This is a genomic window from Enterococcus sp. PF1-24, assembly GCF_029893325.1.
Classification (GTDB): domain Bacteria; phylum Bacillota; class Bacilli; order Lactobacillales; family Enterococcaceae; genus HY326.
The window spans coordinates 1-50,350 of the sequence record NZ_JARXWL010000023.1; the positions used below are offsets into that span (position 1 = coordinate 1).

At 35.1% G+C, this 50,350-nt stretch carries 36 protein-coding genes and 1 other annotated feature; of the genes, 29 read left to right on the plus strand and 7 right to left on the minus strand.

The window, feature by feature from the left end; translation table 11 throughout:
• The first annotated feature begins 410 nt into the window (after nt 1–410).
• The 5 genes from M2139_RS10405 (at nt 411) to thrS (ending at nt 9,248) form a co-directional block, all read left to right on the plus strand.
• Nucleotides 411–1,112, plus strand: coding sequence for an ABC transporter ATP-binding protein (locus M2139_RS10405; RefSeq protein WP_280738780.1), 702 nt, complete (start codon nt 411–413; stop codon nt 1,110–1,112).
• Between the two features lie 16 nt (nt 1,113–1,128).
• On the plus strand, nt 1,129–4,560 hold the full coding sequence (locus M2139_RS10410; protein ID WP_280738781.1) for an FtsX-like permease family protein: 3,432 nt from the start codon (nt 1,129–1,131) through the stop codon (nt 4,558–4,560).
• A gap of 255 nt (nt 4,561–4,815) precedes the next feature.
• The gene (locus tag M2139_RS10415) at nt 4,816–5,358 is read left to right on the plus strand and encodes a hypothetical protein (RefSeq protein ID WP_280738782.1); all 543 of its coding nucleotides are present in this window, start codon (nt 4,816–4,818) and stop codon (nt 5,356–5,358) included.
• 73 nt (nt 5,359–5,431) lie between these two features.
• Entirely contained in the window at nt 5,432–6,910 is a 1,479-nt protein-coding gene (locus M2139_RS10420; RefSeq protein ID WP_280738783.1) for a flotillin family protein, read from the plus strand.
• A gap of 400 nt (nt 6,911–7,310) precedes the next feature.
• Nucleotides 7,311–9,248, plus strand: a complete 1,938-nt coding sequence (gene thrS, locus M2139_RS10425) for a threonine--tRNA ligase (protein WP_280738784.1) — start codon at nt 7,311–7,313, stop codon at nt 9,246–9,248.
• A 51-nt stretch (nt 9,249–9,299) separates the two neighbouring features.
• On the opposite strand, the gene M2139_RS10430 is transcribed toward thrS, so the two are convergent.
• Nucleotides 9,300–9,728 carry a hypothetical protein gene (locus tag M2139_RS10430; RefSeq protein ID WP_280738785.1) on the minus strand — a complete coding sequence of 143 codons (429 nt, stop codon included), beginning with the start codon at nt 9,726–9,728 and terminating at the stop codon, nt 9,300–9,302.
• 495 nt (nt 9,729–10,223) lie between these two features.
• Here M2139_RS10430 and M2139_RS10435 point away from each other — a divergent pair, with 495 nt between their 5' ends.
• From M2139_RS10435 to metA, 8 genes are all read left to right on the plus strand, one after another.
• Nucleotides 10,224–12,140, plus strand: coding sequence for a hypothetical protein (locus tag M2139_RS10435; RefSeq protein WP_280738786.1), 1,917 nt, complete (start codon nt 10,224–10,226; stop codon nt 12,138–12,140).
• A gap of 406 nt (nt 12,141–12,546) precedes the next feature.
• On the plus strand, nt 12,547–14,712 hold the full coding sequence (locus M2139_RS10440; protein ID WP_280738787.1) for a penicillin-binding protein 2: 2,166 nt from the start codon (nt 12,547–12,549) through the stop codon (nt 14,710–14,712).
• A 120-nt stretch (nt 14,713–14,832) separates the two neighbouring features.
• Nucleotides 14,833–17,187 (plus strand): ATP-dependent DNA helicase, encoded by a 2,355-nt coding sequence (locus tag M2139_RS10445; protein ID WP_280738788.1) that lies wholly within the window; start codon nt 14,833–14,835, stop codon nt 17,185–17,187.
• Nucleotides 17,188–17,392: 205 nt separating this feature from the next.
• Entirely contained in the window at nt 17,393–18,682 is a 1,290-nt protein-coding gene (locus M2139_RS10450) for a homoserine dehydrogenase (protein WP_280738789.1), read from the plus strand.
• Between the two features lie 10 nt (nt 18,683–18,692).
• Complete coding sequence (gene thrC / locus M2139_RS10455) at nt 18,693–19,751, plus strand: threonine synthase (protein ID WP_280738814.1); 1,059 nt, start codon at nt 18,693–18,695, stop codon at nt 19,749–19,751.
• Nucleotides 19,748–20,611: a homoserine kinase gene (gene thrB, locus M2139_RS10460; RefSeq protein WP_280738790.1), complete on the plus strand. Its 864-nt coding sequence runs from the start codon at nt 19,748–19,750 to the stop codon at nt 20,609–20,611. The genes thrC and thrB overlap by 4 nt, the downstream gene beginning before the upstream one ends.
• A gap of 71 nt (nt 20,612–20,682) precedes the next feature.
• Nucleotides 20,683–20,938: a binding site (T-box leader), on the plus strand.
• Nucleotides 20,939–21,015: 77 nt separating this feature from the next.
• Nucleotides 21,016–22,287, plus strand: a complete 1,272-nt coding sequence (locus tag M2139_RS10465; RefSeq protein WP_280738791.1) for an O-acetylhomoserine aminocarboxypropyltransferase/cysteine synthase — start codon at nt 21,016–21,018, stop codon at nt 22,285–22,287.
• Between the two features lie 3 nt (nt 22,288–22,290).
• The gene (gene metA / locus M2139_RS10470) at nt 22,291–23,223 is read left to right on the plus strand and encodes a homoserine O-succinyltransferase (protein ID WP_280738792.1); all 933 of its coding nucleotides are present in this window, start codon (nt 22,291–22,293) and stop codon (nt 23,221–23,223) included.
• A gap of 223 nt (nt 23,224–23,446) precedes the next feature.
• On the opposite strand, the gene M2139_RS10475 is transcribed toward metA, so the two are convergent.
• Entirely contained in the window at nt 23,447–24,289 is an 843-nt protein-coding gene (locus tag M2139_RS10475) for a pyruvate, water dikinase regulatory protein (RefSeq protein ID WP_280738793.1), read from the minus strand.
• A 103-nt stretch (nt 24,290–24,392) separates the two neighbouring features.
• On the opposite strand from M2139_RS10475, the gene M2139_RS10480 reads away from it, so the two are divergent.
• From M2139_RS10480 to recO, 9 genes are all read left to right on the plus strand, one after another.
• A complete protein-coding gene (locus M2139_RS10480) occupies nt 24,393–24,833 on the plus strand; it encodes a Fur family transcriptional regulator (RefSeq protein WP_280738794.1) in 441 nt (146 codons plus the stop codon).
• 176 nt (nt 24,834–25,009) lie between these two features.
• Entirely contained in the window at nt 25,010–25,186 is a 177-nt protein-coding gene (rpsU, locus tag M2139_RS10485; protein ID WP_002356740.1) for a 30S ribosomal protein S21, read from the plus strand.
• Nucleotides 25,187–25,212: 26 nt separating this feature from the next.
• Complete coding sequence (locus M2139_RS10490) at nt 25,213–25,659, plus strand: GatB/YqeY domain-containing protein (RefSeq protein ID WP_280738795.1); 447 nt, start codon at nt 25,213–25,215, stop codon at nt 25,657–25,659.
• Nucleotides 25,660–25,928: 269 nt separating this feature from the next.
• Nucleotides 25,929–26,909 carry a PhoH family protein gene (locus M2139_RS10495; protein ID WP_280738796.1) on the plus strand — a complete coding sequence of 327 codons (981 nt, stop codon included), beginning with the start codon at nt 25,929–25,931 and terminating at the stop codon, nt 26,907–26,909.
• 104 nt (nt 26,910–27,013) lie between these two features.
• Nucleotides 27,014–29,212, plus strand: a complete 2,199-nt coding sequence (locus tag M2139_RS10500) for an HDIG domain-containing metalloprotein (RefSeq protein ID WP_280738797.1) — start codon at nt 27,014–27,016, stop codon at nt 29,210–29,212.
• Nucleotides 29,212–29,691 (plus strand): rRNA maturation RNase YbeY, encoded by a 480-nt coding sequence (gene ybeY, locus M2139_RS10505; protein WP_280738798.1) that lies wholly within the window; start codon nt 29,212–29,214, stop codon nt 29,689–29,691. The genes M2139_RS10500 and ybeY overlap by 1 nt, the downstream gene beginning before the upstream one ends.
• Complete coding sequence (locus M2139_RS10510) at nt 29,675–30,079, plus strand: diacylglycerol kinase family protein (RefSeq protein WP_280738799.1); 405 nt, start codon at nt 29,675–29,677, stop codon at nt 30,077–30,079. The genes ybeY and M2139_RS10510 overlap by 17 nt, the downstream gene beginning before the upstream one ends.
• Before the next feature lie 27 nt (nt 30,080–30,106).
• Entirely contained in the window at nt 30,107–31,006 is a 900-nt protein-coding gene (gene era / locus M2139_RS10515) for a GTPase Era (protein ID WP_280738800.1), read from the plus strand.
• An 83-nt stretch (nt 31,007–31,089) separates the two neighbouring features.
• A complete protein-coding gene (gene recO, locus M2139_RS10520; protein WP_280738801.1) occupies nt 31,090–31,857 on the plus strand; it encodes a DNA repair protein RecO in 768 nt (255 codons plus the stop codon).
• A 47-nt stretch (nt 31,858–31,904) separates the two neighbouring features.
• Here recO and M2139_RS10525 read toward each other — a convergent pair whose 3' ends face one another.
• Complete coding sequence (locus M2139_RS10525) at nt 31,905–32,372, minus strand: pyridoxamine 5'-phosphate oxidase family protein (RefSeq protein ID WP_280738802.1); 468 nt, start codon at nt 32,370–32,372, stop codon at nt 31,905–31,907.
• Nucleotides 32,373–32,754: 382 nt separating this feature from the next.
• On the opposite strand from M2139_RS10525, the gene glyQ reads away from it, so the two are divergent.
• From glyQ to M2139_RS10550, 5 genes are all read left to right on the plus strand, one after another.
• Entirely contained in the window at nt 32,755–33,675 is a 921-nt protein-coding gene (gene glyQ, locus M2139_RS10530; RefSeq protein ID WP_280738803.1) for a glycine--tRNA ligase subunit alpha, read from the plus strand.
• A gap of 1 nt (nt 33,676) precedes the next feature.
• On the plus strand, nt 33,677–35,752 hold the full coding sequence (gene glyS, locus M2139_RS10535) for a glycine--tRNA ligase subunit beta (protein WP_280738804.1): 2,076 nt from the start codon (nt 33,677–33,679) through the stop codon (nt 35,750–35,752).
• A gap of 515 nt (nt 35,753–36,267) precedes the next feature.
• Nucleotides 36,268–37,689 carry a hypothetical protein gene (locus M2139_RS10540; protein ID WP_280738805.1) on the plus strand — a complete coding sequence of 474 codons (1,422 nt, stop codon included), beginning with the start codon at nt 36,268–36,270 and terminating at the stop codon, nt 37,687–37,689.
• Between the two features lie 2 nt (nt 37,690–37,691).
• A complete protein-coding gene (locus M2139_RS10545) occupies nt 37,692–38,030 on the plus strand; it encodes a hypothetical protein (protein ID WP_280738806.1) in 339 nt (112 codons plus the stop codon).
• Between the two features lie 72 nt (nt 38,031–38,102).
• Complete coding sequence (locus M2139_RS10550; protein ID WP_280738807.1) at nt 38,103–44,267, plus strand: FctA domain-containing protein; 6,165 nt, start codon at nt 38,103–38,105, stop codon at nt 44,265–44,267.
• Between the two features lie 130 nt (nt 44,268–44,397).
• Here the strand turns inward: M2139_RS10550 and M2139_RS10555 are convergent, their stop codons facing one another.
• The 4 genes from M2139_RS10555 to M2139_RS10570 all read right to left on the minus strand — a co-directional run bounded on the left by M2139_RS10555 (nt 44,398) and on the right by M2139_RS10570 (nt 48,717).
• Entirely contained in the window at nt 44,398–45,339 is a 942-nt protein-coding gene (locus M2139_RS10555; RefSeq protein WP_280738808.1) for an AEC family transporter, read from the minus strand.
• Nucleotides 45,340–45,438: 99 nt separating this feature from the next.
• Nucleotides 45,439–46,902, minus strand: coding sequence for a DUF4153 domain-containing protein (locus M2139_RS10560; protein WP_280738809.1), 1,464 nt, complete (start codon nt 46,900–46,902; stop codon nt 45,439–45,441).
• Nucleotides 46,903–47,402: 500 nt separating this feature from the next.
• Nucleotides 47,403–48,335: a membrane protein insertase YidC gene (gene yidC / locus M2139_RS10565; RefSeq protein ID WP_280738810.1), complete on the minus strand. Its 933-nt coding sequence runs from the start codon at nt 48,333–48,335 to the stop codon at nt 47,403–47,405.
• 103 nt (nt 48,336–48,438) lie between these two features.
• Complete coding sequence (locus tag M2139_RS10570; protein ID WP_280738811.1) at nt 48,439–48,717, minus strand: acylphosphatase; 279 nt, start codon at nt 48,715–48,717, stop codon at nt 48,439–48,441.
• A gap of 104 nt (nt 48,718–48,821) precedes the next feature.
• On the opposite strand from M2139_RS10570, the gene M2139_RS10575 reads away from it, so the two are divergent.
• The gene (locus M2139_RS10575; protein ID WP_280738812.1) at nt 48,822–49,583 is read left to right on the plus strand and encodes an RNA methyltransferase; all 762 of its coding nucleotides are present in this window, start codon (nt 48,822–48,824) and stop codon (nt 49,581–49,583) included.
• A 147-nt stretch (nt 49,584–49,730) separates the two neighbouring features.
• Complete coding sequence (locus M2139_RS10580) at nt 49,731–50,231, plus strand: HD domain-containing protein (RefSeq protein WP_280738813.1); 501 nt, start codon at nt 49,731–49,733, stop codon at nt 50,229–50,231.
• Nucleotides 50,232–50,350 lie beyond the last annotated feature (119 nt).

The following is a 50,350-nucleotide window of genomic DNA, read 5'->3' on the forward strand; positions in this document are numbered from 1 at the left end:
AAAATTATGTTTTGACATCAGAAAACACCTCCAAATTTATTTTACCAAATTTGAGGTGCTCCTTTTTAGTTGTATCTAATTATAGTGGCAGTTCCTTTGGGATGAGCTTCTTTTTTTATGTCAAATTTTTTCAAAGGAGAGTTATCGGTAAAATTATTTTGAGGATAAGTTATTTTTAAAATACTAGGAAATGTTTTTTTATCAAAGTATTTTTTTAATCAGCGGTTATTTTCTCAGCTTTTTTAGAATAAAGCCCTTTATGACTTTACTCTTTAAATGAAAAGTGAATGAACTATAGAAATGTTTCAATTTTTACAGATTTGTTTTATTTTCGCAACTTTTTCAGATATTCACCATTTTAAAAAAAATAATGGTAAAATATGTTATATTGTTATTTTTGGAGGCTAACCATGAGTTATATAGAAGTTATTAATGAGTATAAACGGTATCAAATGGGTGATACTGTTATTGCTGCTAATGATGGGATTACCTTTTCAGTTGAAAAAGGTGAGGTAGCCGTTATTTTAGGACCTAGTGGAGCTGGTAAATCAACTGTTCTGAATATTTTAGGTGGCATGGACAGTTGTGATGATGGAGAAGTTATTATTGATGGAACCAATATTGCAAAGTATAACGATCGACAATTGACGACATATCGCCGTAATGATGTTGGCTTTGTTTTTCAGTTTTATAACTTAGTACCTAACTTAACTGCAAAAGAAAATGTTGAATTGGCATCACAAATTGTAAAAAATGCTTTAGATGCAGAAGAAATTTTACGATCTGTTGGTTTAGGAGAGCGGATGGATAACTTTCCAGCGCAGCTCTCTGGTGGTGAACAACAACGGGTGACAATCGCTCGCGCGTTAGCAAAACGTCCTAAGTTGTTGCTATGTGATGAACCAACTGGTGCCCTTGATTATGAAACTGGGAAACAAATTTTGAAAATTTTACAAGATACAGCAAAAGAAACTGGCACAACTGTTTTGATTATTACTCATAATTCACAAGTTGCACCGATGGCAGATCGTGTGATTCGTATTAATGACGCAAAAGTTCGTAGTGTTGAAATTAATCAAAATCCAACACCAGTTGAAAGAATAGAATGGTAGAGGGGATGAAGTTTAGATGAAAATGCGAGCGATGCTTACTTCTAGCTTGCGAGAAATCCGTCAATCTAAAGCACGCTTTTTCTCTATCTTAGGGATTATCTTTTTAGGTGTAGCATTCTTTGTTGGATTACGAGGAACAGGGCCAGATATGATGAAGACGGCTGATAATTACTATCGTGATTATCAATTGGCCGATAATCAAATTATTTCTTCTTTAGGCTTAGCAGAAGAAGATTTAAAAATAGTTAAAGAAAACAAAAATGTATTGGAAGCAGAAGGGCTTTACTCGGCAGACATTAGTTTAACTGAAATAAATAATGTAATTCGAGTATTTAGCTATCAACCAGAGCAAAAAATCAATCAATATGTTTTGGTAGAAGGTCGTTTACCTAAAAAGAGTGGGGAGATTGCCTTAGATGGTCGCCTACATTCTCTTGGGGCTTACAAACTTGGGGAAACTTTTAAAATTCCTGAAGCAGATGATGTATACGACAACTTAAAATTACCAGAATATAAAGTAGTAGGTTTTGTGAATAATCCTACTTATGTTGAAAAAGTCTCTCGTGGGAATACTAATGTAGGCTCAGGCTTAATTAACTATTTTGGAGTTGTTTCTGAAGCCGACTTTAATCAAGAAGTCTTTTCTAGTATTTTAGTGAGATATAAAGATTTAGCTGATTTAACGGCTTATTCTGATACTTATGAGGAACGTTTAGCTAAAGATCAAAAGCAAATTGAAACACTTTTGAAGAAACGGCCTGAAGATCGCTTAAAAGAAGCCAAAGATGAAGCACAAGTTGAAATTGATCAAGCTAAACAAGATATTGTTGATGGTGAAAAAGCGATTGCTGATGGTGAAGCCGAAATAGCTAAGAGTCGTAAGGAATTAGATGACGCTCAAGCCGAATTGACTAAAGGTCAAAATGAGTTAGCTACTAAAAAGAAAGATGGCCAAGCAGAAATTACCGCCAACGAAAATAAGCTAGCTAATTCAGAAAAAGAAATAGTGGCTAAAGAAGCTGAATTAGCCACTAAAGATCAAGAGCTAGCCACGCAAAAACAAGAACTAGCTACTAAAGCTACTGAAGTTGAGGCGGCCAAAGCTAAATTAGCTGAGCTACAAACGCAACAGGAACAGGCTAGTGCTAGCGTTGCACCTTATCAAGCATCAAAAGATAGTGTTTTAAGTGCAAAAAATAATATTAATTGGATTGCTGATGATTTATTTGAATCTGTTGCTGATGACTGGGCGATGCGAGTAATCGGGATTTTTCAACAAATGCCACCAGGAATTACGTGGAGTCATGCGAACTTTATCAATAATCCCACGAAAAGAAATATTATTAGTAGTATTGATGCGGTTGTTGGTCAATTAGATGGAGCAATGGCTCAAGCTAATAACACAGTAGCAACGATTGATAGCTCAATTGCCGAAATCAATGGTCAAGTTCAGCAATATGATGGAGCTGCTGCTCAAATCACTACTGCTGAAAATGAACTGGCTGCTGCTCGGCAACAAATTGCGGCTGGTCGTCAACAAATCGAAGATGGCCGACAAGAAATCGCTGCTGCTAAAACACAGTTAAATCAAGCTGTGGCTGATGGTGAAGCAACACTTGCTAAAAGTAAAACAGAACTAGCTGACGGTGAAAAGAAATATGAAGAAGCTGTGGCTGAGTTTGATAAAGAAAAAGCCGAACAAGAACCTAAGTTAAAAAATGCTAAAAAACAAATTGATACGCAAGAAGATGTTTTGGCAGAAACCAAAGCACAAGCTTATGTTTTTAATAGCAGAGATGATAATCCTGGCTATTTAGAGTATGAAGATAATGCCGGGCGAATTTCATCTTTAGCAACAATTTTCCCGATTATTTTCTTCTTAATCGCAGCTTTAGTTAGTTTAACTACTATGACGCGGATGGTTGAAGAGAAACGCTTAGAAATTGGCACCTTTAAAGCTTTAGGCTATAAAAATTTAGCAATTTCTATGAAATTCTTACTTTACTCTTTCTTAGCTGGAACAATTGGGGCGATTTTAGGGTTAGCTGTCGGTTATTACTTATTCCCAACGATTATTTTTGGCGCCTACGGGAATCTTTATAATCTCACTGAATTTGTAACCCCTTGGTACTTAGAATATAGTTTAGTTGCTATCGCGGTGGCGCTGTTATGTACAGTCGGAACAGCAGTTATCGTTTTACGCTTTGACCTATTTAGTACACCAGCAACTTTAATGCGACCTAAAGCACCGAAAAGCGGTAAACGGATTTTACTGGAACGAATTAAACCGATTTGGAAGCATTTAAGCTTCAACCAAAAAGTAACCATGCGGAATTTATTCCGTTATAAACAGCGAATGTTAATGACCGTTTTAGGGATTGCTGGTTGTATGTCAATGATTATCACTGGTTTTGGTTTGAAAGATTCAATTTCTGATATTGTAAATATTCAGTTTAACAAAATCTGGCATTATCAAGGAATCGTAACTTTTAACTCGAAAAAAGATGAAGCTGAGCGAGAAAAATATTATCAACAGCTTTCTGAAGTAGGTCAGTATGAAAATCATATTTCAATTAGTAGTTCAACTTTAGATTTAGTCCACGATGACGGCAAATTCCAAGTGACTGTTTACGTGCCAAATACTAAAGAAACAGATGATTTCTTACTGTTTAACGACCGAAAGACTGGCGAAACTTATCATTTAGAAGATGATGGTGTCTTTATTAATGAAAAAATCGCCCGTAAGTTTGATTTAAAAGTTAAAGATACCATTACTTTAAAAAATAGCGATGGCGAAAGTTATCAAGTCAAGATTTCGGAAATTATCGAAAACTATACAGGTAACTATGCCTTTATGACGCCTAAGTATTACAAAGAAGTTTTTGGAAAAGATGCGGTCTTTAATACCGATTTCTTATTATTCAAAAAAGATTTAACAAGTAAGCAAGAGCATAAGATTGCTGAACAATTAATGGAAAATAAACAAGTTATTAATGTTTCTTTCTTATCACAATCAAAAAATGCTTTAGATGATACCATTGACAGTTTGAATATTGTTGTTTGGGTCTTGATTATTTCAGCAGGTTTGTTGGCCTTTATCGTGCTTTATAATTTGACGAATATCAACGTTTCAGAACGAATTCGTGAACTTTCAACGATTAAAGTGCTAGGATTTTATAATAATGAACTAACCATGTATATTTATCGGGAAAACATATTGTTAACGTTGCTAGGTATTTTATTAGGATTAGTAATCGGTAAAATTGAGCATCGCTACGTTTTAGAAACCGTCGAAGTTGATATGGTCATGTTCCCACCAACGATTCATATTCCAAGTTATGTTTACGCCAGCTTAATCACTATTTTCTTTGCTTTCGTAGTAGGAATGATTATGCATAATAAACTAAAACACGTTGATATGATTGAAGCCCTAAAATCCAATGAGTAATTAGAAAAGCGTAAAGACTTTTTCTGCCCCCGAGTAAAGGGCTCGTTCAGCTCTCAAGCAAAGTCTTGGCGCTGGACAAATAGAACAGCGGAAACCCATACGCCATATCTAAATCCTAGTTTTTTAAGAAAATATCAAAAATAATAAATTTTTAACCTAGAAAATGACAATGATTTTCTAGGTTTTTTTGTGTTTTATGCTACAATAAAGAAGAAGCATGAGCATAAGTTACAGGCAACAAAAATTGAGCTTTAAATGGGAGGTGATATTTTGTTGATGGGTATACCACTAGAGACAATTTATTGGTATTTATTGCTAGTTTGTGCTGGGTTAGCAGTTTTGATGGTAATCTTTGGGGATGTTTTAGAGTTTGATGGAGCAATTGATCCTTTATTGATTATTCCTTTTTTAGCCTTTATTGGCTTATTTGGTCATTTAGGCGAAAAATTTTTAAGCATAAATAGTTGGTTATTGCTGATTATGGCTGTTAGTTTTTCTGGAATAATCGTCTTTTTATTGAACTTTTACGTTGTGGTGCCGATGCGCAAGGCTGAAGCCACTCTCTCTATCTCTGAAAAAGATATGGAAGGGCAGGTAGCGACGGTCATCACGCCAATTCCCCTTAAAGGCATGGGGGAGATTCAACTAAAAAGTGTCACCGGCTCTTTAAGTCGACCAGCGGCTTTTTACGGTGAAGAAACGGCTGTTGCGCCACAAGGTTCTCAAGTATTAATCATTGAAATTCGCGAACGGGTTTGTTATGTTGTTCCTTATGAAAAATTTGTAACGAAAAGCTAAGAGGTTTAGGAACTTGATTTAGTTAGTTTCTTAATTTAAGCGCTCTTATGCTAAAAAAGAAAGGAAGTAAAAAATGTTAGGACTGCTTTTTCCAATTATTCTTCTAGTTTTTATTTTATTAATGTTATTGATTGTCTTTGTTTCTAAATATCAAACAGCGAAGCCTGATGAAGCTTTAATCATTAGTGGTAGCTATTTAGGGACTAAAAATGTGCATGCTGATGAGCGTGGCAATAAAATTAAGATTGTCCGTGGCGGTGGGGCTTTCGTTTTACCAGTTTTCCAACGCTCTAATCGGATTAGTTTATTATCAAGTAAATTAGATGTTTCTACACCTGAAGTGTATACAGAACAAGGGGTACCAGTCATGTGTGATGGTACGTCAATCATTAAAATCGGTTCTTCAGTGGAAGAAATCGCCACTGCTGCCGAACAGTTTTTAGGTAAAACTCGTGAAGAACTTGAAAATGAAGCTCGTGAAGTCTTAGAAGGTCATTTACGTTCGATTTTAGGTTCAATGACGGTAGAAGAAATTTATCAAAATCGCGACAAATTTAGTCAGAGTGTGCAAGAAGTTGCTTCTGTGGACTTAGCTAAAATGGGATTAATTATTGTGTCTTTCACGATTAAAGAAGTTCGTGATAAAAATGGCTACCTTGATTCATTAGGGAAACCGAGAATTGCCCAAGTGAAACGGGATGCGGATATCGCTGAAGCTGAGGCGTGGAAAGAAACGCGAATTAAAAAAGCAGCAGCTGAAAAAGAATCACAACAAGCTGAGTTACAACGACAAACAGAAATTGCCGAAGCTTCTAAAGAAAAAGAATTAAAATTAGCAGCTTATAAAGAAGAACAAGATATTGCACGAGCAAAAGCTGACCAAGCTTACAATTTGGAAAGCGCCAGAGCGCAACAACACGTTATTGAACAAGAGATGGAAGTTAAAGTCATCGAGCGTCAAAAACAAATTGAATTAGAAGAAAAAGAAATCACTCGTCGTGAAAAACAATATGATTCAGAAGTTAAGAAAAAAGCCGATGCTGACCGTTATGCTCTTGAACAAGATGCCTTAGCGAAAAAAGCACGGGAAGTTGCCGAAGCTGAGGCGGAATGTTTCAGAATTGAAGCTTTAGCGGAAGCGGATGCCAACAAAACGCGCTTGGCTGGTCAAGCCGAATCAGAAGCCATTTTATTACGAGGTAAAGCCGAAGCGGAAGCAAAACAAAAAATTGCCGATGCTTTCAAAGAATATGGCGAAGCTGCTGTTTTAAGTATGCTTATGGAAATGTTACCACAGTTAATGAAAGAAGCGGCACAGCCTTTAGCTAATATTGATAAGATTACCGTGGTTGATACTGGCGGTTCTGAAGGAACAACTGGTGGTGCCAATCGCATCACTAATTATGCAACGAATTTATTAGCTGGCACTCAAGAAACTTTAAAAGAAACAACGGGCATTGATGTAAAAGAAATGCTTGAAAATTTCTCTAAACGCGGTAGCTCACATAACGTTTCATTGTATGGAACTAACCAAGCTGCCAATGAAGAATAAACCATTAGCTAGCGTAACTATTTTGCAATGATAAGTCATTTTTTCAGAAACTTTTAAATCTTTGACTTGCAATTTCGCAAAAATAATGTTTAAATTACTTCATAGTTGATTGAAAAGAAAGACAACTGAACTTGCAGGCATCTATTAGAGAGGGAAATCATGGCTGAAAATTTCCTAGATAAACCACAGGGGATGACCACTTTCAAGACTTCTGTTGAAACAGAGGCGGTCGTACCGTTATCACGCTAAGGAATAAGCAGCTTTATTTAGCTTGTTTATTTAAAGATTAGGTGGAACCACGAGAATTTCGTCCTAGTATCGTTAAGATACTAGGACTTTTTTTTATTTAGCTGTACCCAGTTCTTGTTTCAATAAAATTAGATAAAAAGGAGAAAAAATTATGGCTATTAAAATTACTTTTCCAGATGGTGCGCTTCGTGAATACGAATCTGGTATTACAACTTTAGCGATTGCTGAAGGAATTTCTAAAAGTTTAGCGAAAAAAGCTTTGGCTGCTAAATTTAACGGGGAATTAATTGATTTAACAAGAGAATTAACTGAAGATGGGGGACTTGAAATTGTAACCCCTGATCATGAAGATGCTTTAGGGATTTTACGTCATTCTACTGCCCATTTAATGGCAAATGCAATGCGTCGCTTGTATCCAAAAATTCATTTCGGCGTTGGCCCAGCGATTGAGTCAGGTTTTTATTACGATACAGACAATGGTGAAAATCCAGTTACCGCTGAAGATTTAGCGGCAATTGAAGCGGAAATGATGAAAATCGTTAAAGAAAACAATCCGATTGAACGCAAAGTTTTAACTAAGGAAGAAGCTTTGGAACTTTTCGCTGATGATCCTTACAAAGTGGAATTAATTACTGATTTGCCAGCCGATGAAGTGATTACTGCTTATCAACAAGCTGATTTTGTTGATTTATGCCGTGGTCCACACGTACCATCAACTGGCCGCATTCAAATTTTCCAACTGTTATCAGTTGCTGGCGCTTATTGGCGAGGAAATTCCGATAACCAAATGATGCAACGGGTTTACGGAACAGCTTTCTTTGATAAAAAAGATTTAAAAGAATTTATTAAAATGCGGGAAGAAGCTAAAGAAAGAGATCATCGTAAATTAGGTAAAGAACTTGATTTATTTATGGTTTCACAAGAAGTTGGTTCTGGCTTACCGTTCTGGTTGCCAAAAGGTGCAACAATTCGCCGCACAATTGAACGTTATATTACTGACAAAGAAATCAGCTTAGGCTACCAACACGTTTATACACCAATTATGGCGGATGTTAATTTGTATAAAACTTCTGGTCACTGGGATCATTACCATGAAGATATGTTTCCACCAATGGATATGGGTGATGGCGAAATGTTAGTTTTACGCCCAATGAACTGTCCGCACCACATGATGGTTTATAAAAATGATATCCATTCTTACCGAGAATTACCAATTCGGATTGCTGAATTAGGGATGATGCACCGTTATGAAAAATCAGGTGCTCTTTCTGGTTTACAGCGAGTGCGGGAAATGACTTTAAACGATGGACATACATTTGTGCGACCTGACCAAATTAAAGATGAGTTTAAACGGACATTAGATTTAATGATTGAAGTTTATAAAGATTTCAATATTACTGATTATCGTTTCCGTTTAAGCTATCGCGATCCTAAAAATACTGAAAAATATTTTGATGATGATGCAATGTGGGAAAATGCTCAAACGATGCTGAAAGCTGCCATGGATGAATTAGAATTAGAATATTTTGAAGCTGAAGGGGAAGCAGCTTTTTACGGCCCTAAATTAGATGTTCAAGTAAAAACAGCTTTAGGCAATGAAGAAACGCTATCAACAATTCAGTTGGATTTCTTATTACCAGAGCGTTTTGAATTAACTTATGTAGGGGAAGATGGCGAAAACACACATCGTCCAGTGGTAATCCACCGAGGAATTGTTTCAACGATGGAACGTTTTGTAGCTTACTTAACCGAAGTTTACAAAGGTGCGTTCCCAACTTGGTTAGCACCGATTCAAGCAACAATTATTCCGGTATCAGTTGAAGCGCACGCTGACTATGCTTATGAAGTGAAACGTCGCTTACAAGAGCAAGGCTTACGTGTGGAACTTGATGACCGCAATGAAAAAATGGGTTATAAGATTCGGGCTTCACAAACGCAAAAAATTCCTTATCAAATTGTCGTAGGGGATAAAGAAATGGCTGATACGACAGTTAACTTGCGTCGTTATGGTAGTAAAGAAACTACTGTTGAAGATTTAAATATCTTTATCGAGTCAATCGTAGCCGAAGTAGCTAATTTTAGTAAATAAAATAATAAAAATCCTTGATGGAATGATTTTTCATTCTTTATCAAGGATTTTTTAAATGGTAGCAAAACGCGCAAAAATTAAAATTAGGAAGATGATAGCTCCTGCTAAAAGCCAGATATTTCTGGTTTGCTGTTTGATGCGTTGATTTTGTTCAATTTCGTTAATGATAATTGTCGTATCTATATTTTGCGGCGCATGAGGAAAAGGCGCAAATTTAGAAGGTTCAATAAAATAAAAGATTTTTTCAAAACTTTCATGAGAAATGACCGTTAAAGTTCGTTTTTCAAAATTTTGAACGTTAACGAACTCCATAGTAACTGATTCATCTTCAATATAAATATTTTTTAACAGCCAGCCACTAGGATTGGCTAATTTCTTTTTTGAGAAATAATAAAGGCCATTTGCTTGTTGGCGTAAGTAAATCGTATTTCGTTTGCTTTTCGTTAGTAAGATAAATAAGCTTTCCGCCGTTTGTTTCAAATTGACACGTCCTTATATAAAAATAGAGGTAGAAAATAGTTCTTTCCTTAGGTTAAAGTGTTTTTATGAAAATTGCAAGAATATTTAGTGAAAAAATGCGTTCAGCCATTAAAAATATCCTTTTATTTAGCTAGTTCTGGCTATTTTAGCAGTAAGGAATAATGGGAAACTGCTTTTTCTAAAAAAAGCAAGTAGAAAAGAAGTAAAAAAATAATTTTTTATATGATATACTGGAAAATGGAGAAATATAAGAATAGGTTTTTAAAATAGACTGAATTGTACTATAATAGAAGAGGTAGTCAATAAATCGCTAAGAGTTTATTGAAAGAAGGCTATATTTTGCGTGGGTGACTGATGATTAACTGAAATCAGTTGTAAAGTATAGTAAAAAGATAAGTATATTGAAACAAATAGAGTATTCCTTTGCCAGTTGGTGAGCGGGGAATATTTTAGCTTAAGATTTTATTGAAAGAAAAGATGAGGGATTAAAAGGTTATGGCAAAAGAAGAACAAAATATTTATCTTCGTCGTGCAATAGAAAGAGAGGAATTAGAAACACCAATCTATACGAATAGTTTAGTTGGTGCTGATGAGGTATATTTGAAATGCAAACTTTTTCCTGAAGAATACCAGCAGTTATTTTCAAGTCAAGAAAGTTTCGTTCGCAAAGTATTAAACTCTTGGAAAAAGTCATTTCATCGCATGGTGATTCAAAGCATGCACTTGTGGGATAGTCACTCAGATGATTTTCTAATTATCACTATTATTAACGATACCCCTTTTGATAAAATTGATGCGCAACGGATTGTTAAATGGGGAGAAGCATTATCCCAGATTTTAGTTGAATATCGGATGTTGGCTTTAGAGAACGTGCAATTACTTCAAGAAGAACAACGAATGATGGCAGCCGAAACCGCTTATCAAGAACAAATGGGTGAGCAGCAATTTGCTGACGAGGAAATTATCGTTGTTCCAGAAGAAATGACGGAATCCGAAGTTGTGGCTGAGAAAAAAGTCATTATTCAAGAGAAGGAAGTTTTCCATCCGTCAAGAGAGCCAGAGCCAGTTGTCGCTGATATTATCGCAGAACCAGTAGAAGAATTTGAAATACCAGCAACTAAAATTGAAGCTGTTGAGGAAGTGGTGGCAGAAGTTGCACCTACAGCCGAAGTTGAAGTAGCGACAGCACCTGAAGAAGGCGCTAGCCAGACTTTATTAACGACTTCAAGCTTAATTCCTAAAATTCAAGATGAATTAACCCAGATGCTTAACGAATTAGGCTCTTTAAAATCATCAATTGGTGATTTTCGTTTACAAACAGAAGGCTTGCCACAATTACCACAACCTGAGCCAGAACCAATTGTGGAAAAAACTGTTGAGCCGATTGTCGAACAGCTAGAAGAATTTGCAGATGAAGAAATTGCTGAAGATGAATTTATAGAAACTGAATTTGAAGCTTTTCAACCAGTTAGTGAGCCAGAAGAAACTTATACTGAGTCAGAGCCAGTAGAAGAGTTAGCGGATTTAGTTGAAGAAACAAAACTTCAAAAAGTAGAGCCACAAAAACCAGCGATTCAAAAGGAACGGATTGTTTTTGACCGTCAAATCTTTGATTTTGATGAAGAAGAGGAACAGCCAGAGCTGGAAGAAGAAGTTGTTGAAGCTCCTAAAAAGGTAGTAGCCACTATGATGCCTACTCGCCGTGCTTTTAGAGAAGCGTTGGAGAATGGTGATCCAGATAGCTTGTTTGTTGAAACAGTGGTGGAGTCAGAACCAATTTATCAATCAGAAGAAGAGTATGACTATTATCAGGAACCAGCTTTTAACGTAGCTGAGCCTGTAATGTATGAAGATCCAGAACCTGAGTTTGTTGCAGAGCATGAAAACTTAGCCGAAGTAATTCCTATGAATCAATTTCAAGGAAAAGTTACTTTAAAACTTAATCGGGTTTTAGAAGAAATTAATAATATGGAACGCCAAAATGATATGCTGAAAAGTTATCAATATAAAAATAAACGAGAAATCAGTAAAATCGGTGCCAAGATTTTAACTGCTCATTTACAAAATGGTAGCACTCGTGTCAATTATCAAGAGTTTCAAGAGACGATGAAACAAGTCGCTTTTATCACGGAAGCTTGGCGACAAGTTAAATTAATTCAACGAGATAGAAATCCAATTTATTTTAACGACTGTGATATTGAAACTTTGGTAGAAGATGCTATCGACTTTTATGAAACAGAAGCTAAAAATTATTTGGAAATTAGAAGACCAAAATTTACCAAAAAGATTCAAATTTCTAATAAGTTTTACTTATTAATAGATGCTTATTGTGAACTGGAGCGCTATTTAGAAAGCTTATTGGTAGAAAACTTATCAAAACCAATTTTGTTTTACCAAGGATTTAATAACTAGTCTTATAAAATAATTGAATAGTAATCAGCAATCGTATGGAATCAACATTTTAAAAAAATGGGTTTCATGCGATTTTGATTGTCTGATATTTTTAGTAAAAACTGAATAAAGTTTTAAGTCATCCACAAAGAGTTATCCACAGAAAGAAAAAGTCTTTCGGTGTTTCACAACTGCAAATTTATGAAAATAGTAGAAATATGGATTTTTTCATTTTTAGAAAATATATTTTGTTTTTTTGTGAAACATTTTAGGAGAATCTCTCTTGAAGATTAAAATTTTTTTGCGTTAGGCAACTTTCTCTTTTTTTATTGCAAGGAATTCGTTACAATGAAACGGTGAAAGAATTTAATTTTTTTGAAGAAATGAATAGATAGTTTTTTAATAGTATGAAGGGTAAGGTTTTTGAATGAAACCAGAAAATAGCAACCATGAAAAAAATAAAACGAATAAAACAGCTTTTTTAGGTAATTTAATCGGCGGCGAAGAGCCACAACATAAAAACGTGCGGCGTTCCCATATTCCGTTTCGCTTAAACTTGTTGTTTTTTGTTATCTTTGGCTTATTTGTGGCCTTAATTGCGCGCTTGAGTTATATCCAAATCATTAATGGCGAAAATTTAGTGAAGAATGCTGAACTTAACTTGGCTGATTCGGTAGAGCTAACAGAAAGCACGCCCCGCGGACAAATTTATGATGCCAAAGGGCGCTTGCTAGCAGAAACGATTACTAATTCAGCGATTACCTATACACGGGGAAATAATGTCAGCAGTAAAAGTATTTTCCAAATTGCTAATCAACTAAATAGCTTGATTGATGTACCAGCTGATACGAAAATGACTTTACGAGATAAAAAAGATTATTATTTAATGAATGATGAACGTTATGCTATTATTGAAAGACGTTTAAGCGATGCTGAAAAAAAAGATAAAAATGGCAATCTTTTAAATCCTAGTGAATACTATGCTAAATTAGTTGAAAAAGTGACTGAAGATGATGTGAACTTTTCGGCAGATGAAATGAAGATTGTGACTATTTTTACGAGAATGAATGCCGCAGCGTCTTTAAAAACGGTTTATGTTAAAAGTGAAGGCGTAACTGATGCGGAATTAGCGATTGTCGCTGAAAATGGACGAGAGCTTAAAGGTATTGGTACCGGAACTGACTGGGCACGTAAATATACCGATGAACCATTAATTCGTGGCTTTTTAGGTAGTGTTACTACCCAGCAAGAAGGTTTGCCAGCTGATAGTTTAGATGATTATTTAGCAAAAGGCTATTCTTTAAATGACCGCGTCGGGACAAGTAATTTAGAATTACAATACGAAGATGTTTTAAAAGGTAAGAAATCTGTTTATGAAGTTAATTTAGATAAAGAGGGTAATATTGAAAATCAATTGGTGAAAGAAGCTGGTGAAAAAGGTGACAACCTAGTTTTAACAATTGATACAGAGTTTCAAAAGCAAGTGCAAGAAATCGTTGATCGTCAGTTTAACAGCATTGCTTTAGGCGTCGGCTATTATTCGCCAGGTGCTTATGTTACAGTGATGGATATTGAAACGGGAGCGATTTATGCGATGGCAGGGGTTAGTCATCAACCGGGAACGGGTGAGGTGGAAACTGATGTTATGGGAACTTATTTAAATGCCTTTACGCCAGGTTCAACGGTTAAAGCGGCGACTTTAGCGATTGGTTATGAAAATGGTATTATTTTTGGTAATGATACTTTAATTGATCAGCCGATTTATATTGGTAATTCAACACAATCAAAATCTTCTTGGTTTAATCGTAACAGCTCAATGCCAGTTACTGCAGCGCAAGCTTTAGAGTATTCTTCCAACTCTTATATGATGCAAATTGCGATTGGGATGTTAGGTAGAGAATACAGCCGAGGCATGAAATTCCCTTATGCTACCGATCAAGTTGACGCTTATGAAAAAATGCGGGCAACTTATGCTGAATTTGGCTTAGGAACTTCAACCGGCTTAGATTTACCGAAAGAAGCTACCGGGATTAGCGTGACTGACTATGAAGATATGGATGGCGGTTTGATTCTCGATTTATCTTTTGGCCAGTATGATACTTATACTTCTGTGCAATTAGCTCAGTATATGGCGACGGTTGCCAATGGTGGTAAACGGGTGGCGGCTCACGTGGTGGACAAAGTTTATGGTAATGATGACATGGGAAATTTGGATCCAACCAACGTGATTCAAGACTTAAATGGACAAGTTTTAAATGAAATCAATATTACTGAGGACCAGTTAGGGATTATTCAAACCGGGTTACGCAATGTGGTTGTTGGTAATGGCGCTTATACAACGGGTGGTGCTTTAGCGGGAGCCGCTGGGCGACTGCATGCCAAAACAGGTACTGCTGAAACGGTTTATGTAGGTGAAGACGGCACGGTAGTTAACACTTGGAACAGTAATTTAGTTGCTTACACAAATACTGGTGAGCGAGATATTGCGATTAGTGTGATTTTACCGCAGCTAACGATTGATAATTTAACTAGTAAAGCGATTGCTATTGAAGTAGTGAATGCTTACTATAATTGGCTGGCTCAAGAAAATTAATTAATTGAAATTCTGAATGCTTGAAGAAATAAATCTTCAGTATTCAGAATTTTTTTCTTTTTTCAAACAGCTAACAATATCTGCTATAATAAATAGAAGTCTTTACAAGGAGGGGCAACCATGAATAAAAGAAAAATTTCTGTTCGGAAAATTGTTGAATTTATTTTGCGTAGCGGCGATATTGATAGTCGGCGTCAAAGTAGTCATACCCCTCAAGAAGGCGCTAAAATTCATCGCCGCTTACAAAAAGCAGCAGGTGAAGATTATCAAAAAGAAGTCTTTTTAAAAATTAAAGAGACCTTACCAGATAAGCAGTCGTTAACAATTGAAGGCCGGGCAGATGGCATTTTTAAAGAAGAACTTTGGGTTGTTGACGAAATCAAAACGTCAGAAACTTATTTTGAACAATTAGATGAAGGACAAATTGATTTATTTTTTGCTCAAGGACAAGTTTATGCTTATATTTACGCTAAGGAAAATGAATTGACTGAAATCCAAGTCCAACTAACTTATTTTCAAACAACCGAAGAAATTATCACCCGTCAAAGAAGAACTTTTACATTTGATGAATTGACGATTTTTTTCAAAGATTTAGTTCAAGAATATAATAAATGGTTAGTTTTTCAAGAAGAATGGCAAGCCCAGCGCAATCAATCGTTGCAAGCTTTAACTTTTCCTTATGGGGAATACCGCAAAGGGCAACGGGAGTTAGCAGTGGCAGCGTATAAAACCTTACGTTTACAGCAGCGTTTATTTGCGGAAGCTCCAACTGGCACAGGGAAAACCATTTCCACGCTGTTTCCGGCTTTTAAAGCGTTGGGAGAAGGTTATGGGGAGCGGATTTTTTATTTAACGGCTAAAACTATTACACGGCAAGTGGCTTTAGGCGCGCTGGAAGATTTAGCCGAGGCAGGTGGCGAGGCTAAAAGTGTGATTTTAACCGCTAAAGATAAAATCTGTTTTTTAGCAGAACGCAATTGTACACCAGAGCATTGTCCCTTTGCTAAAGGCTACTATACGAAAATCAATCAAGCCCTTTGGGATATTTTGCATCAAGAAACTACCATGAGCCGCCCAGTTATTGAAACTTATGCTGAAAAATATCAAGTTTGTCCTTTTGAGTTGTCTTTGGATCTCAGTTTATTTTGCGATGTAATTGTGGGGGATTATAATTATTTATTTGATCCAACGGTTTATTTGCGGCGCTTTTTTGAAGAGCCAGAAGATGATTATTTTTTCTTAATTGATGAAGCACATAATTTAGTTAATCGTTCACGAGAGATGTATTCGGCGACAATTAGCCGGGCTTCTTTACAAGATTTTCAACAACAGTTAGCTAAAAGCCATCAAGGCCTGCAGAAAAGTTTAAAAAGGACGTTGCAAGAATTTGCTAAAATTGAAAAGATTGCTGAGGAAGATGATTGGCGTTATCATCATCAAAAAGCGCCAGCGGATTCTTTAATCAATACCCTGTATAGTTTAAGTGAGGTTTTAAGTGAGTGGTTGTTAGAAAATCCTAATGATGACAGCCAAGAAAAAGCTTTAAGTTGCTATTTTGGAATCTTGCAGTTTTTAAGAATTAGTGAATTTTATGATGATCACTATGAAACAACGGTGGAAATAACTTATCGAGACATGTTGATTCGCCAATTTTGTATTGAACCAGCGCCTTTTTTACAGCAAATGTTGGATAAAGGCAAAGGCAGTATTTTATTTTCCGCTAGTTTTAGTCCGTTAGATTATTATCAAGAGGTCTTAGGTGGGGGAGAAGAGGCTTTGTGTTATCGGTTGCCTAGTCCTTTTGAAGAAAAGCAGCAACAAATTTTAATCGCTAATTACATTCAAACTACTTATCAACAGCGGCAAGGCAGTTTAATGTCGATTGTAGCAGCTTTAGGGCAAATGTTAGCGGCTAAAAAAGGTAATTATATGGTGTTTTTCCCTTCTTATCAGTATTTAGATGATACCGCTGCTTTATTTCAAGAAATTTTTCCTAATGTTAAAGTCTTGATTCAAGATACTTTAATGAACGAAAGTGAACGGGAAGCTTTTTTAGCAGAATTTGTGGCTGAACCGCAAGAGAGTTTATTAGCTTTTTGCGTTTTAGGGGGGATTTTCTCTGAGGGAATTGATTTAAAAGGTGAACGCCTAATTGGTACAGCGATTGTTGGGGTGGGCCTACCTCAGATGAACCATGAGCAAAATTTGATTCGTGAATATTATGATGAGAAAAAATCTGCCGGCTTTGCCTACGCTTATCAGTTACCTGGTATGAATAAAGTTTTACAAGCCGCCGGGCGGGTGATTCGCGATATGGCCGATTATGGGGTGGTTTTATTATTAGATCAACGTTTTGCTACTTATAATTATAAAAAACTTTTTCCGCTACACTGGCAAGGCGCACAGATCTGTTCTAATGAAGCCGAGCTAGCGAAAAATTTGCAGAATTTTTGGCAAAATAGAATTGAAAAATAATGAAAACAAAAAAGATTTCCCAGCGGCATAACTTAACACTTAAGTGATTGCTACTGGGATTTTTTTAATACACTGATAGTAATCAGAAAAATCTAAAAAATTCAAAAAAGCTCTAGTTTTTTTGAGGGATTTTCGTTATACTAAGAGATAATTATTAGAATAAAATGAAATTAATTTAATCGTTGTATTATTTTTGGAGGTTATTATGAAGGAAAAACTAAAAATTGGTTTATTAGGGCTAGGTGTGGTAGGTTCTGGTGTGCCGCTAATTTTAGCTGAACATCGGGAAAAAATCAGCCAAGTTACCGGGATGGATATCGTTGTTGCCCGCGCTTTAGTTCGGGATGATGAAGAAAAAGCTCGTCAATCAGCTCACTATGATATGGATTTAACCACTGATATTAACGCTATTTTAGATGATCCAGAAATTAAAGTAGTTGTTGAGCTGATGGGGAAAGTGGAGCCTGCAAAAACCTACATTACCGCAGCTTTGAAAAAAGGCAAACACATTGTAACGGCTAATAAAGATTTGTTAGCGCAACATGGCGGGGAATTGGTTGCTTTAGCGCAAGAAAATCACTGTGATTTGTACTATGAAGCCAGTGTAGCAGGTGGGATTCCGATTTTACGGACTATTGCTAATAGCTTAGCGGCGGATGATATCACAAAAGTTTTAGGGATTGTTAATGGTACAACGAATTATATGTTAACGAAAATGGTTAGTGAAGGCTTGAGTTATGAAACAGCTTTAGCGCAAGCGCAAGCTTTAGGTTTTGCTGAATCAGACCCAACTAACGATGTGGATGGTATTGATGCCGCCTATAAAATGGTTATTTTAAGTCAATTTGGTTTTGGCATGAATATTAATATGAATATGGTTGCCATTAAAGGCATTCGTGGTTTACCATTAGCCGATGTGGCGATGGCCGATAAATTAGGTTATGAAATTAAACTGATTGGTTCTTCTGAAAAACAAGGAGACAGTATTTATGCAGAAGTTTGCCCGACATTAGTGCCTAAAGAACATCCTTTAGCTTCTGTCCGCAATGAATTTAACGCCGTCTTTATTGAAAGTGCTGGGGTTGGTGAATCAATGTATTACGGCCCAGGTGCTGGTGCTAAACCAACAGCCACCAGTGTTGTGAGTGATATTATTACGATTGCTAAAAATTTACGTTTAGGAACAACCGGTCATATGTTTAATTCTTATAAACATAAAACCCGGATTACCGAAGATAGTCAAGTTTTCGGCAAGTATTATTTTTCATTAGAAGTAACCGATGAAGAAGGACAATTTTTGAAATTAGCTCAAATCATGACGGATGCCAACATCGGTTTTGATCAAGTCGTGCAGGAAACATCGGATGATGAAAAAGCTCGTATTATCGTGATTACACATACAATTTCTAAAAAACAAATGCAAGAAGTAATTGAAAAAATTAACCAATTAGATGGTTTTACTTTAATAAACACAATGAAAGTATTGGGGGCATAAAGCTATGGCTATGTATCAAGGATTATTAAATCAATATAAAGAATATTTACCAATCACTGAAAAAACACCACTGGTTTCTTTAATGGAAGGTAACACACCCTTAATTCCTTTAAATAGCTTATCTAAAGAGCTAGGAATTAAGCTTTACGGTAAATACGAAGGCTTGAATCCTACAGGTTCTTTTAAAGACCGTGGTATGGTGATGGCGGTTGCTAAAGCCGTTGAAGAAGGCGCCAAAGCAATTGTCTGTGCGTCAACAGGTAATACTAGTGCGGCTGCGGCAGCTTACGCAACGCGGGCTGGCATTAAAGCTTATGTAGTTATTCCTGATGGCAAAATTGCCATGGGTAAATTAGCGCAAGCGATTGCTTATGGAGCGGATATTATTTCTATTCCTGGCAATTTTGATGAAGCGCTAAAAGCAGTTCGTGATATTGCTAAAACTGAAGCAGTGGCTTTAGTAAATTCAGTCAATCCTTATCGTTTAGAAGGTCAAAAAACAGCGGCTTTTGAAGTTTGTGAGCAATTAGGAGCAGCGCCAGATGTATTAGCGATTCCGGTGGGTAACGCCGGCAATATTTCAGCTTACTGGAAAGGTTTTAAAGAATGGCATGAAGTTAAAGGCACAGCCTTGCCAAGAATGCACGGTTTTGAAGCTGAAGGGGCAGCTGCGATTGTTCGTGGAGAAGTTATTGAACAGCCAGAAACTATTGCAACGGCAATTCGGATTGGTAACCCTGCAAGTTGGCATTTAGCGGAAGCCGCTCGTGATGAATCTCATGGCCATATTGATTCAGTAACCGATGAAGAAATTTTAAATGCTTATCGTAAAGTAGCCGCTCAAGATGGCGTCTTTATTGAACCAGGTTCAGCAGCATCTTTGGCTGGGGTGATTCAACATGTCAAAGCTGGCAAAATCAAAGCCGGCGAAACAGTTGTGGCGATTTTCACAGGGAATGGTTTAAAAGATCCAGATACTGCGATTAATGCAACCGATGTTAAAATTTCTAAAATGAGTGATTTAGAAGAAATGCGTTTACATTTACGTAATGGAGTTGCTTCCCTATGAAAATAAGAGTACCGGCAACCAGTGCCAATTTAGGACCGGGATTTGATTCTTGTGGAATTGCGCTTTCTCAGTATTTATATATTGAAGTTTTAGAAGACAGCGAAGAATGGTTAATTAGTCATAATTTAGTGGAAGATATTCCTTGCGACGAACGCAATTTATTGCTAGAAACAGCATTAAAAATTGCCCCTGACTTAACGCCGAAGCATCTTAAGATGACTTCAGATATTCCTTTAGCGCGGGGCTTAGGTAGTAGTTCTTCGGTAATTGTTGCGGGGATTGAATTAGCTAATCGTTTAGGAAATTTAAACTTGTCTTTGCGGGATAAAGTTCAAATTGCCACAGAAATTGAAGGCCATCCTGACAATGTTGCCCCAGCCATTTGTGGTGATTTTGTGGTAGCTTGCTATGTAGATGGTGATGTTCGCTATGTCAAACATCATTTTCCAGAGTGTGATATTATCGCTTATATTCCTAAAGAAGAGTTGTTAACGAGCAAAAGTCGTAATGTTTTACCAGAAACCATGCCTTATCGTGAAGCGGTTGAAGCCAGCGGAATTGCCAATGTCTTGATTGCTGCGATTTTAAATGGCAATTTACCTTTAGCTGGTAAAATGATGGAAAAAGATAAATGGCATGAAAAATATCGTAAAAAATTAGTGCCACATTTAACAGATATTCGCACAATTGGTCATGAAGTCGGCGCTTATGGAGCTTTTCTAAGTGGCGCGGGTCCAACTGTTTTAGTCATGACACCGCCAGAAAAAACAGAAGCGATGGTGGCCCGTTTACAAAGTTTACAAACAGGTGCCAGAATTGATATTTTAAGCATTGATCAAGAAGGTGTACAATTTTTTTAAAAAATTCAGAAAACTTGCAATATTAAATTGACAGCTTAAGTTTTCTGCTGTATAGTTTCATCAATATCATATTTATTCCTGTGATAAGAAAAGTAATTTTTGCTCACTTTTTAGAGAGGTTCTGTTTGGTGAAAAGAACTAAGTTGACGAAAATGAAAATGGTCTTTGAGGATAAGTTGTCGAAAGAAAAATATTTATTTTTCATTAGGCAATTTCGGAAGGTTCAAACGTTATCTTGAACACCAATCTCTTAGTTATTTACAGATGTTGGTTTGAGGGAAGCGTAGCTTCTAAAAAAAGGTGGTACCACGTTTATACGTCCTTTTATTGACAATATATTGTTGATAAAAGGGCTTTTTTTATTGCTTATTAATTAACCCATTAAATATTTGGAGGGAATCAAGATGGAATTTGAAACAAAATGTTTACACGCTGGCTATCAGCCAAAAAATGGTGAGCCACGAGTTATGCCAATTGTACAAAGTACGACTTATACTTATGACTCAACAGAAGAAATGGGCGCTCTTTTTGATTTAAAGGAGTCTGGCTTCTTTTACACGCGTTTAGCGAATCCAACAACAAATGCTGCTGAAGAGAAGATTGCGGCCTTAGAAGGTGGTGTAGGAGCTTTATGTACAGCTTCAGGTCAAGCGGCGACTTTCTTTTCTTTATTAAATATTTTGGAGAGCGGCGATCATTTTATAGCGTCTTCGTATATTTATGGTGGAACTTATAATTTATTTGCCCATACTTTAAAAAAAATGGGGATTGAAGTTACTTTTGTGGACCCGAGTGCGCCTTTAGCTGAGCTGCAAAAAGCTTTACGCCCGAATACGAAAGCTGTTTTTGGTGAAACGATTGCTAATCCAGCTTTGGCGGTTTTAGATATTGAAAAATTTGCTGATTTTGCTCACAGTCATCAAATTCCTTTATTTGTGGATAATACTTTTGCAACGCCATATTTCTGTCGGCCTTTTGAATTTGGGGCAGATATTGTCATTCATAGCACCACTAAATACTTAGACGGCCATGCCGTACAAACAGGTGGGGTCATTGTTGACGGTGGCAAATTTAATTGGGCAAATGGTAAATTCCCACAATTAAGCGAACCTGACGTAACTTATCACGGTTTGGTTTATACAGAAACTTTTGGCGCATCAGCTTATATTGTTAAAGCACGAGTACAATTAATGCGGGATTTAGGGGCAACGCCATCACCACAAAATTCTTTCTTGTTGAACTTAGGCATGGAAACTTTGCCAGTACGGATGGATCGCCATTATGAAAATGCGATAATTGTAGCAGAATTTTTGGAAAAACAAAAAACGGTTAGTAAAGTTCATTACCCTGGCTTAAAATCAGATGAGTATTATGAATTAGCTCAAAAATATGTTCCTAATGGCTTATGTGGCGTGATTTCTTTTGAAATTGCCGAAGGTCGTGAGGCGGCTGCTAAATGGTTGAATGCCTTGGAAATGATTTCTTTAGAGGTTCATGTGGCCGATATCAGAACTTGCGCGCTGCATCCAGCAACTTCTACTCATCGCCAATTAAGTGATGAAGAACTGTTAGCTGGTGGCGTTTCACCAGGTTTAATCCGCATTTCTTGTGGTATCGAAAATGTGAAAGATATTTTAGCCGATTTAGAGCGAGCTTTTGCAGTATTGGAGGGCTAAAGCATGCCGATTAAGCTATTAGAAGATTTTCCAGCTAAAAAAGTGATTGAAGCTGAAAATATTTTTGCCATTGATAATCAGCGAGCGGAGCAGCAAGATATTCGTCCTTTAAAAATGTTAATTTTAAATTTAATGCCCAATAAACTTGATACGGAAATTCAGTTGTTGCGTTTAATTAGTCAATCGCCTTTGCAAATTGATGTTGATTTTTTGAAGATTACTTCTCATAATCATAAAAATACCAGTATTCATCATTTAGCGAAATTTTATTTAGAATTTGCTGAAGTTAAAGATTTGTATTATGATGGGCTGATTATTACTGGAGCACCAGTTGAGCAGCTGGCTTTTGAAGAAGTTGATTATTGGCAAGAGTTGCAAGCAATTATGGATTGGTCGCAAACAAATGTTTATTCCACCGTTCATATTTGTTGGGGGGCTCAAGCTGCTTTGTATCATCATTATGGCGTGGAAAAAACCGCTTATTCAGAAAAACTTTTTGGCGTTTTTCCACAGCAAAAAAATTCAGAAGACCGTTTATTACGCGGTTTTGATGATGTTTTCGCTTGTCCACAATCCCGTTATACTGGTTTAGTAATGGAAACTGTTGATTTAGAACGGTTAACAGTGACCGCTCAAGCTGAAATTGGCGCAACCATGCTAATTTCAAAAGACCGTCATGATATTTTCTTATTAGGTCATTGGGAATATGACACGGATTCATTGAAAAAAGAATATTTTCGAGATGCAGAAAAAGGCTTAGCCACCGCACTTCCTAAAAATTATTTTGTGAATGATGATCCTGAAGGGAAAATTATAAATAACTGGCGGGCTCATGCTAATTTGTTCTATCATAATTGGTTAAATGATGTTTATCAGGGAACACCTTTTGAGTTGACTGAAATTTTAGCGATTAATCAAAGTCGCTTAAAGAAATAAAGAAAAACTTCTTAGTAAAGGTTTGTTAGAACCTTGCTAAGAAGTTTTTTGAGTTTGATTTAAAAGGGTGCATGCAGAAAAAGGCTCTGCGCTTTTTGTTTAATCTAGCTGCGAGCGTTAACTTCACTCGATAAAATGATAAACAAATCCGCGGTATAAAACACCGCTAATATTTGTTTATGCATTTTACTCGGAAGTTGAGCGAACGCTCTCCGCTTTTTAATTAATCATCACTGTAGCTGTTATCTTGTAAGTTTAGTGCGTTTAAAATCATTGATGCTGTTTCTTCGATTGATAGGGAAGCAACGTTGATGACTTCACAACCGATTTTTTCGTATAAATCATGAGCGTAAGTTAATTCTTGACGGATTTTTTCAATATCTGAATAAGCAGTATTGATATCTAAGCCATAAGCCCGCATCCGTTCTTGGCGAATACTGTTTAAAATTTCGGGATCGTTTGTTAAACCGACAATTTTTTTAGAGTCAACTTCCCAAATTTCTTTAGGAATATGAGCTTGTGGCATCACTGGTAAGTTAGCAACTTTAAAACCCTTGTTAGCTAAGAAGATACTTAAAGGTGTTTTTGAAGTACGAGAAACCCCTAATAATACGATGTCGGCTTTCAAGAAACCACGAGGATCTTTACCATCATCGTATTTTACGGCAAATTCCATAGCGCTAATTCGACGGAAATAGTTTTTATTTAAATGATGCAGGGCACCACGTTCATAAGTTGGTGTAATTTCTGTACGCCGTTGAATTTCTTCCACGAAAGGTGAAAGCACGTCAAATGCGAAAAGATCATGTTCTTGGCAAAAATTTTGTGAAAACTCAATTAGTTCAGGATGAACAATTGTTTGCATGATTAAGGCGTCATCATCTTTGGCTTCGGTTAAAGCTTTTTCTAATAAAATTTTGTCAGTGACAAAAGGACGACGAACCGTGATAAACTCGATTGATGGGTATTGCACACTAGCTGCTTGAGCTAATTTTCCAGCTGTTTCACCAGCCGAATCAGAAATAATATAAATGTTAATTTGCTGCTTTTGTTTCAATAAATCCATTGTAGGAACCCTCCGCTTGCTAAATTGATAATTTTATTATAACATATTTGAAAAAAGAAGGAATCGTAATTATTTTGATTTAGCCAGAAAGGTCTAGTTAACTATGGAAAACCAATCAATTATTGAAGAATCATTGTTGAAGCTTAAAGAACAAGGGATGAAATATACTAAAAAAAGAGAAGCTTTAATTACTTTTTTTGCTAGATGCAATCGCTATATCTCGGCGCGAGAAGTTCATGAATATATGAGTGATATATTTCCGGGGATTAGTTATGATACGATTTATCGAAATTTACATGATTTTAGTGATTTTGAGATATTGGAAGAAACGGAATTAAATGGTGAAATGAAATTCCGCATTCATTGTCGTTGCCAAGGGCATATTGGTCACCATCATCATTTTATCTGCACCGTCTGTGGTAAAACCCGTGAAATTTATATGTGTCCGATGGATTATTTTAAAGAACAATTGGTTGGCTGTGAAATTGAAGGCCATCGCTTTGAAATTTTAGGTCGTTGTGAAGAATGTAGTCAAATTAGCTAAAGGCTATTAAAACAAGGAAAAGCTGAACATTAAAAAAATACTTTTGAATACTTTTTCATATTTGCTTGACGGTAAAAAAACCTTTCGCTATAATATCTAAAGGACAGTGTTGTTTTTTGATGTTTTATTCAATTGGCAGAACGGTTACTTTTATTGGTCGGAGGGAGGGAATTAACATGTCAAAAACAGTCGTTCGTAAAAACGAATCTCTTGACGATGCTCTTCGTCGCTTTAAACGTTCCGTTTCAAAAGCGGGTACTTTGCAAGAATCACGTAAACGTGAATTCTACGAAAAACCAAGCGTAAAGCGCAAGAAAAAATCTGAAGCAGCTAGAAAACGTAAAAAATTCTAGTTATTTCTGAAATGGAGCTGATTTAAATGTCATTACTTAGTACTTTAAATGACGACATGAAAACAGCAATGAAAGCCAAAGACAAAGAAACTTTGCAAGTCATTCGCATGTTGAAGGCTTCCATTCAAAATGAACAAATCAAAATTGGTCAAGAATTAAATGCTGAAGAAGAACTAGCTGTGTTGGCTCGCGAAATGAAACAACGCCGTGATTCTTTAACAGAATTTGAAAAAGCTGACCGCACTGATTTATCAGAAAAAGTCAAAGGTGAAATTGCAATTGTTGCGAAATACTTACCTGAACAACTTTCAGATGAAGAAATCCGCAATATTGTTAAAGAAGCAATTGCTAAAACTGGCGCTACTTCGCCGAAGGAATTTGGTAAAGTAATGGGCTTAGTGATGCCGCAAGTTCGTGGTAAAGCTGACGGTAACCAAGTTAATGCAGTTGTGAAAGAACTTTTGAATTCATAAGAAGAGCCAGTAAACAGCTAGGGCATTGCCCTAGCTGTTTTTTGAGGTCTTAAGTTAGCAAATTATTTTCAATTTTAAAAAATATTCGTAAGAAGTTTAACTATTTTTGTTATGATATTTTTCCTTTTGAGATAATTGTGGTAAAATAGTGTAACTGTTGATATAACTAAATAAATCGTAATTTTTTAACAGGAGAAAAGTTAGTTTTAACGTACATAGATTTTTAAGATTATGATATCAAATGAATAAGGATAAGGAGTGACTTTTTTTTGACAGAAAATCAGTCAGAAGCAATTGAAATTCATTTAAGTGAAAACGATGACGCGAGTATGCTTTTAGGTGCTCACGATAAACATATTAAATTTTTAGAAGAAAATACGGAAACAACGATTCATACTCGAGGTGAAGTTATTCAAATTGAGGGTGAAAAAGCTGAAGTCGCATTAGTTGCGGAAATTATTAAGACCTTACAAAGCTTAATTCAACGGGGCATAAAAATTAGTACCCCCGATGTTATTTCTGCTTTAAAAATGGCTCGCAAAGGCACGTTAGGCTATTTTACCGACATGTATGAAGAAGAGATTCTGAAAGACCGCAACGGTAAACCTATTCGCGTGAAAAATGTCGGTCAAAAACGCTATCTGGAATCAGTCAAAAAACATGATGTGGTTTTTGGTATCGGCGCTGCTGGGACTGGGAAAACTTTCTTAGCTGTGGTTATGGCGATTGCGGCTTTGAAAAAAGGTGAGGTTGAAAAAATTATTTTAACGCGTCCAGCAGTCGAAGCCGGGGAAAATTTAGGTTTCTTACCAGGGGATTTAAAAGAAAAAGTTGACCCTTATTTACGACCGGTTTATGATGCGCTATATCAGATTTTTGGTATGGAGCATACCAATCGCTTAATGGAACGGGGAATTATTGAAATTGCGCCGCTTGCTTATATGCGCGGGCGGACGCTTGATGATGCCTTTGTTATTTTAGATGAGGCACAAAATACCACAATTGCTCAAATGAAGATGTTTTTAACCCGTTTAGGTTTTCAATCTAAAATGATTGTTAACGGCGACCCTAGCCAAATTGATTTACCAAAAGGGGTGACCAGTGGGCTGATTCATGCTGAGCGAACTTTGAAGGATATCCGGAAAATTGATTTTGTGACTTTTGACGCTAGTGATGTAGTGCGCCATCCAGTTGTAGCGGATATTATTGAAGCTTACCAACGAGATGAACTTGAAAAAAAGCATAACTAAGTTAGGTGAATCCTAAAAAGTGTAAAAGCTAGAGGGGTGTTTTACTATTTAAAGGATAACTTTTAATAGTTTTCGCTAGCTTTTTTATGAGAGGAGGAATTGGATTGCTAGGTAAAATCCTTTTGCAATATCGACAAAAGATGGGGCGATTCTTTTTCCCAGTAATTTATGGTTTATTTGCTTTATTCTTACTATTAATTATGTATGGCAGTGTAGAGCCTAAGACAGTTAATTATTCTGAAGGGCAAGTTGCCGAAGAAAGCATTCGTGCTAATAAAACAATTGAAAACGTAACTGCTACCGAGCAAAAACGCAAGTTAGCTAGTGAAGCAGTGACGCCTGAATATACTTATCAAGAAGACTTAGCCAAAGAACAACAAGAAAAGGTTCAAAAGCTCTTTGACTTGATTGAAGAAACAAATTTGCAGATTAATGAAACTTATGAAAAAGAAAAAGCTAATGCCAAAGGGAATGAAACAATCCCACAACCAACCCTAGATGGACGAATTGCGGCTTTAAAGAAAACTTTTGAATCATCCACCGATGAGCAAATCAATTTCTATCAAAATCTGCCAGCAACTTTTTATGAGAGTGTTTTCAGTTTGACAGATGATGAATTGCAAGAATTAGAAGAACTTACAATTTCTAAACTTTCAGAAACCATGAGTTCACGCATTCGTGAAAATGATTTAGCAACAATCAGACAAGAAACTTTAGGCCAACTAGAGAGTATTGAACTAACTGATATACAACGGCAAGCGATTACTGATTTATTGGATAGCAGTATTATCGCCAATGAGTTTTTAAATGAAAAACGGACGGAAGAAATGCGTAAAGAAGCGATGGATGCCGTTCAATCCGTCATGATTTTTCAAGGGGAAGTCATTGTTCGTGAAGGAAATCAAATTGATGCAATTGCCTTAGATAAATTAGCCCTGTTAGGGATGACTAACCGCAGTCCGTCAGTCTTTCCAGTCGTTGCTTTAGTTTTAGCAATTGCTTTACAATTAGTTGTATTAATTTACTTTTCCCGTCAGTTAGATGAAGAACGAAGGATTAGTTTTGTGGTTTTCTATGTATTTACGATGATTTTAAGTGTTTCGCTAATTAAATTATTCCAAGTGTTTGATACGGATGATTTAACGAATATTCCGCTATTTTTTCCAGCAGCCTTTACACCGTTAGTTTTAAGCTTCTTTGTTAATCGGCGAGCGGGAATTATCAGTGCTTTATTTCAAGCGTTATTTGCGATGTTTATTCATTATCAATCTGCCGGCACTAACTTGTTAACGGTAGTGATTATGATTTATGCCTTTTCTGGTTTGTTAGCGGCTGTTGTTAAGCGGGAACGAATCGTTGAGCAAGGTTTTTCAGCGGCTATGTGGGTCATTATTTTTCCAATGATTATGATTATTACTTTAGTAGTTTATCAAGGGATGTCTTTTGAAGAAAGCTCAACCTGGATGACCTTAGTTTGTGGCTTTGTCGGTTGTAGCTTATCTTACTTATTTACAATGGGCTTACATCCTTATATTGAACAGCTATTGAATGATGATAGTGTGTTAGCTTTAAATGAATTGAGCAACCCCAATCATCCGCTGTTAAAACAGTTGTTAGAAGAAGCACCGGGAACATATCATCACAGCATGATGGTAGCCAATTTAAGCGCTAATGCCGTAGCGGAAATTGGTGGCAAAAGTTTATTAACTCGTGTAGCTTGTTACTATCATGATATCGGTAAAATTAAACACGCTAATTTCTTTGTAGAAAATTTACCAAGCGGGGCAGAAAATCCCCATAACTTTTTATTACCAGAAGATAGTAAACAAATTATTTTTGGTCATGTGATTGATGGGGCGAAAATTTTAGAAGAAGCAGGCATGCCACAAATGGTAGTAGATATTTGCTACCAACATCATGGCACGACTTTAATGAGCTTCTTTTATGTCAAAGCAAAAGAACGTAATCCTGAAGTAAAAGAAGAAGATTTCCGTTACCCCGGACCTAAACCACAATGCAAAGAAGCTGGTGTAGTCAGTATTGCTGATAGTTGTGAAGCTGCTGTACGGGCGATGGATAATCCAACTAATGAAAAAATTGAAGAATTTGTTCATCAATTAATTGAAAAACGAATTCTTGATGGTCAATTAGATGAAAGTGGCTTAACTTTAGGGGAAATTCGCCAAGTTGAAAAATCTTTAATTAATGGTTTAGCCAGTACCTTCCATTCACGAATTAAATATCCGAAAATGAAATCGGAAGCGGAACAAATGAAGAAGGAACAAGAAAGAAGTGAAGATTAGTGGATGTAACTTTTATTGATGAAACACAAAAAGTTTCTCAAGCAGAAATAGCTGATATAGATAGTCTGTTGCAATTTGCAGCAGCGCATCTACATTTGCCAGAAGATGCAGAAATGTCAGTAACTTTTATGGATAACGCAGCGATTCAAGTGATTAATCGCGAGTATCGTGATAAAGATGCACCGACAGATGTCATCAGTTTTGCATTGGAAGAAACGGGCGAAGATGAGTTAGCCATCATTTTTGATGAAGAAGATGAAGTTGGCTTGCCAAGAGTTTTAGGAGATATTATGATTTCTATTGAACGAGCTGCTGAGCAAGCGGAAGAATACGGTCATTCTTATGAGCGAGAACTAGGCTTTTTAGCTGTTCATGGTTTTCTTCATATCAATGGCTACGACCACATGACTCCTGAGGATGAGGCGGAAATGTTTGGGTTACAAAAGGAGATTTTGGAAGCTTATGGACTCAAAAGATAAAAACACCCAAAAAAATAAGTTTTTTGTGGCTTCAGTCGAATTTGCGATTCAAGGACTTAAAACAGTTGTAAAAGAAGAACGCAATATGCGTAAGCATGTTTTCGTGGGTATTTTAGTAATTCTTGCAAGTTTTATTTTCAAATTAAACTTGCAAGAATGGCTGTGGATTTTATTAGCAGTTTTTTTAGTGATTGTGATGGAAATCGTCAATACAACTTTTGAAAATGTGGTTGATATGGTGACTAATTATCATTTTCATCCCATTGGCAAAAGGGTTAAAGATATGGCCGCTGGTGCCGTTTTACTAACTTCTTTTTTTGCAGCTGTGGTTGGGGTAATTATCTTTTTACCAAAAGTTTGGTTACTGCTTCAAAATTGGATTAAATAAAAATATAGAATAGTGGGAATAATAAATATGGTAGAACATAAATCAGGTTTTGTGGCGATTATCGGTCGTCCAAATGTGGGTAAATCAACTTTGCTAAATCGCATCGTAGGACAAAAAATTGCGATTATGAGTGATAAAGCACAAACAACACGAAATAAAATTCAGGGGGTCTACACGACGCCTGAAGCACAATTAATCTTTATTGACACGCCTGGGATTCATAAACCTAAACATCGTTTAGGGGATTTTATGGTGGAGACAGCCTACAGTGCTTTAAGAGAAGTCGATGTGGTGTTATTTATGATTAATGCCGATCAAAAACGTGGACGTGGCGACGATTTCATCATAGAACGTTTGCGAAATGTTGAAGCACCAGTCTTTTTAGTCATTAACAAAATTGATAAAATCCATCCTGATAAATTATTGGAAATTATTGAAGATTATTCTCAACAAATGAATTTTGCTGAAGTCGTGCCAATTTCTGCCACAGAAGGCAATAATGTGGAACACTTGATGTCAACTTTGGTAAGTGAAATGCCAGAAGGACCACAATATTTCCCGGATGATCAAGTAACCGACCATCCAGAGTATTTTATTGTTTCTGAATTAGTCAGAGAAAAAGTGCTTTTGTTAACCCGTGATGAAGTCCCGCATTCAGTAGCGGTAGTTGTCGATTCAATGAAAAGAAATGAGAACGATAAAGTTCAAATTCAAGCTACCATTATCGTTGAAAGAGATAGTCAAAAAGGCATTATCATCGGTAAAGGTGGCAAAATGCTGAAAAATATCGGTACACAAGCTCGTAAAGATATTGAAAATTTACTAGGTGATAAAGTCTATCTTGAATTATGGGTTAAAGTTCAAAAAGATTGGCGAGATAAACAAATTTATTTGCAAGACTTTGGTTATCGGAAAGACGAGTATTAATAAAACAGTTAACCAGTAAAGTTGTGTTTAAAATCATAATTTTGCTGGTATTAAATTATTTAGCGGAAAGAAGGTGCGGCAGGATGGCTAATTTTATTGAATCGAAAGGTTTAATTCTTTTTTCAAAAGATCATAAAGAAAAAGATAAACTAGTTAAAATTTTTACGGAATCAGCAGGGAAGATGATGTTTTATGTCAAAGGCGCTCATCGTAAAAATAATCCTTTAACACCTGCCTTATTACCTTTTACTGAAGCCGTCTACTTTGGCGATTTCCGCAGTGACGGTTTATCTTTTCTGAATGGTGCTAAAGAAATTACCGCCTTTCGTAAGATTCAAGAAGATATTTTTATTAGTGCTTATGCAACTTATTTATTGGCGCTAACGGATGCTGCTATTGAGGATCGGACATATGATCCGCATTTGTATAGTTTTTTAAAGCAGTCTTTACAAATGATGAATGAGGGGTATGATGAAGAAATTATTACCAATATTTTTGAAGTGCAGCTATTAAATCGTTTTGGTGTTTCGCCCAACTGGACGAATTGCGCGATTTGTGGAGAAACTCACGGAAAATTTGATTATTCAGTCAAATACCATGGGGTTTTATGTGAGCGTCACTGGTTACAAGATCCGCACCGTTTTCATAGCAATCCGCGAGCTGTTCATTTTTTACGTATGTTTTCAGGGATTACTTTAGATAAAATTGAAAATATTTCACTACAAACAGAAACGAAAGAAAGTATTCGGCAGTTGCTAGATCAACTTTATGATGAATATGTGGGGATTCATTTAAAGAGTAAAAAATTTATTGACCAAATGAAAACTTGGCAAGATGTTTTAAAAAAATAAGCAATATTTAACAGAACCAACAGAGAGTTGCTAAATATTGCTTATTTTTATTTTTCCATAGGAATATTGGCTTTGGCGGTATAACTTGTAAGTTCGACTTTAATCACGCCAGTCCGCTTAATCATCGCTTCAGGGATAGCATCAAAACTATGATCTTTGGCAGCGTGAGCCATCAATTTTTCTAAGGCATGTTTTTTCTCTGTTAAGTCTTCAACAATCGTAGCTGTACCATAGCCGATTAAACTTTTATAACCATAAGAATAATGAGCGGCAGTCTGGCCACCATCAATCAAATGATGATCAATGTCGATTTCAACACAGACATGATTGTTGGCGGTGATGCAATCAATTTTTTTACCAACTGTGGCACCGTGAAGATAAAAGGTTAACTGTTTCTCTTGCCACTGATAACCGTAATTAACCGGCAAAATATAAGGATATTTTTCATCAAATAAAGCTAAACGTAAAACTTGTGCTTCTTCAACAATTGCTGCGATATCATTAAAATCTGTCACTTCCCGATTTTTCTTCTCATACTAAACACCTTCCTTTTTTTATAGTATAGCGAAGTTTTTTGAAAAATGCTAAAAAAATTATGGTCAAAAATGAAAATCTTTCATTTTTTCAATGAAACTATTTGACAATCAGCACTTTTCAGACTATGATAAAAATAATTAAATCATGCGTTTAAGCAAGCACAGTAGAAAGTCAGGCAGTTTTAGCGAGTTCGGGAGAGTGAGAGCCGAATACTAGCAGCTTTTGAAGGGGCACTTGTGAGCATATCAGAATGAAGCTGCCGATTATCAATCGGAAGTAGGGTGGAACCGCGAATTTATCGTCCCTATGTCGTAATGACATAGGGATTTTTTATGTTTTCAGAAAGGGAGAGTAGTAAAAATGACAAAAAAATTAACTGTTCAAGAAATGATTTTAACTTTGCAAAAATTTTGGTCAGAAAATGGCTGTATGTTAATGCAAGCCTATGATACAGAAAAAGGGGCGGGGACTATGAGCCCTTATACGTTTTTACGAGCAATCGGCCCTGAGCCTTGGAATGCTGCTTACGTAGAGCCTTCACGTCGCCCTGCCGATGGTCGTTATGGCGAAAATCCTAACCGACTATATCAACATCACCAATTTCAAGTAGTCATGAAACCATCACCAGAAAATATTCAAGAATTATATTTAGAAAGTTTACGCTTATTAGGAATTGACCCATTAGAGCACGATATTCGTTTTGTTGAAGATAACTGGGAAAATCCTTCAATGGGTTGCGCTGGTTTAGGTTGGGAAGTTTGGCTAAACGGCATGGAAATTACGCAATTTACTTATTTCCAACAAGTTGGCGGCTTGCCTTGTAAACCAGTAACTTCTGAAATCACTTATGGTTTAGAGCGCTTGGCTTCATATATTCAAGAAGTTGAAAGTGTTTATGATTTGCAATGGTCAGATACCGTTAAATATGGTGAAATTTTCACACAACCAGAATATGAACATTCTAAATATTCTTTTGAAATTAGTGACCAAGAATTATTGTTAGGTAACTTTGAACGGTTTGAAGCCGAAGCAAAACGTTGTATTGCTGAAAACTTAGTTCATCCAGCTTACGATTATATTTTAAAATGTAGCCATACTTTTAATTTATTAGATGCTCGTGGCGCTGTTTCCGTAACGGAACGAGCAGGCTACTTAGCGAGAATCCGGAATATGGCAAAATCAGTAGCGAAAATTTTCGTTGCTGAACGGGAAAAATTGGCTTATCCACTTTTAGATCGCCAAACAGCAGAAGCATTACTTGCTAATAAGGAGGAAAAATAAAATGGCTAAAAACTTTTTATTAGAAATTGGCTTGGAAGAAATGCCCGCTCATGTGGTTACACCAACCATCAAACAATTAACCGATAAAGTAGCTAAATTTTTAGCTGAAAATCGTTTAACTTACGATACAATTGAAGTTTTTTCAACACCAAGACGATTAGCTATAAAAATCGTTAATCTACCTGAAAAACAGGCGGATACCCAAGAAGAAGTGAAAGGACCTGCTAAAAAGATTGCTTTAGACGCAGAAGGCAATTGGTCAAAATCCGCCGAAGGTTTTGTGCGAGGGCAAGGTTTAACGACTGATGATATTACTTTTAAAGAAATCAAAGGCGTGGAGTATGTTTATGTCACTAAATTTGAATCCGGTCGCAATGTTCAAGAGGTTTTAGCAGGCTTAGCAACCGTTATTTTAAGTTTAACTTTCCCTGTAACGATGCACTGGGCTAATTACGATTTAGCTTATATTCGCCCAATTCATTGGTTAGTAGCTTTATTAGATGACGAAATCATTCCTTTTGAAATTTTAGATATTAAAACAAGTAATACTTCACGAGGACATCGTTTCTTAGGGAAAACAGTTACGATTAATCATGCGGATGAATATCAGGCTAAAATGGCTGAACAATTTGTAATTGTTGATGCGAAAGAACGAAAAGATTTAATTCGTCAACAAATTGCTGAAATCGCTGAAGCCAATCATTGGCAAGTGGTTTTGGATGAAGATTTATTGGAAGAAGTTAACAATTTGGTGGAGTACCCAACTGCTTTTGTGGGTAACTTTGACGAAAAATATTTAAGTGTACCAGAAGAAGTTTTAGTAACTTCAATGAAAGAGCATCAACGCTACTTTGAAATAAGAAATAGCCAAGGTTTGTTGTTGCCACATTTTATTTCTGTTCGTAATGGCGACAAAGTTAAAATTGACAATGTGATTAAAGGCAATGAAAAAGTTTTAATTGCTCGTTTAGAAGATGCCGAATTTTTCTTTGAAGAAGATAAAAAAATCACAATTGCTACTTGTGTGGAAAAATTAAAATCAGTAACTTTCCATGAAAAAATTGGCAATATTTATGAAAAAATGCAACGAACTTCAGTGATTGCTGCTTTAATCGGTGAACAAGTTGGTTTATCTGCAACTGAATTGGCTGATTTACAAAGAGCATCTGAAATTTATAAATTTGACTTAGTGACCAATATGGTGGGCGAGTTCCCTGAGTTACAAGGGATTATGGGCGAAAAATATGCCTTATTGCAAGGAGAAAATCCCGCTGTTGCGCAAGCTATCCGTGAACACTATCAACCAATCTCAAGTGAAGGTGAACTGCCTGAATCAGCTATTGGTGCTGTTTTAGCGATTGCTGATAAACTGGATAGTGTTTTAACTTTCTTTGCAGTAGACATGATTCCAAGTGGTTCTAATGACCCTTATGCTTTGAGAAGACAAGCTTATGGTGTTATTCGGATTATTGAAGCCAAGGGTTGGCGCTTCCCGTTAAGAGGTTTACAAGAACAAATCAATGAAGTGATTAATGCTGATGAAGAACGTTTTGGTATTCAACTACCTGCTGGTCAAACGGAAGTAATTGACTTCATTAAAGCCCGTATCCGTCAATTTTTATCAACGAAAAGCGTGCGTCACGATGTGATTGATGCAATTTTAGCCGCTGAGCATGATGATTTAATGCGTTCTTTCAGTTCAGCTAGCATTTTGAAAGAGCATTTAACTGATGAAGATTTCCGCCCATCCGTTGAAGCTTTAACAAGAGTCTTGAACTTAGCGAAAAAAGCTGAAGATACTAACTTTTTAGAAGTCGATCCTAAGTTGTTTGAAAACGGTGCTGAAAACGAATTGTTTGAAGCTGTTGCAAAAGCTGAAGCTGATTTTGCTACTCAAACAATTGCTGAAAATTATCGAACTTTACGAGATTTACGTCCTTATATTGAAAAATATTTTGAAGAAACAATGGTCATGGCTGAAGATCCAGCTATTCGTAAAAATCGCTTAAATCAACTGTATAAAATTGCTAAAATGACTTTAGCCTTAGGTAGTTTAGATTTATTGATTGTAAAATAGAAAAATATAATAAGCCTAGTTATAAAATCTCTATGGATTTTATAACTAGGTTTTTTTGTTAATAATTGATATTACTTTCGAGTGAATCATAAAGAAGATTCAAAGCAGTTAGGCACGCGAACTGGCTAAATGAATAAATTACAAAATGAGTAATAATAATAAAAGTTTCTAAATAAAATAACGACTGTTTTTAATTTTTCGGAATTATTAATTAATAACGATTAACTATTTTTGATGATAATGATATCAAGTTGTTTAGCTATATAAAATAATAGTTGTTATTGAATGAGAATTGAATGTAGGTTATCATAAATAAAGTGAAGTCTAATAATAAAAAAATATATACATAATGTATATAGTCTTTTTTTTTTGCAAAAATGAAAAAAAGAAGAGACATAAGTGGCTTCAATTTTGTTAAAGAGAATGAGATAATTTATAAATGTTAATTCATATTATTTATAAAGGTTTACTTATTTTCATTTTCTTAACTAGATATAAAGGAGGATAGGAATGGAATGGTTCCTAATGATTTACTTGTAGATACGGATCGATATCAATTATACATTCTGCAAACATTGGAAATAAGAAAATCTGTTTTTTGCTCCGTGGATTATTTATGTCAATTTTTAGATATTTCTAAATATAAAGTTGAGAGAAATTTAGAAGCACTTCAAGATAGTTTCCTTCAAATTGATGAAACGGCCAGTATCAGAATAGAGCCTACTGGTGAAATTACTTTGGAAGGAATTAGCAACTTATTGCTAAAAAAAGTGAGACTGCTTTTCTTGGAAAGAAGCCCTTACTACCAAATATTTCATAATTTGATTACTTATGAAATAGGCATAGAATCACAATTAGAATTTTTACCAGTGAGTCGTTCAAACGCCTATAAATACCAAAAAGAAATCAAAATATTATTGGATGAAGAAAAACTAAATATTACCAGAAATAAAATTACTGGTTCAGAGTTTCAGTTAAGAAACTTTCTTTTTAATTTCTATTATGAAGTATTTAACGGAATTCGTAATCCATTTACAACCGAAATTAAAGCTATTTCCAACCGAGTAATTGAATTTTTAAAGCAGTCTCATAACGTCACCATTTCCAAAACGGTAGAGTATAAATTAATGTTCTTCATTAATATCTGGTTAACTAGAGTGAAATATACTCATTTTATAAATGAGAGCTATATGCAAGTTCAAGAAAGCAATCTCAAAGAATATTTGGAAAGACTATTGAAAGAAAATTTTTCTTTATCTCAACAAGATTGTGAAAAAGAAATCGCCTATTTCTATTTGTTTTTAGGATTAGAAGAAATTGTTTTATTTTCTGATGATGACTATCAAGTTTCAGAAAGTGAAAATACGGCTAAAGAAATAACGACTAATTTTTTACATCAGCTTGTTAAGCAGATGCATAATATCAGCCCTGAACAATATCAATTGCTTGTTGATGGACTCATGCGCATCAATAGAAGATGGTTAGTTTATCATTTTAGAGAGTCTTCTTTTATTCACAAAATACAAAATAAGTATTTTCAGGAAGTCAATCCACAATTTGAAAAATTAGTTCGAACTTATATTGAAAGTTTAGATGAGCATTTGTTCAATAGTAATCAAGAAAAAAATAAATTATATTATGATTATTTATTCTTCTTAATTACAAAAATTCCTGTAGAGCAATTAGAAGTGCCAATTTATGTATGTATCGATTTTTCTCATGGGAAAAGTTATAACGAGTATATAAAAATGATGCTATATACTTTAAAAAGTATGCACATTGTTTATGAAGAAAATATTAGCTCGAAAACACAACTTTATCTTTCTGATTTTGCGATTGATAAGTTAAAGTGTGAACAAATGATTTGGAAACGTCCTCCAACACCAGATGACTGGGAAGAATTTGGTCAGTTAATGCTACAAGTTAAGGGGAATTAGTTATGGATAAGAAAAAAAGAAAATATATTATTTTAACAACTTGTATATTATATCCTATTGGATTTGGGTTTATTAATGAATCAATAGATTGGCAGCAAAAAAGTTTGGGGGTGCAAGAGTTTAGTTTAGAGTCTGAGGAAAATATGATTGTCATCCCAAATGATAGTAAAAAAGAATTAAAGAAAAAATCATTTCGTACAATTGAAGCAAAATTGGCAATGTTAGAAGATGAACCACAGCTTTATTCTGAAGATGAACCGGTTTTACCGAAATATTTAGCAAAAAAATGTGGGACTATCATATTTGGCACAAGAATCACTCAGAAAGAAGATTCTGTTTAAGGCAAAGAGTATAAAAGTTTTATGACGATCTTTATGAAATCGTTATATTTATGAGAGAAAGAGGTTCAAAAAATGAAACAAAAAATTTCTGTTCTATTTAGTTTGGCAATCTTGTTTATGTCAACATTTGCTTCACCAATTGCAGCAATAGCTGAAACAATGACCGAAGTTGAAACTAGTGAATATCAATTAGCCGATAATACTAATCAAGATGCTTTATTAGCAAATGAAAACAATCAAGGAATTTCAAACGGTGAAACATCTACTGTTGAAAATGCCAACAATCTAATTGAAAATGAGGAAACTGCTGATTTTTCAACAGATGAAGTTATCAATGCAACAAGTACTGAAGAAAATTCGGAAGAGCAAGCCAGAGCACCTTCAGAAGAAGCAGTGACTTTAAATGCAGGAACAAGCTTAAATGATCGTGGCGTCAATCTTTTTGATAATATTACAATTGCAGATAATGAGGGAAATCCTTTTACAGAAGAAAATCTAGCACATTATAATGACAATATTAATATTACTATTGATTGGTCATTAGCAAACGATGTAGATATTTCTGACGGTGATTACTATACATATCAAATGCCACCTTATTTTGCTGTTCATAATGCAATTGAACCTAAACCTATTTACCGTACAAATGGCGGAAGCTCTGATGTAATTGGCTATTTTGAAATGGACGCTAATGGTTTATTAAAAGTGGTCTTTAATGAAAATGCGACAAATCTTTCTGACCTTTCTGGTAAAATCGAATTAACAACAGAATTAAATATTGTAAGTGAAACAGAAGAACAAGAAATCAAAACAGGAATCACAGATAGCAACGGTAATGAAATTATCATCGTTGTCCCTGTTTACAACATTGATCTTAAAAAAACTGGCGAAATTTCTAAACATTCAAATGTCCTTTGGGATATTGTGTTTAATGAAAATTCTGAAACGTTAACTAATGTAGTTTTAACGGAAGTTATGCCTGAAGGATTAACTTTTACAAAAGGGACTTCATATGGCTCTATTTATAATGAAGCAACAGGTACTTGGGATAAAGTTACCGATTTATATGAATTTGATCCAGTTACAAATACTTTTACATTTAATCAAGCAATTACTACACCGGTAAAAATTTCAATTAATTCAACAGTTATAGATTCATCAATTAAGTCATTTACTAATACTGCTAAAATTAGTGGTGATCAATTTTTTGATAAGAGTGTAAGTGCGACTGTCAGTTTTGATGACCTAGAAAATTATAAACGTTTTACTGGCTATGATAATACTACTGGTGAAGCTAGCTGGGAATTATCAGCTTCATTAAAAAATGTCGGCGCTTCTATTTTAGATAATACTTACAGTGGTACTGATTCTTCAGCAGCTTTGCATTATTTAGTAAGAGATAGTATTGTAGTAACGAAAAAAAATGGTGACCCTGTTGCACCTTCAGCGTGGACACTTTTAACTGAAGACGCTATTGAAAAAGATGGCGAACTTGTACAGTTTAAATTAGTTTTTCAAGAGCCCGGGGATTATATTATTACTTATCAAACAAAATTATTTGATCCGATTTTTAGCGATACGACTATTTATAACCATATGAATATTAAAGATGGCACTTTCAATACTGGCTATGATGGTGTAGGTACCGCAAAACCAGAAAGTAATATGGGGATTGAGAAAAAAGGCGTTTCTGTTGACTATGAAAATCATTTAATGAATTGGTCCGTTAAAGTTAACTCAAATCATGAAACGATGAATAATGCTGTTTTTACTGACTTATATCGACTTTCTAATGGTAGCAACATGAGTGCTTTAGAGTTATTTGGCGACATGGAAATTAAAACTTCAACAGGTGTGACGCTAACAAAAGGGACTGATTATGCAATTGAATTATTACATGAACAAACAGCAACTGGGATCACTTATGAATCGGGCTTTAAAATTGAGTTATTAGGTAGTTATGCAACAATTGATGAAGAATTTACAATTAATTATGTGACAAAATATAATATCAGAAATCATGAAGAACTATTTAATGGTGGCAATCAGTTTAGTAATTCAATTGTGGTTTCTTATCAAGATATTAATGGTAATCCACGTCAAATTGGTGACGATGACAGTTTACGGATAAATAAAATTTTGTCTCAAAATGCAAGTAAAGGCGGCTTCTTTGTACCTAAAGATGGCTCTGTTGTAGCGGGTTTGAGAAAATATTTAGCGGCGAATACTTACAATGTATTTGGCGAAACAATAGCTCCTAGTGATAGTGTTTACTGGGTAGCCACTTTTAATAGATATAAAGAAACCTTACCAGCTAACTCTACAATTTTAGAAAAGCTTGGTGACGGTCAAGCTATTAGAAGTTTAAAAATTTTTGGAACTACTATTAATGGTCAAAGTGGTGGGGTTGCTAACTTTACAAGTGAATTAGTTTTAGGCGTGAATTATGCTTATGAAGTTGCAGCAACTGGTGAAGTTATTATTACTTTACTAAAGTCTACTGATTTAACTCTTTCTATAGCGATTGCAGCTGATGCTGCAGTTGATACCTATGAATATAAAAATTATGCAGAATTAAGAGATCCAGATAATAATACAATTGTTGTAGCTGAAGGTGAAATTGAAAAATCAGCTAAAGATAAATGGTTAGTAAAAAATGGTGTACAAAATTCTGTAAACAATCGACTTGCTGACTGGAAGGTTATTGTAAACCAAGATTCTCGCACAGTTAGTGATGCGGTAGTAACTGATACAGTGAAATTAAGTCAACAATCTTTTGTTTTAGATGATCAAAATAATATGATTGTTCATGTTTACAAAGCTATTGCCAATGGCGATGAGTTTGATAAAGGGGAAGAAATTACTTTCTCTGAAGGCTTTGGTCCGTCCCTTGAAATGAATCCTTTTGAAGGAACGCAAACAATGTCAATAAAATTTGAAGGTGAAATAAATTCTCCTTACATTATTGAATATCAAACAAAACTAGATCCAGGTATTGTAAATAATGAAAAAGTTGCTAACGATGTGAAACTTAGCGGCAACCAAGTAGAAATTCATCAAGTAACAAAAGAAATTACCATAAAATCTACAGATGGTAGTGGTACATCAAGTGGTGTCAATGGGGCTTTAAGTATTGAAAAACTTGATGCTAATACCAATGAAGGCATCGATGATTCAGCTTTCTTTGATATTTTCCGTCAAAATGCTAATGGTGATTATGAACTATTTATCTCTAATGTAGAAGTGAAAAATAATAAAATTATTGACAACGAAGGCAATCCGATTGATCAAATTAGTAATTTACGCTATGGGAAATATGCAATTAAAGAAGTTGCAGCACCTAATGGTTATATTTTAGATGAAACACTTCACGAATTTGAAATTCCTTTAGCTAATAGTGTCGTGACTTTACTAAATGAAAGAGCCGTTGTTCCAGCTACGGAGTTAGTATTAGCAGCTAGTAAAGAATTAGTTGGTAAGAATTTAACGGCTGGCGAGTTTACATTTGAATTAATGGATAGTGTTGGTAATGTTTTACAAACAAAAACAAATGATAGCAGTGGTAAAATTTATTTTGATGAAATCAACTATGATACAGTTGGCACCTATGAATATAGCATTCGTGAAGTAGTCGGAATGGATAATACCATCAGCTACGATGATACAATTTATAAAGTAACCGTGACAGTAACTGATGAAAACGGCCAATTAGTAGCGACCCCAAGCTATGAAGGAGATGCCATTTTCAAAAATAGTTACACACCACAAAGTGGTGGTACCGTATTGGAAGCCAGTAAAGAATTAGTTGGTAAGAATTTAACGGCTGGCGAGTTTAACTTTGAATTAGTAGATAGTGTTGGTAATGTTTTACAAACAAAAACAAATGATATAAATGGGAAAGTTTATTTTGATGCAATTTCTTATGATGTAGCAGGTATTTATGAATATACTATCCGTGAAGTAGTTGGAACAGACAGTACCATCAGCTACGATGATACCGTTTATAAAGTAACTGTGACAGTAGTTGATGAAAATGGCCAATTAGTAGCAACCCCAAGCTATGAAGGAGATGCCATTTTCAAAAACAATTATGCACCAAAAACTGGTGGTACCGTATTGGAAGCCAGTAAAGAGCTAACTGGCAAAAATTTAAGTGCTGGTGAGTTTACATTTGAGTTAGCAGACAGCGAAGGCAATGTTTTACAAACCAAAAGCAATGACGCAAACGGAAAAATCTATTTTGATGAAATTACTTATGATGCGGCTGGCACCTATGAATACACCATTCGTGAAGTAACAGGTACAGATAGTACAATTAGTTACGATAACAATGTTTATTCAGTTAAATTGACGGTAGTCGATGAAAATGGTCAGTTAGTAGCGACGCCAAGTTATGAAGGTGATGTAATCTTCAAAAATAGCTATGCGCCAAAAGCAGGTAGCACCGTATTAGAAGCCAATAAAGAATTAACTGGTAAAAACTTATCAGCAGGCGAATTTAGTTTTGAGTTAGTAGATGGCGAAGGCAATGTTTTACAAACAAAAACAAATGACGCAAATGGAAAAATCTACTTTGATGCAATTAATTATGATGTAGCAGGCAGCTATCAATATACCATTCGTGAAGTAGCTGGAACAGACAGTACAATTAGCTATGATGGTACCGTTTATAATGTCGTTGTGACAGTAGTTGATGAAAATGGCCAATTAGTAGCAACAGCAAGTTATGAAGGCGATGTAATTTTCAAAAATAGCTACGCGCCAAAAGGTGGCAGTACTGTATTAGAAGCTACTAAAGAATTAACTGGTAAAAACTTATCAGCAGGCGAATTTAGTTTTGAATTAGTAGATAGCGAAGGCAATGTTTTACAAACAAAAACAAATGATGCAAATGGAAAAATCTATTTTGATGAAATCATTTATGATGCTGCTGGTAAATATGAATATACCATTCGTGAAGTAGCTGGCAAAAATAACACTATTACCTATGATAACAGTGTTTACAAAGTAACTGTAACCGTAGTTGATGAAAATGGCCAGTTAGTAGCAACCCCAAGCTACGAAGGCAGTGTAATTTTCAAAAATAGTTACGCAGCAAAAGGTGGTAATATTGTATTAGAAGCAGAGAAAGAATTAACTGGTAAAAATTTATCAGCTGGCGAATTTAACTTTGAATTAGTTGATAAAGATGGTAATGTATTACAGACAAAAACTAATAATGGTAGTGGTAAAATTTATTTTGATGCAATTGCTTACCAACAAGTTGGTACCTATGAATATACCATTCGTGAAGTAAAAGGAACCAACAGCACAATCAATTACGATGGTACGGTTTATAAAGTGACTGTGACAGTAACCGATGAAAATGGTCAACTAGTAGCAAAAGCCAACTATGAAGGTGATGTAGTTTTTAAAAATAGCTATACACCAAAAGATGACCATATCATTTTAGAAGCAGAAAAAGAATTAGCTGGTAAGAAATTAACAGCAGGTGAATTTAAATTTGAATTAGTAGATAGCGCTGGTAATGTTTTGCAAACCAAAACCAATAATGCTAATGGCAAAATTTATTTTGATGCGTTGACTTATGATACTGTCGGCACCTATGAATATACTATTCGTGAAGTAGTAGGTACGGATAGCACGATTAGTTACGATAGCACCGTTTATAAAGTAACTGTGACGGTGATGGATGAAAATGGTCAATTAGTAGCAACGACTGTTTATGAAAAGACAGCCATTTTCAAAAATGTCTACACAAACCCTAGTGTTAAATTAGGGGAAGTTACTTTGAAAAAAGTTGATAGCAAAACAGGTGAAGTTTTAGCAGGAGCTGAATTTGAACTTCGAAATGCTAAGGGAGAAGTTATTCGAACTGGTATTGTAACTGATAAAAATGGATTAGTTACTTTGAAAGATTTAGCAGTTGGCGAATATCAATTAGTCGAAGTCAAAGCACCAAAAGGTTATCTGCTAGATAGCACACCAATTAGATTTTCGATTACAGCTGACCAAGTCAGTGAAATGCAACTGACAAAAGAAAATCAACCAGTAGGAAAAGATACACCGACCAAACCGACTACACCTAGCAACCCAAAACAAGATACACCTAAGAAAAATACACCTGGAAAACTTCCAAATACGGGAGAAACTACAAGTAATGTATCATTAATTGTAGGAGTATTATGTATTGTGTTAGGTTTAGGACTCTTTTATAATAAACGAAAAGTGAGATAAACTAACAATTAAATAAGTTTAATAGCCAAGCAGCTGTCGTTGCTTGGCTATTTTTATAAGATAAAAATATAATATGTTTGTAAAAGAAAAAAGCTGAAACTAAGTTCAACTTTTCGATAGTGAAAATTTTTTATAAAATAATCAATAATAATAGTGGGATGTAGATTAAATAAAGTAGGATACTGTATGCTAAGCTACTTGCTGCAAAATCTACATCGGCATCATAATTACGAACTAAAATCGGTACGGAATTTTGAATCGGCATGGCAGATTGAATAATGAAGACGTTAAGCATTAATTCTGGCACTTTAACAAAGTGACTGATTAACCAAACAATCAACGGAGAAAGCAGATAGCGGCCAATTAAGACACCAACAATATCTTTGTTAAGTTTTAAATTGCGAATCCCCGTATAATAAATAATAATGCCAATGACAAACATTGATAAAGGGGTTGTTAATTGCCCCAGATAACTACTCAAAGTTTGCAGCATACTTGGAACAGGTACTTCTGTTAAAATCCATAGCAAACCAATGATAAAGCCTAATAAAGCAGGTGAAAAAATCTTTTTAAGGGCGGTTAGGGGATGAAAAGAAATCTGTGCAGTTTCTGCTTGCGGATTATCTTTAGCAATCAAAAAAACACCGACAGTCCAGAAAAAAGTAGTGTTAACAATGTAATAAAGCAAAACAAAAGGCACGGAAATTTCTCCAAAAATTGCTAGGTTGATGGGCAAACCGATAAAAATGGTATTGGAGCAAGTCGCCATCGTTGTAAAACTTCCTAAACGACCAGTTTTTACTTTGGTGATTTTGCCGTAAAAATAGCTGATTAATAAAGTAATACTCATAGATAATAAGGGAATTAACATCCCGCTAAATAGTTGTATAAATTCTGCTTTTGAAAATTGTTTAGTGATATTTAGAAACATACTACAAGGAAGGGCGATATTTAAAACTAGCTTAGAAAAAGCATCGGCTACTTGATTGTTAAACCATTGGCGATAAGTTAGCAAATAACCAATGAAAATTAAAATAAAAATGACTAAAATATTTAAATAAGCAGTTAACATAAGAGACCTCTTTCAAAAATTGGAATATTCTCTTAGTTTAGCGAAAAAAGAAAGAATATTCAAACTTTTTTCGTGACAGTCTGAATATTCTTGGCTAGTTTAAACAATGATATGAGTTAATTTTTTTAAATCTAAATATTGCTGTAAAGTAAAGCTACTATCTTCCTCAATAAGCGTCTGCATTTCTAAAAGATAATCAAACATTTCTTCTCGAAGGTCTTCATCTTCAGACTCTTGATAAATTTCAATCGCAGTGGGGACTGCTTCAGCCACAATATCATAAAAGACACTGCTATCAAGTTTCTTTAACTGACCAGTTTGAAATTGTTGATAATTATAATTAGTGATTATTTTACCAGAATTGCCCCAGCTTAAAATTAACATCACCGCTGCTAAAAATAAAACTGTTCCTTTGGTATAATTGAATTTTTTCCATAAAGCTGCAATAAAAATCATCATACAGATAAAAAGAGCAATCATAAACCAAGTGGTGTTAAAACGTAAAATAGTTAAACCATAATATTGAATATATAAAAACATTTGTGCTAAACCTAGCCAAATTAAGCCCAACGTTTCAAGGCCAATCAGCGTTAAACCAATTTGGATACTTTTAGAGTAGTTGCTAAAATTTTTAATTATCGCAAAAATCGTCACATTAATTAAAGCAACTGGTAGCAATTGGAAAAAGCCTTGGCGAGCATTTTCCTCCAGTTGATAAGTATCTGTTAGTCGATAACCGACATAGGCTGAAGCGAAAAACAGCAAATAAACAGTGATAAATAAAATTAAAATGGTCATAAAGAAAATATTAGGTCCCGTTTTAATTGTAAGTTGTTTGCGGGTTTGTTGTGAACTATTGATATTACGATAAACCAGTAGGAAAAGATAACTCCCTAAAGGAATAGCTAACAATAAACTAAAGAAATATTCCCCTAAATTCTCAGATAAAGCACTAGTCAGATAAGAAATCACCGCTTCAAACTGTTGGTCAGCAAAAGTTAATAAGTAAATGACTAGTGATAAGATAGGTAAAGAGATTGCAATAGCCAACAGAACTAATTTCAAGTTGTGATGTTCATAGCGCAGCCATTTAATTTTATGAACAAATCTATTTAGTTTGCGGAAAGGTGTGATAAAAATTCCGTAAAGTAAATCTGAAAAGAAGTGCTGGTCCAAGGTATTATTCTTTCGCGCCCCCACGATTGTTAATACCCAATATAAACAACTGAATATTAGAAAAAATAAATTAATTTTCAGCAAAACGCGATTTTTAAAAACAGCGAAACTTGCGCCTAACAATAAAACATACGCAAAATAAGCAAATTGTCTTGTAGAAAGTTTCAAATTTTTACTTTTTAAATAAAATAGGATACTACTACAAAAGATGAAAGTGATACCCGTGATTAAAATTCCCCCCATATGTTGCATTAAACCACGAATCATAGCAAAAGCTGTAATGATGCTAATGCCAGCAAAAATTAAATCTTGCCCTTTCAATTGACTATGCTCAGGAAACTTGAGCAGTGGTGGATAATTCTTTTTCGCTTTAATAATTTTTTCCATTTTTTTCCAATTCCTCTCAATGTGCAAAATTTTTTCTAAATAACTAGTTATTTTACGAGTTCATGATAAAAAAATAATAGTTTACCGCCAATTAGAAATTCTTTATAAATTAGGCTAAACATCTATTTTAAAGAAAAAATGAAAATGAAAGCCTGCTAGAATACGCTTTATACCTGTTATTAAAAAAAGGTAAAAAACATTGAGAAATGTTAAAGGGAACAAAAAAAGCGGAAAGACTTGTTCTGCATCTGAGTAAAGTGCAAGAAAAAATTATAGTGGTGTTTTCTGCCACGAATTTCTTCTTCACTTTATAGAGAGATGCAAAGTCTTGTAGCTAGATTATAAAAAAAGCGGAAAGACTTGTTCTGCATCCAAGTAAAGTGTAAGGAAAAATTATAGTGGTATTTTCCGCTACGAATTTCATTATCATTTTATTGAAGAAAGCTAGCTAGAGTACAAAAAAGAGAACCGCAACAGCGGTTCTCTAAGAAGATAAATGATTATTTTTTACGTTGTTGTGCACCAGCATTGCGACCTTTACCGTCATTACGTTTTTTTGGTGAAATTGCTGGAGTTTCTTCTGTTGGTGTGACATCTTTAATAGGTGTCACTACTTGTTTTGGTGGATTTTTAGCTAATTCTTCTTGAATTTGCGCTTTGATTCTTGGTTTCATTAAAACGTTGGTAATGAAAGTTTGAATACAACCGAAAATCCCACCAACAACCCAGTATAAAGTTAAGCCAGCTGGAGAAGAGAAGGACATGAAAGCAATCATTAGTGGAGACATAATCATCATGCTCCGCATTGTTTTCTTTTGTTCTTCAGGGACGCCAATCATGGAAATCATGCTTTGACCTAAATAAGCTAAACCTGCTAAAATTGTTAAAACAATATTAGGGTTTCCTAAATTAATACCGAAAAAGCTTGCTTCACTGATACCTGGTGTATGGCGAACAGCTACATATAAAGCAGAAAAGATAGGCATTTGAATTAATAAAGGTAGACAACCAATTCCGCCAGTCATACTAAGATTATTGTCACGATATAAAGCTTGCATTTCTTGATTAGCAGCTAATTGCTCAGCTTGAGTTGTCGCTGCTTTGACTTTTTTATTGATAATATCTAATTGCGGTTTAATAGATTGCATTTTTTCACTTTGAACTAATGATTTACGTGATTGATTAATTCCTAAAGGCATAATGATGATTCGCACGATAATGGTAATAAAAATAATCGCCCAACCATAGTTCCAATTGAAATTTTCAACCATATAAGTAATTACATCACCAATTGGTTTTGCTAAGAAACGGTAGATAACACCACTTTCATCAGGCGTTCCATCTGCATTAGTTTTTACACAGCCAGATAAGAACAAAACTAATGAGAGCATTCCAGAGCTCAGCATAATTTTTTTTATTTTATTTTTGGTCATTACTTTCTTCCTCTACTTAAAGATTTGCACAAAGAATACTATACTAGAAAAGTCGCGACTTTTCAATCTGTTATTTTTTTTAAGATAAGTAAAAAATTCCTATTTACCAATAAGTGACATCAAATTTTTTGCGTTCTTCAATGGTTGAATCATCTTGTAAAGTTAAAGTAGTGACTCTGCCACTAGGAGAAGGGGAGGCTTTAACTCTAGCTATAAAAGCTTGCATGGTTTCATTATCGGCGATTGCTTCAATAGAAACAGAACCATTGTCTTCATTCCAGACCTTTCCTCGTACGCCTAATTCATCAGCTACCATTTTGGTCATATAACGGAAACCTACTCCTTGCACACGACCTTCAACATTCATTCTGACTTTTCGCAAATTATCCACCTCATTTTTAAGTTTAGCATTTTTCTTTTATCATACCTTTTTCGTATCTTTCAGACAAGACTGAAAGGTGTTATAATAACTCGAGGTGAACAGTGATGAAAGAAATTTTATCTGTCAAAAATCAGTGGATTAAAGAATTAAAAAAATATCAAAAACGTAAATATCGCCAATTAGATCAAAAATATTTATTAGAAGGTTTTCATTTAATTGAAGAAGCTGTTAAGGGACAGGCGCCAGTTGAAGCGATTTTAGTAACGCAACGGGGCATGAGCGAGTGGGGCAGCTGGTTAGCAGAGTTTCCTGAAGAAAAGCTATATTTTGTTAGTGATGAAGTGATGAAACAGTTATCAGAGCTACCAACACCCCAAGGTATCTTAGCGGTAGTAGCAATGACGAATCAAGCAGAGATTACTTTTGCAGGAAAATGGTTGTTATTAGATAACGTTCAAGATCCCGGAAACGTGGGAACGATGATTCGCACCGCCGATATTTTTGGCTTTACTGGTGTAGTTTTAGGTGAAGGTACAGCTGATATTTATAATCCTAAAGTTTTACGGAGCATGCAGGGGAGTCAATTTCATTTACCAATTATTCAAAAAGATTTACAAACAGCCATAAAGGAGTTAAAAGCTTTCGGCAGTCTGGTGTATGGTACAGAATTAAATGAAGAGGCAGTTGCCTTAAATGCAATAAATAAAACCACAAATCTGGCTTTAATTATGGGAAATGAAGGTCAAGGAGTTCAAAAAGAATTACTAACTTTAACTGACAAAAATATTTACATTCCTATTAAAGGTCAAGCCGAATCCTTAAATGTTGCGATAGCAGCGGGGATTTTAATGTATGAGTTAGCTTAACTGTTTAAAGCACATTAAAAGTATTAAGCTTTCTTTACGATAAATCACCTAAGCTAGTATTTTTTTTGTAAGCGTGCTATACTTGCCACATCAAAAGAGAAGAGAAAGTTTCTCAATTGGATAATTTAAAAAGGTGGCCTTTACTTAATGACAGAAAAATGGCGTGAAGATTCAGAGTATATGTCTTATGTAGCAGATTTACTAGCAACTGAAGAAGTTCAAAAGCTAGATGAATATATTCAACATTATCATTCAACTCGATTGGAACATTCAATCAGTGTTTCTTACAATAGTTATAAATTAGCAAAACGTTGGAACGGTGATGCAAGAGCAACTGCACGAGCAGGTTTATTGCATGATTTATTTTATTACGATTGGCGGACAACTAAATTTGATGAGGGTTCTCATGCCTATATGCATCCACGAATTGCCGCTAAAAACGCCGCAAAAATTACAGAACTTTCAGATTTAGAGCGCGATATTATTATCAAGCATATGTGGGGGGCAACGATTGCACCACCTAAGTATAAAGAAAGTTATATTGTAACTTTTGTTGATAAATATTGTGCTATTAAAGAAGCTGCAATTCCGTTAACTATGAGTATGAAAACTAAATGGCAACGTTACTTTAGTAAACAATCTGCTTAAAAAAATAAAAATACCAGTAATTCCGGCTCTTTGTCAACTGGTGTTGGTGAAGAGAAAATCCAATAGAATAATTTGATTTTTGCAGTCAAGCAGCTTTCATTGCTTGACTGCTTTTTTCT

Bases quoted from the DNA above. Each gene is read 5' to 3' on its own strand.
- M2139_RS10405 (WP_280738780.1), top strand. From the start codon at position 411: ATGAGTTATATAGAAGTTATTAATGAGTATAAACGGTATCAAATGGGT.
- M2139_RS10410 (WP_280738781.1), top strand. From the start codon at position 1,129: ATGAAAATGCGAGCGATGCTTACTTCTAGCTTGCGAGAAATCCGTCAA.
- M2139_RS10415 (WP_280738782.1), top strand. From the start codon at position 4,816: ATGGGAGGTGATATTTTGTTGATGGGTATACCACTAGAGACAATTTAT.
- M2139_RS10420 (WP_280738783.1), top strand. From the start codon at position 5,432: ATGTTAGGACTGCTTTTTCCAATTATTCTTCTAGTTTTTATTTTATTA.
- thrS (WP_280738784.1), top strand. From the start codon at position 7,311: ATGGCTATTAAAATTACTTTTCCAGATGGTGCGCTTCGTGAATACGAA.
- M2139_RS10435 (WP_280738786.1), top strand. From the start codon at position 10,224: ATGGCAAAAGAAGAACAAAATATTTATCTTCGTCGTGCAATAGAAAGA.
- M2139_RS10440 (WP_280738787.1), top strand. From the start codon at position 12,547: ATGAAACCAGAAAATAGCAACCATGAAAAAAATAAAACGAATAAAACA.
- M2139_RS10445 (WP_280738788.1), top strand. From the start codon at position 14,833: ATGAATAAAAGAAAAATTTCTGTTCGGAAAATTGTTGAATTTATTTTG.
- M2139_RS10450 (WP_280738789.1), top strand. From the start codon at position 17,393: ATGAAGGAAAAACTAAAAATTGGTTTATTAGGGCTAGGTGTGGTAGGT.
- thrC (WP_280738814.1), top strand. From the start codon at position 18,693: ATGTATCAAGGATTATTAAATCAATATAAAGAATATTTACCAATCACT.
- thrB (WP_280738790.1), top strand. From the start codon at position 19,748: ATGAAAATAAGAGTACCGGCAACCAGTGCCAATTTAGGACCGGGATTT.
- M2139_RS10465 (WP_280738791.1), top strand. From the start codon at position 21,016: ATGGAATTTGAAACAAAATGTTTACACGCTGGCTATCAGCCAAAAAAT.
- metA (WP_280738792.1), top strand. From the start codon at position 22,291: ATGCCGATTAAGCTATTAGAAGATTTTCCAGCTAAAAAAGTGATTGAA.
- M2139_RS10475 (WP_280738793.1), bottom strand. From the start codon at position 24,289: ATGGATTTATTGAAACAAAAGCAGCAAATTAACATTTATATTATTTCT.
- M2139_RS10480 (WP_280738794.1), top strand. From the start codon at position 24,393: ATGGAAAACCAATCAATTATTGAAGAATCATTGTTGAAGCTTAAAGAA.
- rpsU (WP_002356740.1), top strand. From the start codon at position 25,010: ATGTCAAAAACAGTCGTTCGTAAAAACGAATCTCTTGACGATGCTCTT.
- M2139_RS10490 (WP_280738795.1), top strand. From the start codon at position 25,213: ATGTCATTACTTAGTACTTTAAATGACGACATGAAAACAGCAATGAAA.
- M2139_RS10510 (WP_280738799.1), top strand. From the start codon at position 29,675: ATGGACTCAAAAGATAAAAACACCCAAAAAAATAAGTTTTTTGTGGCT.
- era (WP_280738800.1), top strand. From the start codon at position 30,107: ATGGTAGAACATAAATCAGGTTTTGTGGCGATTATCGGTCGTCCAAAT.
- recO (WP_280738801.1), top strand. From the start codon at position 31,090: ATGGCTAATTTTATTGAATCGAAAGGTTTAATTCTTTTTTCAAAAGAT.
- glyQ (WP_280738803.1), top strand. From the start codon at position 32,755: ATGACAAAAAAATTAACTGTTCAAGAAATGATTTTAACTTTGCAAAAA.
- glyS (WP_280738804.1), top strand. From the start codon at position 33,677: ATGGCTAAAAACTTTTTATTAGAAATTGGCTTGGAAGAAATGCCCGCT.
- M2139_RS10540 (WP_280738805.1), top strand. From the start codon at position 36,268: ATGGTTCCTAATGATTTACTTGTAGATACGGATCGATATCAATTATAC.
- M2139_RS10545 (WP_280738806.1), top strand. From the start codon at position 37,692: ATGGATAAGAAAAAAAGAAAATATATTATTTTAACAACTTGTATATTA.
- M2139_RS10550 (WP_280738807.1), top strand. From the start codon at position 38,103: ATGAAACAAAAAATTTCTGTTCTATTTAGTTTGGCAATCTTGTTTATG.
- M2139_RS10555 (WP_280738808.1), bottom strand. From the start codon at position 45,339: ATGTTAACTGCTTATTTAAATATTTTAGTCATTTTTATTTTAATTTTC.
- M2139_RS10560 (WP_280738809.1), bottom strand. From the start codon at position 46,902: ATGGAAAAAATTATTAAAGCGAAAAAGAATTATCCACCACTGCTCAAG.
- yidC (WP_280738810.1), bottom strand. From the start codon at position 48,335: ATGACCAAAAATAAAATAAAAAAAATTATGCTGAGCTCTGGAATGCTC.
- M2139_RS10575 (WP_280738812.1), top strand. From the start codon at position 48,822: ATGAAAGAAATTTTATCTGTCAAAAATCAGTGGATTAAAGAATTAAAA.
- M2139_RS10580 (WP_280738813.1), top strand. From the start codon at position 49,731: ATGACAGAAAAATGGCGTGAAGATTCAGAGTATATGTCTTATGTAGCA.